The sequence below is a fragment of the Streptomyces sp. NPDC021100 genome (assembly GCF_044333095.1).
GTDB lineage: Bacteria > Actinomycetota > Actinomycetes > Streptomycetales > Streptomycetaceae > Streptomyces.
Map to the genome: position 1 here is coordinate 265,162 of NZ_JBIRQH010000001.1, position 57,671 is coordinate 322,832.

Below are 57,671 nucleotides of genomic sequence, written 5' to 3' on the forward strand. Positions count from 1 at the left end.
CCGCGACCCTGAAGGCGGCCCGGGACATGTACGGCACCAAGAGCAAGCAGTACAAGACCGTCCAGGCGGCGTGGGACGGCGTCAACGTCAAGTAACCCCGTACGGCGAGCGGTTGCCCCTTCCGGGGCGACCGCTCGCCGTCGCCTTTTTCTCTCCCCCGAGCGATCTGGAGCCCCTGCATGTCCCGTTCCGCACGCACCGCCGGTGCGGCCGCCGTCGTCGCCACCCTCCTCACCACGGGCGTCGCCGCGACACCCGCCCACGCCGAGGACCCGGCCAAGGCCCTGCGCCTGGGGGCCAAGGAGAAGCTGATACCGCGCGGCACCGTCACGGACGCCGACGGGACCGTGCACACCCGCTACGCCCGCACCTACGAGGGCCTGCCCGTCCTCGGCGGCGACCTCGTCGTCCACGCGTCCGGGAACGGCAGGGTCGAGGACGTCACCAAGGCCACCGAGGAGACCATCAAGGTCCCCACCACCACCGCCAAGGTGCCCGCCCCGGCCGCCCGCCGCTCCGCCGCGGCCACGGCGCCCGGTTCCTCCGCGGTCGGCCAGGAGCCGCGCAAGGTGATCTGGGCGGGCCGGGGGAAGCCCGTCCTCGCCTACGAGACCGTCGTCACGGGCCGGCAGAAGGACGGCACGCCCAGCCGCCTCCACGTCATCACCGACGCCACCAGCGGCAAGCGGCTGTTCGCCTACGAGGCCGTCCACAGCGGCACCGGCACCAGCCAGTGGAGCGGCAAGGTGAAGGTCGGCTCGGTCAAGTCCGGCAAGAACTACGTCATGAAGGACACGGCGCGCGGCGGCTCCCAGGTCTTCAACGCCCGCCACAAGAAGATCGACGAGGCGAAGTTCCCCGCCTTCGGCAACCCCACCGACACCTGGGGCAACGGCAAGGCATCCATGCCCCAGACCGCCGCCGTCGACGCCCAGTACGGCGCCGCCGCGACGTGGGACTACTTCAAGGCCGTGCACGGCCGCAAGGGCATCCGCAACGACGGCAAGGGCGCCCCCTCGTACGTCCACTACGACGACGGCATGGACAACGCCTTCTGGGACAACGACCGCTTCTTCATGGCCTATGGCGACGGCCCGGGCAACAAGCGCCCGTTCACCTCCCTGGACGTCGCCGCCCACGAGATGAGCCACGGTGTCACCGGCGCCACGGCCGGGCTGTACTACTTCGGCGAGTCCGGCGGCCTCGACGAGGCCACCTCCGACATCTTCGCCGCCATGGTCGAGTTCCACACCAAGAACGCCAAGGACCCGGCGGACTACCTGTTCATGGAGAAGCTCGAAAAGAAGCCGGAGCGCTACATGGACCGGCCGAGCAAGGACGGCCACTCCGCCGACTACTGGTTCAAGGGCGTCGACGCCCTCGACCCGCACCTCTCCTCGGGCATCGGCAACCACTTCTACTTCCTGCTCGCCGAGGGCAGCGGCGCCAAGACCATCAACGGCGTCAGGTACGACAGCCCCACCAAGGACGGGAAGAAGGTGACGGGCATAGGCCGGGACGCGGCGGAGAAGATCTGGTACAAGGCCGTGACGGCGTACATGACGTCGACGACGGACTACAAGGGCGCGCGCGCCGCGACCCTGAAGGCGGCCCGGGACATGTACGGCACCAAGAGCAAGCAGTACAAGACCGTCCAGGCGGCGTGGGACGGCGTCAACGTCAAGTAACCAACGGCGGCGCAGAGCGGCCGTCGGAGGCGGGCGGCCGTCCGGAGTTCCCCTCCGGGCGGCCGCCCGCCGTTCTTCGTGCCACGGGGCCGGCGCGTTCCGAGCGCCCGCGTGCGGGCGGCGGGCCATCCCGGCGCGGGCCCGGCGGGCGGTCACGGAACGTGCGAGCCGGTCGGCAGCGCGCCCCTCCGGAGGGCTACCGCATGAGCACCCCCGCCGCCTCCCCCGACGCCTCCGCCGGGACGGCGACGAGGCCCATCTCGGCGCCGTCGGCGAGGAGGCGGTGGCTGGGGAGGATGCGGACCGTGTAGCCGAAGGGGCCCGTGCGGTCGAAGGTGAGCGGGCCCTCGTAGAGGCGGCCGCCGTCGAGGGCCGAGGTGCCGGCCGGTTTCAGCGGCACGGCCGCCGCGCCGGTGAGCCGGTCGGCGGCGTCCACCCGGCCGGCCAGGGCCTGCACCTCGACGTCCGCCGGATCGAGGTCGCCGAGGGTGACGGTCACCCGCAGGGTGACGGTGGAGCCCAGTTCGGCGGTGCCGTCGAGGGGCCCGTCGGCGGCGGCCTCCACGTGGTCCACGGCCACCGCCGGCCAGGCCGCCCGCACCCGGGCCTTCCAGGCCGCGAGTTCCCGTGCCGCGTCGGGCGTGAGGGCGCGCTGCGCCTCCGCCGCCGGGCCGTAGAGCCGCTCCACGTACTCCCGGACCATCCGGCCGGCGAGGACCTTGGGCCCGAGCTTGCCCAGCGTGGAACGCACCATCTCGATCCACCGGCCGGGCAGCCCGTCGGCGCCGCGGTCGTAGAAGCGCGGGGCGACGCGCTCCTCCAGCAGGTCGTAGAGGGCGGCGGCCTCCAGGTCGTCGCGGCGCTCCTCGTCGGTGGCCGAGCCGTCGGCGGTGGGGATGGCCCAGCCGAAGTCGGGCTCGTACCACTCGTCCCACCAGCCGTCCAGGACACTGAGGTTGAGACAGCCGTTCAGGGCCGCCTTCATGCCCGAGGTGCCGCACGCCTCCAGCGGGCGCAGCGGGTTGTTCAGCCAGACGTCGCAGCCCGGGTAGAGCTTCTGGGCCATGGCCATGCCGTAATCCGGCAGGAAGACGACGCGGTGCCGGACGCGCGGGTCGTCGGCGAACCGGACGAGCTCCTGGACCAGCCGCTTGCCGCCGTCGTCGGCCGGGTGGGCCTTGCCCGCGACGACGATCTGGATCGGCCGCTCCGGGTCGAGCAGCAGCCGGGTGAGCCGCTCGCGGTCCCGGAGCATCAGGGTGAGCCGCTTGTACGACGGGACGCGGCGGGCGAAACCGATGGTCAGCACGTCCGGGTCGAGGACGCCGTCGATCCAGCCGAGCTCGGCCGTGCCGGCGCCGCGCTCCCGCCAGGAGGCGCGCAGCCGTTCGCGGACCTCCTCCACCAGCTGCTCGCGCAGGGTGCGGCGGAGCTCCCAGACGTCGGCGTCGGAGATGTCGGCCACCGAGTCCCAGCGTTCGCTGCCGCCGAGGGTGAGGGCGTCCTCCGCGCGGGCGACGCCGATCCGGCGGGCGCCGAGCCGGAAGACCTCGGGGGCGACCCAGGTGGGGGCGTGGACGCCGTTGGTGATCGAGGTGATCGGCACCTCGGTGTCGTCGAACCCGGGCCACAGGCCGGCGAACATCCGCCTGCTGACCTCGCCGTGCAGCACGGAGACGCCGTTGGCGCGCTGCGCGAGCCGCAGGCCCATCACGGCCATGTTGAACAGGGCCGGGTCGCCGCCAAAGTAGTCCTCGGCGCCCAGCCGCAGCACTCTGTCGACGTCGATGCCGGGCAGCTCGGCGCCGTCGGCGAAGTGCCGGGCGACGAGCTCGCGGTCGAAGCGGTCGATGCCGGCGGGGACCGGGGTGTGGGTGGTGAAGACGGCCCCGGACCGGACGCTCTCCAGCGCGGCGTCGAAGTCCAGTCCGCCCGCGCTGAGTTCGCGGATGCGTTCGAGGCCGAGGAAGCCGGCGTGGCCCTCGTTGGTGTGGAACACCTCGGGGGCGGGGTGGCCGGTGAGCCGGCAGTAGGCGCGGACCGCGCGCACGCCGCCGATGCCCAGCAGCATCTCCTGGAGCAGCCGGTGCTCGCTGCCACCGCCGTAGAGGCGGTCGGTGACGTCGCGTTCGCCCGGCGCGTTCTCCTCGACGTCGGAGTCGAGGAGCAGCAGCGGCACCCGTCCCACCTCGGCCTTCCACACGTGGGCGCGCAGGGACCGGCCGCCGGGCAGCGCCAGGGCGACCGTGGCGGGCGAGCCGTCGGCCTCGCGGAGGAGGGACAGCGGGAGCTCGTTAGGGTCCAGCAGCGGGTAGTGCTCCTGCTGCCAGCCCTCGCGGGAGAGGGACTGCCGGAAGTAGCCGTGCCGGTAGAGCAGCCCCACGCCGATCAGCGGGACGCCCAGGTCGCTGGCGGACTTCAGGTGGTCGCCGGCGAGGATGCCGAGGCCGCCGCTGTACTGCGGGAGGGCGGCGGTGATGCCGAACTCGGGCGAGAAGTAGGCGACCGCGGCGGGCAGTCCAGGCGGCTGCTCCTGGTACCAGCGGGTGCCGGTGAGGTAGTCGTGCAGGTCGTCGGCGGCCGCGGCGAGCCGCCTGCGGAAGCGGCGGTCGTCGGCGAGGGCGGTCAGCCGGGCGGCCGGCACGGCGCCGAGCAGCCGCAGCGGATCGCCGCCGGCCGCCCGCCAGCCCTCGGGATCGAGGGTCTGGAACAGCTCACGGGTCTCGGGGTGCCAGGACCAGCGCAGATTGCGCGCCAGCTCGCTGAGCGGTCGTAGGGGCTCCGGAAGGACGGGGCGCACGCTGAATCGACGAATGGCCTTCACGGGGACGACGGTAGCGGCGCGGGGGCCGCGGTCGCGGCTCAAGACGCCAAGTGCCTCCTTCTGCCCGAACCGCTTCCCCCGGAGGCGGGCCGTTGCGATCCCGGCCGGACGCCGGCTCGCGGCCGGTGGCGCGTGGGTGTCCCCCGGAGGCGCGCCCGCCCAGGGGTTCCTGACCCTGGCAGGGGCAGGCAGCTCCCGCGCGGGCGCGGTTGACTTGCCCCATGGACACTCCTGCCGCCCTGGGCGCATTCCTGCGCACCCGCCGCGCCGCGCTGCGGCCCGAGGACGTCGGGCTGACCGCCTACGGGGGACAGCGCCGGGTGCCCGGGCTGCGCCGCGAGGAGTTGGCGCTGCTGGCGGGGGTCAGCACGGCGTACTACACCCGCCTGGAGCAGGGGCAGTCCGTGAACGCCTCGGACGGCGTGCTGGACGCGCTGGCGCGGGCCCTGCGGCTGAGCCCGGACGAGCACGCGCACCTGCGGAACCTGGCGCGGCCGGGCCGTCCCGCGCCCCGCGCCGCCGCGTCCCGGCCCGCGCGGGTGCGGCCCGGGGTGCGGCGGCTGGTGGCGGCGCTGGACGGGATCCCGGCCGTCGTCCTGAACCACCGCTACGACGTGCTGGACTGGAACCCCCTGGGTCACGCCCTGACCGCGGGGCACCTGGCCGCCGACGGCCCGCACCGCACCGCCGCGCGCCCCAACTCGCAGCGGCTGCTCTTCCTCGACCCGCACGTGCGGGACCTCTACCCGCGCTGGGACCTGGAGTCGCGGCGGGCGGTGTCGGCGCTGCGGCTGGCCGCGGGCGAGCACCCGGACGACCCGGCGCTGGCCGAGCTGATCGGGGAACTGACCATGAAGAGCCCGGAGTTCGCGTCGCTGTGGGCCCGGCATCCGGTGCGGGCCTGCGTCACGGGAACCAAGGAGTTCCACCACCCGCTGGTGGGCCCGCTGACGCTGACGTTCGAGATGCTGCGGGTGCCCGCGGCGGACGGCCCCGGGCAGTCGCTGCTGACGTTCAGCGCGGAGCCGGGGAGCCCGTCGGAGGCGGGGCTGAGGCTGCTGGGGACGACGCTGGAGCCCACCGGTGCGCGGGCCCCCGGAGGCGCCGTCACCCCGCGCGTGGAACACGACCGCCAGGGGCCGACCGCGCACTGATGCTCCGGTACGAGGCGGAAATACGCCGCGCCTACACCCGGGCCTTCGAAGGCCGGAAGTCGCTACGACCTTCGAACGCCGGGCGGGCGCGGCGTTCCCCCATCCGGCCGTCGGCGGCCCCCGGTCGTCACATTGCACACGGTCGGCCCAGCGGGGAGACTCCCTACGAGTGACGGAGGCCCCGCCGCCCTCCCCGGGCGGTGTCAGGGGAACTACGCACCGGTAGGCCGGGCGGTGCGGGCATGTCCGCCAGGGTCCGGTGGGAAAGCTCCCTCGGTGCGGGGACCCCGCGCCCCCGTCCGCTCGCCCCCAGGACGACCCCCTCGATACTTCCGCACTTCCCGCTCGTCAGGTATTCGCAGGTTTTCCGGCGCCCGGCCGGGTGAATGCGGACAGGTGCAGCCCTGCCCGCGTCCTCCCGGCCGTCGGGGCAGCGGATAGAAAGAACGGAACGCGCCAGATCTCCCGTCAGCACCCGTCAGCAACCGGGCATTTCTCCGGTTTCCCCTCGGACCCCAGGTGATTCCATGATCGGTCGCATTCCCGTCCTGGACCTCGCCCCGCTCGTGGACTGCGGCCGCAGACCGGCGAAGGCAGTGGTCGGCGAGTCCTTCGAGGTCACCGCTACGGTTTTCCGCGAAGGCCATGACGCGGTGGGCGCGAACGTGGTACTGCGGGACGCCTCGGGCCGGTCGGGGCCGTGGACGCCGATGCGGGAGCTCGCCCCGGGCACGGACCGGTGGGGCGCGGAGGTCACCCCGGACGCGGAGGGCCGCTGGACGTACGCGGTCGAGGCGTGGAGCGACCCGGTGGGCACCTGGCGGCACGCGGCCCGGATCAAGGTCCCGGCGGGCATCGACACCGAGCTGGTGCTGGAGGAGGGTGCCCGGCTGTACGAGCGGGCGGCCGGCGGCGTGCCCAAGAGCGAGGGCCGGGAGGCGGTGCTGGCCGCCGTCGACGCCCTGCGCGACACGGAACGGCCGGTGGCCGACCGGCTCGCCGCCGCGCTGGCCCCGGCCGCCTCGGCCGCCCTGGCCGCGCACCCGCTGCGCGAACTGGTCACCTCCACCCGGCCGCTGCCGCTGCTGGTGGAGCGGGAGCGGGCGCTGTTCGGCTCGTGGTACGAGCTGTTCCCGCGCTCGGAGGGGGCGGTGGTGACGGCGGCCGGGCCGCCGGTGAGCGGGACGTTCCGGACGGCGGCCAAGCGGCTGCCGGCCGTGGCGCGGATGGGCTTCGACGTCGTCTATCTGCCACCCATCCACCCCATCGGCACCTCCTTCCGCAAGGGCCCCAACAACGCGCTGAGCGCGGGCCCGTACGACGTGGGCAGCCCGTGGGCGATCGGCTCGGCCGACGGCGGGCACGACGCGATCCACCCCGACCTCGGCACCTTCGAGGACTTCGACCACTTCGTGGCCACGGCCCGCGAGCTGCGGATGGAGGTGGCGCTGGACTTCGCCCTCCAGTGCTCCCCCGACCACCCCTGGGTGGACAAGCACCCGGAGTGGTTCCACCACCGCGCGGACGGCTCGATCGCGTACGCCGAGAACCCGCCGAAGAAGTACCAGGACATCTATCCGCTGGCGTTCGACGCGGACTTCGACGGGCTGGTGCGGGAGACGCTGCGGCTGCTGCGGTTCTGGATGGACCGCGGGGTGCGGATCTTCCGGGTGGACAACCCGCACACCAAGCCGGTCGCCTTCTGGGAGAAGGTGATCGCGGACATCGGGCGCACCGACCCCGATGTGATCTTCCTGGCGGAGGCGTTCACCCGGCCCGCGATGATGCGCACCCTCGCGGCGGTGGGATTCCAGCAGTCGTACACCTACTTCACCTGGCGCAACTCCAAGCAGGAGCTCACCGATTACCTCACCGAGCTCTCGCGCGACTCGGCCGCCGTGATGCGCCCCAACCTCTTCGTCAACACCCCTGACATCCTGCACGCCTACCTCCAGGAAGGCGGCCGCGCGGCGTTCGAGATCCGGGCCGTGCTTGCCGCCACCCTCTCCCCGTCCTGGGGCGTCTACGCCGGCTACGAGCTGTGCGAGCACGCCCCGGCCCAGCCCGGCAGCGAGGAGTACCTGGACTCGGAGAAGTACCAACTGCGGCCGCGCGACTGGGAGTCGGCCGAGCGCGCGGGGCGCAGCCTGGCTCCCCTGATCACCGTGCTCAACCGGCTGCGAAGGCGGCACCCGGCTCTGCGGCGCCTGCGCAACCTCCGCTTCCACCACGTCGACAACGACGCCGTCATCGCCTACTCCAAGCGCTGCGACGGCCCGGGCGGAGACTGCGTGGTGACGGTCGTCAACCTCGACCCCCACCACACCCAGGAGGCCACGGTCTCGTTGGACATGCCGGAGCTCGGCCTCGACTGGCACGAGACCTTCCCGGTGCGCGACGAGCTCACCGGCGAGACCTACCACTGGGGCAGGGACAACTATGTGCGCCTCGAGCCGGGCCGTGCGATCGCGCCCGCGCACGTGTTCTCGCTGCGACCGTCCTCACCGATCGGAGGGTCACCCACACCATGATCGTCAACGAGCCCGTACCGGACACGTTCGAGGACACCCCCGCGAAGGACCGGGATCCCGACTGGTTCAAGCGCGCGGTGTTCTACGAGGTCCTCGTGCGTTCCTTCCAGGACAGCGACGGCGACGGCATCGGGGACCTCAAGGGGCTGACGGCCAAGCTGGACTACCTGCAGTGGCTGGGCGTCGACTGCCTCTGGCTGCCGCCGTTCTTCCAGTCCCCGCTGCGGGACGGCGGCTACGACGTCTCGGACTACACCTCCGTCCTGCCGGAGTTCGGTGATCTGGCGGACTTCGTCGAGTTCGTGGACGCCGCGCACCAGCGTGGCATGCGCGTCATCATCGACTTTGTCATGAACCATACGAGCGATCAGCACGACTGGTTCCAGCAGTCCCGCACCGATCCGGACGGGCCGTACGGCGACTACTACATGTGGGCCGACGACGACAAGCAGTACCAGGACGCGCGGATCATCTTCATCGACACCGAGACGTCCAACTGGACCTTCGACCCGGTCCGCAAGCAGTACTACTGGCACCGGTTCTTCTCCCACCAGCCGGACCTCAACTACGCGAACCCGGCGGTCCAGGAGGAGATCCTGGCGGCCCTGCGGTTCTGGCTGGACCTGGGCATCGACGGGTTCCGGCTGGACGCGGTGCCGTACCTGTTCGCGCAGGAGGGCACCAACTGCGAGAACCTGCCGCAGTCGCACGCCTTCCTGAAGCGGGTCCGCGCCGAGATCGACGCCCACTATCCGGACACCGTGCTGCTGGCCGAGGCCAACCAGTGGCCGGAGGACGTCGTCGACTACTTCGGCGACTACGCCAAGGGCGGCGACGAGTGCCACATGGCGTTCCACTTCCCGGTGATGCCGCGGATCTTCATGGCCGTGCGCCGCGAGTCCCGCTACCCGGTCTCCGAAGTGCTGGCCAAGACCCCGGCCATCCCCTCGCGCTGCCAGTGGGGCATCTTCCTCCGCAACCACGACGAGCTGACCCTCGAAATGGTCACGGACGAGGAACGCGACTACATGTACGCGGAGTACGCCAAGGACCCCCGGATGCGCGCCAACATCGGCATCCGGCGCCGGCTGGCCCCGCTGCTGGACAACGACCGCAACCAGATCGAGCTGTTCACCGCGCTGCTGCTGTCGCTGCCCGGCTCGCCGATCCTCTACTACGGGGACGAGATCGGCATGGGCGACAACATCTGGCTCGGCGACCGGGACGGCGTGCGGACCCCGATGCAGTGGACGCCGGACCGCAACGCGGGCTTCTCCTCCTGCGACCCGGGCCGGCTGTTCCTCCCGACGATCATGGATCCGGTCTACGGGTACCAGGTCACCAACGTCGAGGCGGCGATGAGCAGTCCGTCGTCGCTGCTGCACTGGACCCGCCGGATGATCGAGATCCGGAAGCAGAACGTGGCGTTCGGGCTCGGGTCGTACACCGAGCTCCAGTCGAGCAACCCGGCGGTGCTGGCCTTCCTGCGGGAATACCAGGACGACCTGGTCCTGTGCGTGAACAACTTCTCCCGCTTCGCACAGCCGACCGAACTGGACCTGCGGACCTTCAACGGGCGGCACCCGGTGGAGCTGATCGGCGGCGTCCGCTTCCCGGCCATCGGCGAGCTGCCGTACCTGCTGACCCTGGCGGGGCACGGCTTCTACTGGTTCCGGCTGCGCCGCAACGCCCCGGCGGGAGGCCACCAGCCGGGGTGACCGGCAAAACGGGGCGGGAAACCGGTCGCCGCCCGCACCCGGTTTTCCCGCCCCCGCCCCGGGCACCCTCACTACTACGCACAGACCGGCCCGGATCGAGGGGTTCCGGCACGGAGCGCGCTGACCGTACGGACGATCCTGGCCGGACACTCCCGCCGCCTTCGGCGGGAGCGCCCCGTCGCACCGCACACTGGCCAAAGCCGCAATCCGGGACACTGTGCCCCATCGTCGTGTGCCCCGGGGAAAGGACGCGACGCCATGTCGGACGCTGTACCGCCCCGCCGGGAGACCACCCCGGGGGCGGAGAGCCCCGGGTCCGCACCGTCCGGCGTCGCCGCCGCGCCGCCGCCGCTCCCCCCTGAGGGATCCGACCGCGCCGAGGCGCTGCTGTCCTCACTGGCCCCGCCACTGGTCGACTGGCTGCCCCGGCAGCGCTGGTTCGCCGGCAAGGGCAGCCCGGTCACCGGGCTCGCCCCGGTCACCGCCGTCGACCTGCTGCCCCTGGGCCCGGCCGGGGGCGCGCCCGGCCTGCTGCACCTCCTCGTCCGCGCCCGGCAGTCCGGGACCGGCTCCGACGACTGCTACCAGTTGCTGCTCGGCGTCCGGCACATGCTGCCGCCGCACCTCGCGCCCGCGCTCGTCGGCCGGCCGGAGGACGGGCCGCTGCGCGGGCTCGCCGTGTACGAGGCGCTGGCCGACCCCCGGCTGGCCGGGCTGCTGCTGGAGCGGCTGCGGGTGCCCGGCCGGCTCGGCCCGCTGCGGTTCGCCCGCGAGCCGGGGGTGTCGCTGCCGCCCGGCCTGGCCCCCCGGCTCCTCGGGGTCGAGCAGTCCAACTCCTCGGTGGTGTACGGCGACACGTACATCCTCAAGCTCTTCCGCCGCGTGGGCCCCGGCGTCAACCCGGACCTCGAACTCCCCCGGGCCCTCGCCCGTACCGGCTGCGCCCGGGTCCCCGCGCCCGTGGCCTGGTGCGAGGCCGAACCGCCGGGCGCGGCCGAGCCGATGACCCTCGGCGTCCTCCAGCCCTTCCTGCCCGGCTCCGCCGACGGCTGGCGGCTCGCCCTCGACGCGCTGGCCGCGGGGGCCGGCTTCACCTCCGCCGCGCGCGCCCTCGGGCAGGCCACCGCCGAGGTGCACCGCGCCCTCGCCGCCGCCCTCCCGACCGTCGACCTGGACCCGCCGCGGCTGGAGCGGATCGCCGCCGCCATGCGCCGCAGGCTGGACGTGACCGCCGAGGCCGTCCCGGCGCTCCGCCCGTACCGGGACGCGCTGCGCGCCGCCTACGACGAGCTGACCCGCCCACCGGCTCCCGGCCGGCCGCGCCGCGCCCAGCGGATCCACGGCGACCTGCACCTCGGGCAGGCGCTGCGGACGGCGGACGGGCCCTGGTCGCTGATCGACTTCGAGGGCGAGCCGGCCCGGCCGCTGGCCGAGCGGCGCCGGCCGCAGCCGGTCGAGCAGGACGTCGCGGGCATGCTCCGCTCCTTCGACTACGCGGCGGCGGTCGGCCGGGCGGCCGGCACCGACTGGGCGCCGCGCGCCCGCGAGGCGTACTGCGACGGCTACGCCGCCGCCCACCGCGACCCGCGCGAGGACGGTCCGCTGCTGGTCGCGCAGGAGACCGACAAGGCCGTCTACGAAGTGCTGTACGAGGCCCGGCACCGGCCGGACTGGCTCCCCGTGCCGCTGTCCGCGATCCGCCGGCTCGCCGAGCGGGCGGACGGCGTCCGGCGGCCCTGACCGCACCCGTCCCCCCTTGATGACTTCCGGGAGGAAGACCCCGTGACCGCTCGACCGTCGTCCCACGAGCCCCCCAACGGGTTCGTCCCCGCCACCTTCCTGCCCGGCCGCCGACGCCCCGGCTCCCCGCCCGCGCCGGCCGGCGGGCGGGGGGTGCGGCCCGCACCACGCCCGGACGAGGCCGAGCGCGCACGGCTGCTGAGCGGCGCCCACCACGATCCGCACGCCCTGCTGGGCGCCCACCACGCCCCGGGCGGGGTGGCCTTCCGGGCGCTCCGCCCGTACGCCCGCGCGGTGACCGTCGTCGCGAAGGGGCTGCGGGCGGAGCTCCTCCCGGAAGGGGACGGCTTCTTCGGCGGGGTGCTGCCGCTGCGGGAGATCCCCGACTACCGGCTGCACGTGGCGTACGGAAAGGACGGGGCCGGCGAGAACGAAGAGGCCGACGAGATCGAGATCGACGATCCGTACCGCTTCCTGCCCGCCCTCGGCGAGCTGGACCTGTACCTGATCGGCGAGGGGCGCCACGAGCAGCTGTGGCAGGCGCTCGGCGCGTGGCCGATGACGCACCAGGGGGTGACGGGAACCCGGTTCACGGTGTGGGCGCCGAACGCCCTCGGGGTGCGGGTGGCGGGCGGCTTCAACCTGTGGGACGGCACGGCCCACCCGATGCGCTCGCTGGGGGCGACGGGCGTGTGGGAGCTGTTCGTCCCGGGCGTCGGCGAGGGCGAGCTGTACAAGTTCGACATCACCCGGCCCGACGGGACGCACACCCTGCGGGCCGACCCCATGGCGCGGCGCACGGAGGCGCCGCCCGCCACCGCCTCGGTGGTGCACGTCTCGCACCACGAGTGGGGCGACGACGCCTGGATGGCCCGGCGCGGCGAGCGGCCCGCGCACACCGCGCCGTTCTCCGTCTACGAGGTCCACCTGCCGTCCTGGCGGCCGGGCCTGGGCTACCGGGAGCTGGCCGAGCAGCTCTCCGCCTATGTGACGGACCTGGGCTTCACGCACGTGGAGTTCCTGCCGGTCGCGGAGCATCCGTACGGCGGCTCGTGGGGCTACCAGGTGACCGGCTTCTACGCGCCGACCGCCCGGCTGGGCACGCCGGACGAGTTCAAGTACCTGGTGGACACGCTGCACCGGGCGGGCATCGGGGTGCTCGTCGACTGGGTGCCGGCGCACTTCCCGCGCGACGCGTGGGCGCTGGCGGAGTTCGACGGGCGCCCGCTGTACGAGCCGGCGGACCCGCTGCGGGCGGCCCATCCGGACTGGGGGACGCTGGAGTTCGACTACGGGCGCACGGAGGTGCGCAACTTCCTGGTGGCGAACGCCGTGTTCTGGTGCGAGGAGTACCACGTCGACGGACTGCGGGTGGACGCCGTCGCCTCGATGCTCTACCTGGACTACTCGCGCGAGCCCGGCCAGTGGACGCCCAACGAGCACGGCGGGCGGGAGAACCTGGACGCGGTGGCGTTCCTCCAGGAGATGAACGCCACCGTCTACCGGCGCTGCCCGGGGGTCGTCACGGTGGCCGAGGAGTCCACCGCCTGGGACGGCGTCACCCGGGCCACCCACCACGTGGGGCCGGGCGGCTTCGGCGGGCTGGGGTTCGGGCTGAAGTGGAACATGGGGTGGATGCACGACTCGCTGGAGTACATGGCGAAGGAGCCGGTGCACCGCAAGTACCACCACGGCGAGCTGACCTTCGCCATGGTCTACGCGTACAGCGAGAACTACGTACTGCCGATCTCGCACGACGAGGTGGTGCACGGCAAGCGGTCCCTGGTGTCGAAGATGCCCGGCGACTGGTGGCAGCGGCGGGCCAACCACCGGGCGTTCCTGGGCTTCATGTGGTCCCACCCGGGCAAACAACTGCTGTTCATGGGCCAGGAGTTCGCCCAAGGGGCCGAGTGGTCGGAGACGCACGGGCCGGACTGGTGGCTGCTCGACTCCACGTACGCGGCCGGGGCCGACCACCGGGGCGTACGGGACCTCGTCCGCGACCTCAACGCCCGCTACCGGGCCACGCCCGCGCTGTGGGAGTACGACACGGTGCCGGACGGCTTCTCGTGGGTCGTCGGCGACGCGGCGGAGGACAACGTCCTGGCCTTCCTCCGCTTCGCCGCCGACGGCTCGCCGCTGCTGGCGGTGAGCAACTTCTCGCCCGTCGTCCGGGCCGGCTACCGGCTGGGGGTGCCGGCCGGGACGGCGGTCTGGGAGGAGTGCCTCAACACGGACGCGGCGCGCTACGGCGGCGGGGGCGTCGGCAACCCGGACCCCGTCAAGGCGCTTCCGGTGGGCCGGCACGGGCGGCCGGCGAGCATCGAGCCGACGCTGCCGCCGCTGGCGACGGTGTGGTTCCGGCCGGCGTGAGGGGCGTGTCTCAGGGGGCCGCCGCCGTGAGGGCGTGCAGGTCCTGGACGAGGGGCGGCTCGGGGAGCGGGATCGCGCCGAGGTCCGGGTCGTGGTGCTCGCTGAAGTGGACGGCGGCCGGCCCGGGGAGGCGGCGCGCGGCCGTGGAGGCGGCGACCCGGTCGCCCCGGACCCGGTCCGGGACGAAGCCGTGCCGGACGAGCTCCCCGCACCAGAAGGCCGCGTCGTGGTACTCGCCGCGGCAGGCGTGGTCCAGGAACAGGCAGTACTCCGCCGTGCCGTCGCCCGCGCCGGCCGCGAACTGCCACCAGAAGCGGGCGCCGTCGCCGTGGTCGGCCAGGTGCAGCAGGCAGGCGAAGACCCGGGCGCCGGTGCGGCCCGCGCACCGGTCGCGGATGAAGCGGTCGAGGTCGCGGGGGGCGTCCGGGGCGCGCAGCACGGCCAGGCTCATGTCCGTCAGGTCCCACCAGGCGCGGTCGGCGTCGGGGGTGCCGGTGGTGCTGAGGGTGCCGGTGGTGCCCGGGTCTCCGGGGGCGGGGGCTCCGGGGGCCGGGTCCGTCCAGGCCGGGGGCCAGGCGGCGAAGACGGCCGGCGCGGTCCGGCGGGCGCGGGCGGACACGCGGGCGGACAGCCGGGCCCGCAGGCGCGCCTCGGCCGCCGCCACGTCGTAGTCGGCGTAGCGGTCCGGGGTGCGGGCCAGGGACAGGAGTCGTTCGACTCTGCCCCGGGCCGCGGGGGCGAGGTCGTCGGTCATGGGGTCTCCTCCCGCGGTGCGGTGCCGGCCGTGGCCTCCGGGACGCCGGGGGCGCCCGGGATCCTCTCACCGCGCGGTGCTCCGGTGCCGCCCGTTCGCAGCACCCGGGCCAGGCGCCGGCAGGCCTGGCTGACGTGGGAGCGCACCGTGGCCTCCTCGATGCCCAGCAGTTCCGCCGCTTCGGAGGTGGTGTAGCCGATGCGGTACCGGAGCACCACCGCGTCCCGCTGGCGCTCACTCAGACTGCCGATCGCGGCGTTCAACTGTATGAAATCGGCGAGGAGTTCGTAGGGATCCTCGGCCTGGTCGCGGAGGGCGGCCTCGAAGGCGGCGGTGTCCATGGGCTCGGGGCGGCGCCTGCGGCGGCGCCACTGGTCGCAGATGCGGTGCTTGAGGATCGTCCAGGCGTACTGCTCCAGGTGGGCCATCCGCAGCATGCGGGGCCAGCTGTGCATGACGGCCTCGAAGGCGAAATCCACCGCCTCCTCCGCGTCGGCGTCGGACCCCAACCGGGCGTAGGCGAAGCGCATGTAGTCCCGTCTGCGGGCGAGGTGGAAGGCCCAGAACGAGAGCCGGTCGGCGTCCGACCACCGCGCCATCGGACCGCCCCCGTCCTCATCGGACACCCCCTCAGCCACAGCGGCCTCCGTGCTTGCACGAGGGCTTCGCCGGGCCCGAGTGGCGGGGGCCGCCGGCCAGGCCGGAGATGCCGATCCGGACGCCGGCGGCGAGCATCCGGCGCAGCAGCCGGAACACGTCCGGCCCGAACACCCGCAAGGCCAGGCCGATTTCGATGCATCGCGCCGCGTTCTCTTGGTGCACCTGCTTCTCCCGTACTGCGTATCGGTGTGGAGTGGATTGAAGGGGAGGGGTGGGGAGGGGAGTGGCGGGGAGGGGACGCCGGGCATCCCCCATGCGGCGCCGGAGACGCGTGGTCTCCATGGGTACAAGCGCCGTTCGAGGCCCGAACGTGCAGGCCCCGGATGCGGGGAAGAGCCGGACGCGCCGGATCGACCACTCCTCGGCTCGTTCACCAGTGCGAAACGTCTCGGGGTTTTCCCTGATCGAACCCGGAGTCGACCCCACCACCCGGTGCGCCGGAAGCATGACGCGTGCTTCAGTATGAGATCCATCAACTCTCCCGGCGGACCGGCCTCCAGAGCGAGGTTCGTCCAACGGAATCCGTTGGTCCACTGGTCCGGGCGTCCGGCCGGACAAGCATGGACAAGATCCATTGCCGTCTGCTGTCATCGATTGCCATGCATTGCCATTGCGAACGCAAGGAGAGGGACGTTGAGTGAGGGAAGGAGGCGGACACGACCCTGGGGACCGCTGCGCGGCCCCTCCGGCCCTGCCCGGGAGCTGGCCGACCTGCAGCGCGCCTGGCTGGACAGGGCGGGGCTGCGCGTCAGGGACCTGGCGGGCGCCCTGCAGCCCGAGCACTTTACGGACGGGCGGGTGCCCGCCCGCTCCACGGTCTCGGACCGGCTTGCCGGCGCGAATCCGCGATGGGACTTCGTGGAGGCCGTCGCCGACGTCTGCTCCCGGGACGACGCGGAGCGCTCCCGGCTGCTCGACGAGGCGCGTCCCGTGTGGGAGCGCGTCCGGGCGGCCCCGCCGCGCCGCGGCGACCGGGCCGGACAACGCGACGACCAGGCCGGACAACACGGCCGCCGGACCGGACAACCCGGCCGGTCCGGCGGGAGCCCGGACGACCCGTCCCGTGCGGCCTCCGACGGGCCGGACGGCGAGGCGCTGCGCGCCGCGCTGGGCCGGGCCGCCGAGGCGGAGCGCGCGCGGGACGGGGCACACCGGTTGTCCGTCCTGCTCCTGACGACGGTCGGCCGGCTGGAGAGGGACCTGGACGAGCTGCGCGCCCGGGGCCGGGCCGAGGGAGCGCGTACGGAGCAACTGCGCAGGGCCCGCTGGCGTCTCCAGCGGAGCGAGGCCCGACGGACGCTGCTGGCACAGGAGTTGCGGCGTGTCCGGGCCGAACGGGACGCGCTGCGCGGCGCCTCCCTGTCCGGTCCGGACGGCCGGACAACCGGGGGCCCAGCCCGGACAACCGACGGTCCGATCCGGACAACCGGGGGCTCGGCCCGGACAACCGAGGGTCCGGCCCGGACGGCGCCACCGGACAACCGGCCGGACAGGCGCCCGGACAAGCGCTCTGCCCCGCCCCTCGACGACCACGGCGGCGCCCGGACGGCTCCGCCGCCGGACAACTCCCCGCTGGCGGCGGTGCACGCCCTGTCCGACGCCCGCGCGCGCGGCCAGGACACCGCGGCCCGGCACCTGGCCACCGCCGTGGGCCGGGACGGCAACCCCGGCTTCGTCCAGCGCGTGGTGGCCCTGCTGTACGCCGACGAACAGCCGGCGGACGCCGAGCGCGTCCTCACGGCCGTGGCCCGGACCCGTCCCGCCGTCCGCGTCCCCGCCGTCCTCACGGCCCTGCTCCGCGCCGGACGGTCGCAGGACGCCTCGCACGTCCATGTCGCGCTCGCCCGCGCCGAGTCGGCCGGGCGGGTCCTGGAGGTGGTGGCCGCACTCCGGGAGGCGGGCCTGCACTCCGACGTCTACCGGGTCCTCATGGCCGCCGGCCGACTGCGCGCCCTCGGCGACGTACCGCCGCTGGTCCGCTCGCTGGAATCCGCCGGCCGGTCCGAGGACGCCCGCTGGCTCCTCGGCTTCGCCGCCCGCGAACGCCCCCGCACCGAGGCCCGCGCCCTCGCGGAGATCCTCCGCCTGGCCGGCGCCCCCGTCGCCGCCGATCACCTCCTGGCCGAACTCCGCCCCACGATCCCCCCGCAGCCCCGGACACCCGTCGAGGAGCCTCCCCCGCTCCCCGTCCCCACCCGCGGCCTGGCCACCGTCATCCGCATCGACCCGTCCCCCGGCCCCCGCGCCCCGGTCCTGGGCCGCCGGATGACGAACGGGCCGTATGTGGAGGGCGTCCCGCCGCCGAGGGGGTGAGGGCGTGGCGGCCCCATGAGGCGCCCGCACCGGGACCGCGTCAGTCGCGGTCGCCCGGGTGGGAGTCGCGGGCGTGCTGGCGGGAGTCGCGGTCGCCCGGGCGGGAGTCGCGGGCGTCCTGGCGGGCGCGGAAGGCCGCGGCCTTGGCGCGGTTCTGGCAGGCGGTGGAACAGAACCGGCGGGCGGCGTTGCGGGAGAGGTCGACGTAGACGCGGTCGCAGCGGTCGGCACGGCAGACGCCCAGCCGCCCGGCGAGGCCGCCGCCCACCGCCACGGCGAGCGCGGTGGCGCAGGCGGCGCTGGACCCCGCGGCGAAGGAGTCGTCGGGGCCGTGGAAGTGCAGCTGCCAGGGTTCGCCCACGCCCCGGTCCAGCCGCGGCCGGGCGGCGGTGTCGCGCAGCAGGTCGTTCACGGCCGCCGCGGCGTCGTCCAACCGCCCGTCCTGCATGGCCTGGAAGACGTCCCGCATGCGCCCCGCCGCTCCGGACAGATACGCGGCCTGCTCGTCGTCGATGTCGCGCGGCAGCGAGGAGGCGGTGCGGGGTATCGCGGCATCGACCGCGGCCCGGAGCCCGGTTCCGCGGGGCGCGGCGTAGGGGCGGCCGCGCGCGGTTCCGTCGGTCAACGTGTTCACGAGCGCTACGGCTTGGTCCAGCAGCATCGCGACGTGACTGTCGAACATCACTTGACCAGTCACTCCTTCCGGGGCTAGCGTCCGTAACCGACGTTACTCGATTCACCAGTTACGCGAGGACGGCGGGGGGATGGTCGTGGGGACAGCGACGGGGCCGGGGCTGCCGCGCATCGTATGGCTGCTGGTGGCGGCGCGGGCGATCAACCGGCTCGGCGCCTTCTCCCTGCCCTTCCTGACCGTCCTGATCAGCACCGACTTCGGCGCGAGCGCCACCACGGCGGGGCTGCTCTCCGCCGCCTTCGGGCTCGCGACGATCCCGTCCCGCCTGGCAGGCGGCCACCTGGCGACGCGCCTCGGGCGGCGCCGTACCATCGTGCTCGGCCTCACCGGCTGTGCGCTCGCGCAACTGGGCATCGCGGCCGCCGGCTCCCTGACCGCGGTGGCGGTCTTCGCGGTCCTCCTCGGCCTGGCCTTCGAGCTCTACGAACCGCCGAGCCAGGCGATGATCGCCGACGCGGTCGGCCCGGCCGACCGGGTGCGCGCCTACAGCCTGCTCAACGCCGCGCTCGCGGCCGGCGGTACGGGCGCCGGCCTGATCGCCGCCGCCCTGGGCCGGTGGGACCTGCGCTGGCTGTTCGTCGCCGACGCTCTCACCTGCCTCGCCTGCGCGCTGACGCTCCGCTTCGCGCTGCCCGCCGATCACCCCGGCCGGCGGACCGCCGAGCGCGGCGGACGCCCCGAGCCGGTCCACCCGTGGCGGGACCGCGCGCTGTGGGCCCTGTTCGCCTCCGGCACCGTCTTCGCCCTCGTCTCCATGCAGATCACGATGGCGCTGCCGCTGACCCTCACCCACCGTGGCCTCCAACCGTCCGACGCCGGACTGCTGTTCAGCGCCTCGGCCGTGACCGTCGTCGCGTCCCAGCCCGCCCTGCGCCTGCGCCGCCTCGCCACGCTCCCCGACTCCGCGGCCCTCGCCCTCGGCCACACCTTGATGGCAGCCGGCCTGGCGGGCTACGCGCCGGCGCACGGCCTGCCCGCTTTCCTGGCGGCCACGGTCCTGTGGAGCCTGGGCGACGTACTCGTCCTGGGCCGGATCCTCGGCGTCGTGGCGGACCTGGCACCACCCGGCGGCGCCGATCGCTACCTGGCGGCGTACGGCGTCAGTTGGGGCGTCGCCACGGTCGCCGCCCCGGTCACCGCCACGCAGATCCTGGAACACGCCGGCGTCACGGCCCTGTGGACCGGCACCGCGGCCGTCTGCCTCGCCTTGGCGGCCACCCAGCTCCTCGCGGTCGGCCCGCTGGTCAGCGCCGCGGGACGGACCGACGCCGTACCCGCGTAACGCGGCACCGCGAACGGCCGGCGCGGCCCGCCGCACCGGATCGCCCCCAGCACCGGACTTCACCCGCACGACGGAGCGGAACGGGCCTCGCGGCGGAGGCACCCGGCCCCGTCCCCAGCCATGATCGACGTGTTCCCCCGGCCGGCAGCCCTCCCGAACCGGAGCACCGATGAACAAGACCTTCCGCACCGCCGCCCTCCTCGCCCTGGCCCTCACGACGACGGCCACGGCCGGCGTGGCGGACGCCGCGACGACGACGAAGGGCGCCGACCGCACGCCGGTGTCCGCGCTACGGGGCTCGGGACGCATGGAGTACGCCATCGCCACGGAGGACGTCCGCCTGACCGTCGACGCCCACGCCGCCTACACGAACGGCCCCACCTTCCCTACCAAGTCCTGGGGCACCTTCCGCCTCTCGCACAAGATCGGCACCGGGAAGCAGGCCAAGGTCTACTGGGGTGACTTCACGGTCGACTGCCTCCGCACCGGCGGCCCCACCGCGGTCGTCACCGGCACCCTCACCCGCACCAGCCCCGACCGCCCCTGGCGCACCATGTTCCCCGAGCACGCCCGCATGGGCGTCAGCTTCTACATCGCCCCGAAGGGCGCCGGTCCCAGCCGCATAGGGCTGGCGGCACCGTCCCCGAAGGGACAGCCGATGCTCACCAAGTGCATGGCCTCGGCCACCGACGCCCGCGTGATCGCGGGCGGTTACACGCTGCGGGACAGGACCGGGTAGGGCGGTGCCCTCCGGTGCTCGATCAGCCGACGAGCTGCTCCCGCCGCACCACGAACTCATCGCGTCCGTCCGGCGTCTCGACATGGTGCGGAGTAGTGGAGACGGTGACCAGCCCGTCGCGCTCCCCAAGGACCACGCAGGCGATCGTGACGTCCACCGGGTAGGACGAGTCCGGCCTGAGCACATCCAGCTCGTCGAAGACCGGAGGCTTGTCGAACACCGACCATTTCCGCCCGGCCGCGTCCGTGAACCGCACCTCCACCCACCCGGGGATGGGCTCGTCACTCACCCAACGCACCGCCTCACACCGCAACTGGACCACAAGCCCCAACCCTCGTACTGGATCGTCAACACTCGACAGTACGCCGCCGGGATGGCCGAGGCCAACGAGGCGCCTGACCTCGCCGCGGTGCGGGAGTTGCGGGAGGAGTTGGGCCCGGCGGTGACGGTACGGGGGCTGCTCGTCGTCGACTGGGTGGCGCCGCACGGGCCTTGGGACGATCAGATCGCCTTCGTCTTCGACGGCGGCGTGCTCGACGCGGCGGTGGCCGCCGGTCTCCGTCCCTGCGACGGGGAACTGTCCGAGCCGGCGTTCGTCGCGCCCGGGCGGGCCCGGGGGCTGCTGAACTCCCGTATGGCACGGCGGTTCGCCGCCGCCGTCGCCTCGCTGGGAGACGGGGTTTCGCGGCACCTGCGTACGGACGTTCGGGAATGACAGTGCGCCCGTATCCGTGAGGGGCTCCTCAGGGATACGGGCGCTGTCGGCGACGGGCTTCGGCCGAGAGCCGTCAGGCCTCAGACCCGCTCGGACTCCCGTTCCTCCGACCGCTCCGCCGTGGCGGCCTGCGGCTGGGCCGCCTTGCGCGGGAGGAGGAGGGCGACGACGACGGTGCCGATGCCGAGGATCACGGCGCCGACGACGCTGGTGTGGGCGACCGCGTCGGCGAACGCCTTGTGGACGGCGTCGACGACGGTCTGGGCCTGCTGGGCGCCGAGGGCGGCGGCCTTCTCCGGGCCGACCTTGGGCGCGGCGCCGGCCGTGACCTGCTTGCCGACCTCCTTGGCGACGTAGAGGCCCGCGCCGACCGAGTCCTGGGCGGCGGAGAGCGCCTTCTCCGGCAGCTTGGGGCCGCCCGCGGCGGCGGCCTTGGCGGCGGCGTCACCGAGGTTGGAGGAGTACGTCTTGGCGAGCACCGTGCCGAGGATGGCGATGCCGAGGGAGCCGCCGAGCTCGATGGAGGTGCTGTTGACGGCACCGCCGACGCCCAGCTGGCTCTCCGGGAAGGAGCCCATGATGGCGTTGGTGCACGGCGACAGGGACAGGCCGATGGCCAGGCCCAGGATGATCAGCGGCAGCACGAAGTCGTCGTACGACGAGGACGCGTCGACGCGCGTGAGCAGCGCGATGGCGACCGTACCGACGGTCATGCCCAGCGCGACCGTGATCTTCATGCCGAACCGCGGGGTGAGGAACGCGGTCAGCGCGCCGCCCACGAACACCGCGCCGGCCAGCGGCAGCATCCGGATACCGGTGTCCAGCGGCGAGTAGCCGAGGACGAACTGCAGGTGCTGCGTGAGGTAGTAGAAGGCGCCGAAGACGGCGAGGAAGAACAGGGCGACCGCCAGCGTCGAGCCCGCGAAGGCCCGCTTGGCGAAGCGGCGCACGTCCAGCACCGGACGCGGGTGGCGCAGCTCCCACAGCACGAAGCAGACGAGGCCGACGCCGGCCACGACCGCGGCGGTGATGGCCTTGGCGCCCCAGCCGAAGTGCGGGCCCTCGATGATCATGTAGATCAGGGAGCCGACCCAGATGACGGACAGCAGGCCGCCGACGTAGTCGATCTTCTCGACGTTCTCCGCCTTGGACGGCGGGACCAGGAACAGCGCGCCCACCGCGCCCAGCAGCGCGATCGGCACGTTGATCAGGAACGTCGAGGCCCAGCCGTGGTCCTCCAGCAGCGCGCCCGCGACCAGCGGGCCGACGGCGATGGCGAGGCCGGCGGTGGCCGTCCAGATGGTGATGGCCTTGGCCCGCTCGGCGCGCGGGAAGGTCGCGGCGAGCAGCGACAGCGTCGCCGGCATGATCATGGCCGCCCCGACGCCCATCGCCGCGCGGGACGCGATGACGCCCGCCGCGCTGTCCACGAGCGAGCCCGCGACCGACGACCCGGCGAACACCAGGAGGCCCAGGACGAGGGCGCCGCGGCGGCTGTACTTGTCACCGACCGCGCCCAGGATCAGCATCAGCGCGGCGTACGGGACGGTGTAGCCGTCGATGACCCACTGGAGGTCGGAGCTGCCGAGGCCGAGGCTCTGGACCATGTCCGGGGCGGCCACCGTCAGCGACGTGTTCGCCATGACGATGATCAGCAGGCTGATGCAGAGCACCCCCAGTGCCCACCAGCGGCGCGCGTACGGCCCGTCCATCGCGTCGACGGGACGCGATATCCCCAGGCGCATGGTGTTCGTCCTTTCCTCGTTCTTGCACACGGTTGTGCAATTACCCACTGGTGTGCAATGTAAGGGGGGTGGACGGCAGTGTGCAAAATGAGGGGGGAAGAAGGCCCTGGGCGGGCCGGACGGGCCCGACGGAGAAGAGAACCGATGACCGGCAGAGCGGACGCCAATCGCCGCCGCATCCTGGACGTCGCCCTCGCGGAGTTGCTGCGCGACCCCGAGGCGAGCATGGACCAGATCGCCCGGTCGGCCGGCGTCGTTCGGCGCACCGTCTACGGCCACTTCCCCGGCCGCGACGCGCTGGTCGCGGCCCTGGTGGACGACGCGGCGGAGACGGTCGGCGCGGCGCGGGCCGAGGCGCTGCGGGCCGTCGGCGACCCCGGCGACGCGGCGGAGGCGCTGGCCCGCGCGATCCTCGCGGTGTGGGAGATCGCCGACGGCTACCGCCTGCTGGTCTCCATGGCGCAGCGCAGCGTCACGGTGGAGGGGATCCTGCGCCGGCTGGAGCCGGTCCGGCGGGAGAGCGAGGCGCTGCTGCGGCGCGGCCTGGAGGCGGGGCGCTTCACGTCCGTCCTGCCCGCGGCGGCCCTCGCCTACGTGCACGAGCAGATCCTCTTCGGGCTGCTCCAGGCCGTCAACGACGGGCTGCTGCCGCCGGAACGGGCGGGCCGCTCGGCCGCTGTAACGGTCCTGACGGCGGCGGGCGTCCGGGCGGACGAGGCGGCGGAGCTGGTGGAGCGGATCGCGGCGGAAGGCGCGGCGGCGGGCTGACGCTTCGCTCCGTCAGGAGACGTTCCAGGGGGCGCCGGACGGAATCCCGTCCGGCGCCCCCTGGAACGTGTCGCCTGGAAACGCGTCACCTCGGCTCCCGCCGCCTCGTAACGCGTCGCCTCGGAACCTGCCACCTCGAACGCGCCGCCCCGAAGCGCGACCGCTGTCAGACGCCCGCCGGCGCCCGCTCCACCTCCCGCGGTTCCGGCGGCGGCGCCCCGTGCGCGCCCTCCTCCGCCGTCAGCGTGCTCTCGTCGAAGGGCAGCCGCCCGGCGAGGACCTCCTGGGCCCGCTCCCGGTCGATCTCCTTCGTCCAGGTGCCGACGAGCACGGTCGCGACGGCGTTCCCCGCGAAGTTGGTCATGGCGCGCGCCTCGCTCATGAAGCGGTCGATGCCGACGATCAGGCCGACGCCGTCGACGAGTTCGGGCCGGTGCGACTGGAGGCCGCCCGCGAGGGTGGCCAGCCCGGCGCCGGTGACGCCCGCCGCACCCTTGGACGCGATGATCATGAACAGCAGCAGCGAGACCTGCTGCCCCAGGTCGAGCGGCGTGCCCATCGCCTCCGCGATGAACAGCGAGGCCATGGTGAGGTAGATGGCGGTGCCGTCGAGGTTGAACGAGTAGCCGGTCGGCACGGTGATGCCGACGACGGGCCGGCTGACGCCCAGGTGCTCCATCTTCGCGATGAGCCGGGGCAGCGCCGACTCCGACGACGAGGTGGAGAGGATCAGCAGGAACTCCCGCCCCAGGTACTTCAGCAGCCGGAAGATGTTCACGCCGGCCACCAGACGCAGCAGCGTTCCCAGGATCACCACGACGAACAGCAGACAGGTCGTATAGAAGCCGATCATGATGACGGCCAGCGACTTCAGCGCGTCGACGCCGGTCGCCCCGACCACCGCGGCGATGGCGCCGAAGGCTCCCACCGGCGCCAGCCACATGATCATGGACAGGACCCGGAAGACCAGCTTCTGAAGGTGCCCGATGCCGCGCAGCACCGGCTCCCCCGCGCCGCCCATGGCCTGCAGGCCGAAGCCCGCCAGCAGCGCGACCAGCAGCGTCTGCAGCACCTCACCGCCGGTGAGGGCGGACACCAGGGTGGTGGGGATGATGCCGAGCAGGAACGCGGTGGTCGATTTGTGCGCGGTCTGGGCCTGCGCCTCGCCGGCGTGCCGGAGGGCCTCCGTCAGGTGCAGGCCGCTGCCGGGCTCCAGCAGATTGCCGACGAGCAGGCCGACGGCCAGCGCCACGCTCGACATCAGGAGGAAGTAACCGAGCGCCAGCCCGCCCACCACGCCGACCTTGGCCGCCTTGCGGACCGATCCGATGCCGAGCACGATCGTGCAGAAGATGACGGGCGAGATCATCATCTTGATGAGATTGACGAATCCCGTGCCCAGCGGCTTGAGTTCGACGGCCGTGCCGGGGGCGGCGAAGCCGACCGCGATGCCGGCCAGCACCGCTGCGATGACGGCGAGGTAGAGGTAGTGGGTCCGGTCCCGCTTCCCGGCCGGCCGCGCCTGCGGTTCCGGCCGTTCCGACTGGTCCGGCCGTTCCGACTGGTCCGGCCGTTCCGGCTTATCCGGCTGTTCCGACCGATCCGCCCCATCTGTCTGTTCCGGTCGTTCCGGCGGGTCCGGTGGGGTGGACGGTGACGTCGTCGTCACGGGTGTCACGTGGGGCTCCTCGTCGTCGCGGCTCCGCGGGTCGGACCCGCCCGTCCGTTCGGCGGGGTCCCGCTCCCCGTGAGGGGGGTCCCGGAGACTATGCACGCCGCTGTGACCGCGGTCACCCTTGCGTGCATTACGTTCACGAATGGACCGCGGTGCACACTGTCGGCCATGCGCACACCTCGCATACGTTCCCGCAGCCTCGCCGGCCAGCTCTTCGCCGTGCAGATCGTGCTGGTGGCCGCGGTGGTGGCGGGGTGCGCCGCGTTCGCCTGGATCTCCGACCGCGCGGAGGCCGAGAAGGCCGCCCGCCGGCAGGTGACCGCGACCGCGACGGCGGTGGCCGCGTCCCCCGCCGTCGCCGAGGCGGCCGGGACGGCGGACCCCTCGCGCACGCTCCAGCCCTACGCCGAGCGGGTCCGGCACGACACGGACGTGGACTTCGTGACGATCATGAGCCCGGGCGGCACGCGCTGGACGCACCCCGACCCGGCCAGGATCGGCGAGCCCTTCCTCGGCCACACCGGGCCGGCGCTGGCGGGACGGGTGTTCGCGGAGACGTACACCGGCACGCTCGGGCCGTCCGTACGGGCCGTCGCCCCCGTCCGGGACCGGCACGGCAAGGTCACCGCCCTGGTCAGCGCCGGCATCACGGTCGACGCGATCAGCGCGCGCCACCGCCGCCAGGTCGTCGCCCTGCTCGTCTTCGCCGCGGCCGTCCTCGCGCTCGGCGGCGCCGGGACGTACGTCCTCAACCGGCGGCTGCGGCGGCACACCCACGGGATGAACGCCACCGAGCTGGCCCGGATGCACGACTACCACGAGGCCGCCCTGCACGCGGTACGCGAGGGGCTGCTGATGCTGGACGGGCAGCGCAGAGTGGCTCTCGTCAACGACGGCGGCCGGGAACTGCTCGGGCTGCGCGGGACGGACGCCATCGGCCGGCACGTCACCGACCTCGGCCTCCCCCGCTCGCTGACCGACGCCCTGCTGGCGCCCGAGCCGCGCGTCGACGAACTGCACCTGACCGCCGACCGGACGCTCGTCGTCAACACCTCGCCGGTGTCCGGCGGTCAGCGCCGCGGCACCGTCGTCACCCTCAGGGACCACACCGAACTCCAGGCCCTCAGCGGGGAACTGGACTCCGTCCGGGGCTTCGCCGAAGCGCTGCGCTCCCAGGCGCACGAGGCCGCCAACCGGCTGCACACCGTCGTCTCGCTGATCGAACTCGGCCGCGCCGAGGAGGCCATCGGCTTCGCCACCGCCGAACTCGAACTCGCCCAGGCCCTCACCGACCAGGTGGTGGCCGCCGTCGCCGAACCCGTCCTCGCCGCGCTGCTGCTCGGCAAGGCCGCCCACGCCAACGAGCACGGCGTGGAACTGCTGCTCTCCCCCGACAGCCACGTGGACGACGGCCTGCTGCCGCCCGACCTGCCCACCCGCGACCTCGTCACCGTCCTCGGCAACCTCATCGACAACGCGGTGGACGCGGCCGGTCCCCGCCCCGGCGACGGCCTCCCCGCCGGCGCCGCCCGGGTCACCGTGACCGTCCGCCCGGACGGCGACGACCTCCTCCTGCGCGTCACCGACACCGGCCCCGGCCTGGCCCCCGGGACGGCCGACGAGGTCTTCCGGCGCGGCTGGTCCACCAAGGCCCCCGGCGACGCCCCCCACGGCCACGGCCTGGGCCTGGCCCTGGTCCACCAGGCGGCGGTGCGCAACGGGGGGACGGCGGAGGCGGGCCGGGGACCGTCCGGGGGCGCGGAGTTCACGGTCCGGCTGCCGCTGGGCATCAGCGCCGCGGCGCCGGGCGAAGCCGGTGAGCGGCCGTGACACCGCCCGCGCCACCCACGGCACCGCCACCACCGCCGACGCTGCCGATCCGCGTACTCGTCGTGGAGGACGACCCCGTGGCCGCCGACGCCCACGCCCTCTACGTCCGGCGCGTCCCGGGCTTCGCCGTGGCCGGGGTGGCGCACTCGGTGGGCGACGCCTCGCAGTTCCTCAAGCGCTTCCCCGCCGACCTGCTGCTCCTCGACCTCTACCTCCCCGACGGCCACGGACTGCGGCTGCTGCGCTCCTTGCGCTCCGCCGGGCACACGGCGGACGTCATCGCCGTCACCTCGGCCCGCGACCTGGCCGTGGTCCGGGAGGGCGTGTCGCTCGGCGTCGTGCAGTACGTGCTCAAGCCGTTCACCTTCACTACCCTGCGCGACCGGCTGGTGCGGTACGCCGAGTTCCGGTCCGTCGCGGGCGAGGCCAGCGGCCAGGACGAGGTGGACCGCGCACTCGGCGCACTGCGCGCCCCCCGCCCCGCCGTCCTGCCCAAGGGGCTGAGCACCGACACCCTGGCGGCGATCACGGACACCCTGCGCACGGCCGGCCCGGACGGCCTCTCCGCCACGACGGCCGGCGGCGCGGTGGGCATCTCCCGGATCACCGCCCGCCGTTACCTTGAGCACCTGGTCGACACCGGGCGGGCGGCACGGGCGCCGCTGTACGGGCAGGTGGGACGGCCGGAGCTGCGCTACCGCTGGCTGAGCGGGGGCTGAGGGGCGGGCCGCGAGGCGGGACGGAGCCCGGCGCGCGGCCCGGCGCGGCGTTCGCCGTACGACGTCCCCCGCGCGTACCCGGGCGGCGGGCAGGGAACGTTACCGGGTGCCACCGAGCCGCCGGGCCCGCCGCGGGCCGCACGCAGGCTCCGGCCGGAGGAGGTCGCCCGTGCGCCCCACAGCCCCTGTGCGTCCCACACCCCCTGTGCGTCCCACTGCCCTTGTGCACCCCACCGTCCCCGCACGCCCTCTCACCACCGCGCTCCTCGCCGCCGTGCTGACCGCCACGGCGCTCACCGCCTGCGGGGCCCCGGGCGGCGACCCGGACACCGTCCGGGTCGTCTACCAGCGCAGCACCGACAACAAGTACCGCATCCTGGACGACTACCTGACGGGTGTGAAGCGGCAGTTCGAGCGGGAGCACCCGGGCCGGAAGATGGAGCTCGTTCCCGTCCAGGCCGCGCAGGACGACTACGCCGTCAAGGTGCAACAGATGATGCGCTCGCCGCGGACCGCGCCGGACCTGGTCCGCGAGGACACCTCCCTCATCGACTCGGACGTCGCGTCGGGCTACCTCAGACCGCTGGACGACAAGCTGGCCGGCTGGCAGGACTGGAAGCGGTATCTGCCGGCCGCCAGGGCGCTGGTGACGGCGGAGGACGGGAAGACCTACGGCGTGCCGGACGGGACGGACACCCGGGGGCTGTGGTTCAACAAGGAGATCTTCGCCCGGGCCGGTCTGCCGGCCGACTGGCAGCCGCGGACCTGGGACGACGTCCTCGCCGCGGCCCGGGCCGTCCGGGACCGGGTCCCCGGGGTGATCCCGTTCCACCTGTACACGGGCAGGGGCCCGGGCGAGGCGGCGGCCATGCAGGGGTTCGAGATGCTGCTGTACGGCACCGGGCGGGACCCGCTGTACGACCCGGCGCGGAAGAAGTGGCTGACCGGCCGCCAAGGCTTCGTGGACGCGCTGGAGTTCGTCCGTACCGTCTACGCCGAGAAGCTCGGCCCGGACCCGGCCGACGCCCTCGACCCCAACGTCAGCACGCGCGTCACCGCCGAGTGGCTGCCCAAGGGGAAGCTCGCCATCGCCCTGGACGGCAACTGGCTCGGCAAGAACTGGCAGCCGGACGGCAGCAGACCGTGGCCCGCCTGGTCGCGGGTGCTGGGCCGGGCCGCCTTCCCCACCCAGCACGGCGCGGCCCCCGGCCGGGTCAGCCTCTCCGGCGGCTGGGCGTGGGCCGTCGCCGCCCGCTCCCGCAAGGCGGACCTGGCCTGGCAGGTGGTGGAAACCCTCCAGACCCGGTCGAACGCCCTCGACTGGACGGTCCGCGACGGGCAGATCGCCGTCCGGGACGACGTCGCCGACGACGCGCGCTACCGGACGTACGTCCCGGGCATCGACTTCTTCACCGGCCTGGTCGCGGTCACCCGCCACCGCCCGGCCCTGCCCGTCTACCCGCAGGTGTCGTCCGCGCTGCAGGAGGCGATGGAGGAGGTCGCCACGGGCGACGCCGCGCCGGCCCGGGCCGCGCGGGACTACGACGAGGAGCTGCGGTCCGTCGCCGACACGGCGGGGGCCGGCCGATGACCGCCCGCCGCCGAGCGCTCACCCGCTGGCTCCCCCTCGCCCCCGCCACCGTCCTGCTGCTCCTCTTCCTGGCCGGACCGGTCGTCTGGTGCGTCGGGACCGCCTTCACCGACACCCGGCTCACCGGCCAGGCGTCGGCGTCCTGGGTCGGACTGGACAACTTCCGGCGCGCCTTCGCGGACGAGGACTTCCGGAACGCGGTCGTCCTCACCCTCGTCTTCACGGTCCTGTCGTCCCTCGTCGGCCAGAACACCCTGGGCTTCGCGCTCGCCGCCCTGATGCGGCACGCGTCCCGGCCGGTCCGCGCGGTCACCGGCACGATCGTGATCGCCGCGTGGGTGGTCCCGGAGATCGTGGCGGGCTTCCTCCTCTACACCTTCTTCCACCGGCGCGGCACCCTCAACAACATCCTGGACGCCCTCCATCTGCCCACCCAGAACTGGCTGTTCACCCTGCCCATCCTGGCCGTCTCCTTCGCCAACGTCTGGCGCGGCACCGCGTTCTCCATGCTGGTCTACTCGGCCGCGCTGGACGGCATCCCCCAGGACGTGACCGAGGCCGCCCTCGTCGACGGCGCCACCGGCCTCCGCCGCTTCCGCTACATCACCCTCCCCATGCTCCGCCGCACCATCGGCACCAACCTCATGCTCAACACCCTGCAAACACTGTCGGTTTTCGGCCTCATCTGGTCCATGACCCGAGGCGGCCCGGCCCACCGCAGCGAGACCCTCCCCGTCTTCATGTACGACCAGGCCTTCCTCAAGTCCCTGATCGGCTACGGGACGGCGGTCGCGCTACTCCTGCTGCTCGTCGGCGGGTTGTTCTCGGCGGTATACCTGCGGCTGCTGCGCGAGAAGTGAAGCCGGGCCTGTCTCCCACCCCGCGGTCAGGCGAACGGTGGCAGCGCCCTCTGGCGGGTACCGCCTGAGCGAAGAACTGCACCGCGGTGGCGGGGAAATGAGACATCTGGGCGGCGCGCCCGACGACGCGCAGGGGCCGAAGGGCGACGACGGCCGGGGATCGGATCGAGGGCGGTCGACGCTGCCGGGGTGGCGGCCTCCCCGGCGCCTTCCGACTCCGCTTGTCGCCAATTCCGCACCCACCACCGGGCCTGAGTCCGCCCGGCCCTATCATCGGGGCGCGAGTGGTCTTTCCAGGTACGGACAGTACCTCGAAAAACGGGGGTTCCAGGTGTAGGAAGGGAGTTGTTCCATTGGATGCGGAGGTGCTGCGCCAGATGCTCACCGAGCGTAGAGCGGCGATCAGCCCTGAGAGCCTGGGCCTCATACGGCTGGACCCGAGGGGGCGGAAGTCCCCCGGGCTGACCCAGGCTCACATGGACCAGTTACTCCTCCGCGCGCCCGGCACCTACGGAAAGCTGGAACGCGGTGTGCTGGACAGTCCCACACCCGAGTATTTGCGTGACGTGGCCCAGATCCTGCGCCTCACCGAGCAGGAATGGATCGTCCTCTACGGTTACGCACGCGGGGAGCAGCCTCCCTACCCGCTCACCAAGAACCCCCGGGTGGCCGTGCCGGAGCACTGGCTGCGCATCATGCACGCTTTCTCCGGCATCGCCTATCTGTGCGATCCCGGGTGGAACGTCCTGGCGTACAACGAGGCTTTCGCCGCGATCTTCCCCGGCCGTCGGGCCCCGCGGAACACCATGGACTGGATGCTGTTCGACGACGAGGCCCGCGGCGGGGTACTGGGCGATTGGGAGAACCGGTGGGCTCCGCTCGTGGCGCCGCAACTCCGGGTCGCCCTGGCACGGAACCCGGACAACCGGACCCTGCGCGCCCTCGCCCAGCGATGTGTGGCCGATCCGCGGACGCGAAAATTCTTCCGCAGCATTCCGCCCGGCCACGCCAGTCCGGACGGCGCCGAACGCCCGCTCCACCACACCGAATTGGGCCCGGGCTCCCTCACCGTTTCCGTCAGCGAGCCGGTCGGTGCACCGGGGATCCTGTTGTACCAATTGCTGTTCCGGCCCGTGGGCGCACCCCGGCACACGGCACTCCCGGCCACCCGGCCGACGACCGATCCCTCCCCGGCCCGTTTCTTTCCGGCCCTGCCTCAGAGCCGCGCGGGAGATACCGGCTCACCGGAGCCACACCCCCTGGCAGGCGGTGGCGAAGAATCCCGGCCCGAAAGCGACCAGCACCCCGGGAGCTTCCGTCCCCGGAGGTTCCTCGTACGTGCGGGCGAGAACGTCCAGGACGGAGACCCCGCCGAGATTCCCGCAGTTCTCCAGGCTGCTCCAGGAGTGCCGCAGGAGTTTCTCGTCGATGCCCAGTCGTTCGGCGACGTCCTCGAGGATCCGCGGGCCGCCGGCGTGGACGACTGCCCATTCCGGCACAGCGGGGAACCCGACTGTCTCCAGCCATCCGCGCAACTCCGGCATGACCTCGCCGGCCGCTCCCACACCCTTCCGAGTGGAATCGAAGTGCAGTCCCAGATCGTCGACCCGGCACCAGTAGCGGTCGAGGCTGTTCGGCAGCAGGTACTCCCAGCTGCCGTCGATACGGAACCCAGGGGTCCGCTGTTCGTCGGTGACGACACAGGCACCCGCGCCGTCACCGAACAGCGCCTTGTAGATCATTGAGCTGAGCTCGGTGTCCTCGTGGCGGTACACCGTGCTCAGCGTTTCGGCGGCGACGACGAGCACGCGGCTCCCCGGGCGGGCCGCGAGCTCGTCGGCGGCACGGGCCAGCAGTTGGGCCCCGCCTCCGCAGCCGAGGGACGCCATCGGCGTTCGCCGGACGGTCGGCCGCAGGCCCAGCGCGTTCACGAGGTGGACGTCCAGCCCGGGCGTCGTCCAGGACGTCGTGTGGCTGGTGATGACGGAGTCGATGTCCGATGGCCGCAGACCGGCGTGGTCCAGAGCCGTACGCGCCGCCTCGACGGCCAGCCGGGCGCTGTCGTCGAAGGCCACCAGGTTCCGCTCCGTGATCCCGGCCGAGCCGGAAACCGTCGGCGAGTCAAGGGGCCGGGTGAACCGGCGGCTGCGCACTCCCGAGGCCCTGGCGACCCGCAGGTACGTCGCGAGCTTGGTGTTGCCTTGGTGATGACGCTCGATGTCGTCACAGATGTCCTCCGTCGTGACGACGTTTTCCGGCAGGGCTATGGCGGGGCGCGCAACATATGCGGGCATCGGATCCTCCACGAAGGGATCGGGTGGGGAGCTGGCCGGGAATGCGGGGACGGTAAGTCACCCGCATTCAGGGAAGAGTTCTCGTTCACGGGGCTCGCAGAACGTTCGGTGGGCCGACACGGCGTTCCTCGCCCGGATGGAAGACCATCACCATCAAACGCACGCGTGGATGGGACAGCGGTTCCGCCGCGCAGAGCGTGACCCAGCCCTTGCCGAGTTCGGCGTGGTTGAGGGGGCGTTCGTCGCCGTCAGGGTGGGCGAACGCCCCTCCGCCGCCGGCCCGGTAGAGCGGCCCGGCGATGGGGTCGGCGAGAATATCCGCCTCCAGTTCGGCGAGATGCTCATCGTGCGGCAAAGCCGCGACGGCCGCCCGCATTTGCGGCAGGGCCATCGGCAGCCAGTGGTCTTCCCATCCCATCAGGACATCCCGAGCCGACGGGTCGAGCACCATCCAGCGCATGGTGTTGGCGCAGACCTTTCGCTCCGGAAACATGGCGGCGAAAGCGTCGTTGTAGGTGACCACGCGCCAGCTCTGGTCGCTGATGTACGCCATCTCGGAGATGCTCTGCACCACGTGTCCCCACGCCTCGCGGACCTCCGTGCCCGATGTGGGGTGGAGGGGGGTGGGGGGATCCCGGTGCATCGTGTAGAGCCAGAGCAGAGTCCACTCGTGCTCGTTAAACGCGAGCAGCCGGGCCACGTCCCGCAATAACTCCTCGGGAGGATGCGGGTACTTGCCCGCCTCCAAACGGTTGTACGTACCGTGAGTGCGGTGCAACAGTTGGTCCATCTGCGACTGACTGAGCCCGGGGGCCCGCCTCCCCTGTCGCGAAGGCCTGCTCAAACCGTACTCTTCCGGGGCGATAGCCGCTCGCCGCTCACGCAAAAGCTGTTGAAGCGCTCCTTTGTCCATACGCTCCCCCCTTACCACGGCCACCTCCACAGAGGAAGCCGCTTTCATTGGACGGTTTTTCAGAGGAAAAGTTCCCCGAAGTAATGATCGCATCTCTCCTGCATCATCGGACTCAGGGTTCGGCCTACGGGGGTGAGCGAACCCTTCATCACTCCACAACGAGTGACCTGTCTGTTACTGGGAGGGGAAGATGCGGTCATCGTTCGACGGGAAATGGCGACAATGGGCGGAGCTCATTCGGCGGCAGTTACCACGTTCGGGTTTACGCGCCCTCTTCGGGTCCCTTTCCGTGTCACGCTAGCCGTACGATCCCTGGCTGAAAACCCGTTCCACCCGAAGTGGTGACCACCCTTCCGAGGGGTCACCAGGCGTCGATTCCCTTGTGCCGCAGCGGAGTTCGCATGGAGGCGGCACGGGCGGATCCTTCTCGAGGCTGGCGGACGGACAAGGTCCCGCACCGGCCCACGGGGGCGCCGAAGGCGGGGATGCCGCCGATCTTTACGCAAAAACTGGGCAAAAACAAGCCTTGTCAGGTTTGTGAACGCCCATCACGGGAGCCGGGCGCCAAGGTGACGCCCGCCCACCCGGTACGAGTCCGGCCCGAGCCCGTCGCGCCCCACCGCCGCGGGCCCGTAGTCGTTTCGGGGCCGGGAAGCCAGAGAAGGCCGGAGGAAGTCCGGGGAGAGCCCCGGGAGCCCCTGGAGCTCCGGGGAGCCCCAGGAAGCCCGGTGGGAACGCCCGTCCCGGGTACGCCCGTCCGTGGCCGTCGGGACGCGCCGCGTCGAGGAACGCCGAGAGCCGCCGAGGACGGGCGGGGAAGACCGGCCGTCAGGCGGCCGCCGCCGGCTGGTCCGGGCGGATGACGGCGAAGGGGGCTCCGAAGGGGTCGGCGAGCCAGGCGATGCGGCCGACTCCGGCCACGTCGGCGGCCGGCATCAGGGCCGAGCCGCCGCTGTTCTCCGCCGCCGCGACCACCGCGTCCGGGTCGACGACGGCGAAGTAGGGGATCCAGCGCGGCTCGTCACCCTCCTGGAGGGGAGCCACTCCGCCGAACGAGGCGGCCTGCTGGTCGCCCTCCGCCGTGGAGATCACCTTGTAGACCATCCCCGGGACCTCCATGTCCGCGACCCGCCACCCGAAGACGCCGCGGTAGAAGGCGTACGCCGCGGTCGGGTCGGCCACGTGCAGCTCGGTCCAGCACAGCGCGTTCTCGTCGGAGGCGCGGTCCAGGCCGCGGACGCGCGCGGGCTGCCAGACGGCGAACTCCGCGCCGCCCGGGTCGGTGAAGCAGGCCATCCGCCCGGCGTCCATCACGTCGAAGGGCCCGACGCGCACCGTGCCGCCGCCCTGTTCGACGGACTTGGCGGTGGCTTCGGCGTCCGGCGTCCGGAAGTAGACGGTCCAGGCGGGGGAGGCGCCCTCCTCGGTGAGGGGGCCGACGGCCGCGACGGTGGCGCCGTCGCGGCGGAAGAAGCCGTAGCCGCCCGCCTCGGGCCCGGCCGACTGGAACTCCCAGCCGAAGACCGTCCCGTAGAACTCGGCGGACGCTGCGGTGTCCGGGCTCCCCAGGTCGAGCCAGTTGGGCGAACCGGTGACGAAATCGGTGGTGAGCATGGCCGTGAACCCCGTCTCTCCAAGTACCACGCGCGGTACCAGTCGCGCGGCGCGTTTCCCGTCTTCTGCCCCGTTCCCAGTCTCGCACCGGCCCGGCACCCCCGCCCGGCACCGCGCGGGCCGCCTTGAGCATGGCGCGGGCCGCCTTGAGCATGGCGCGGGCCGCCTTGGGCACGGCGCGGGCCGCCTTGAGCATGGCGCGGGCCGCCCCGCGTGCGGCACGACGGGGACCGCGCGAGCATGGGAGGAGGGGACGGACGGGGGCCGGACGGCCCGGCATGCCCCGCGGCACGCGCCACGGCGCCCGGACGGGGCACGCGCGAGGGGGAGATCACGAAGGCGCAGTCAGGAGGTACGACCATGACCACCGCCAAGGACATCATGCACGAGGGCGCGCAGTGGATCCCCAAGACGGAGACGCTGCTGAACGCCGCCCGGCGGATGCGCGACCTGCACGTCGGCGCGCTCCCCGTCAGCGACGAGAACGAGCGCCTGTGCGGCATCATCACCGACCGGGACATCGTGGTGAAGTGCGTGGCCGAGGGCCACGACGCCTCCCGGTGCACCGCCGCCGACCTGGTGCGGGGCACACCGCGCTGGGTCGACGCGAACGCCAGCGTCGAAGAGGTGGTGGAGGAGATGGGCAGCCACCACGTCCGCCGGCTGCCGGTGATCGAGAACAAGAGGCTGGTCGGCATGATCAGCGAGGCGGACGTCGCCCGCAACCTTCCCGAGGACCAGGTCCACGCGTTCGCGTCGCGCGTCTACGCGACACCGCCACAGACCTGAGGCGGTCCGCGGGAGGGGCCAGGAGTGGACGCGGAGCGGGCCCGGAGCGACCGGGCCCGCTCCCCCGCGCCGGGCGCACGCCCTCCGCGCGCCCTGTCCGCCCCGCCACCCGCCCGCTATCCTCCGAGCACGCGCGCCCGGAGGTCGTCCATGCGCCCGCTCCCCGCCCTGCGCCCACCGCTCACCCGCCGCGCCCGGCGCCGCCTGGCCGCCGACGCCGCGCTGCTCGCCGTCGCCGCCGCCTTCGCCGTACCGCTGCTGTGGCTGGCCCTGGCGTCCGTGGACCCCGAGGCGGGGCTGAGCGTACGGGCCCCGGAGACGCCCTCGGCGGACAACTTCTCGGCCGTGCTGACGGACGAGATCACCTTCACCCCGATGCTCAACAGCCTGCTGCTGTGCGGCGCCGCCACCGCCCTCACGGTGGCCTGCGCGGCCCTCGCCGCGTACCCGCTGTCCCGCTTCCGCTCCCGCTTCGGCCACTCCTACCTGCTGACGATCCTGTTCATGACCTGCCTCCCGATCACCGCGATCATGGTGCCGGTCTACGGGCTGTTCGTCCGGATCAACCTCATCGACACCATGTCCGGCACGATCCTCTTCCTGGCCGCCGCGCAACTCCCGTTCGCGGTCTGGCTGATGAAGAACTTCATGGACGACGTCCCGACATCGCTGGAGGAGGCGGCGTGGACGGACGGCGCGGGCCGGTTCACGGCGCTGGTGCGGATCGTCCTGCCGCTCATGGGGCCGGGCACGGCCGTCGTGGCCGTCTACTGCTTCGCGCTGATGTGGGGCAACTTCTTCGTCCCGTTCCTGCTCCTGCTGTCACCGGACCGGCTGCCCGCGTCGGTCACCGTCTTCACCTTCTTCGGCAACCACGGGCAGGTGGCCTACGGGCAGCTCGCCGCGTTCTCGGTCCTCTACTCGACGCCCGTCGTCCTGCTGTACTCCCTGGTCGCCCGGCGGCTCGGGGGCGGGTTCGCGCTGGGCGGGGCGGTGAAGGGCTGACCGTACGGGTGGGGGCGCACGCCCCTGACCGTACGTGCCGGGGCGCGCGCCCCGAGCCACGCCGCTCCCCGGCCCCCATGCACCCCCAGGATGACCGCCGTCCCCCTCAGGGACTACGCGCCGGCCCCGCTCCTCCCGAAAGTGCGACACCGCTTTCCGGTCTCGCGGCTGACGCCCGGCGGACCTCCGGCGCAGAGACTGGACGAGTCCCTTCCGATTCCCGCCCCCCTCTTCCCGTCCCGCGGAATCGGCAGCCCCGACCCGTCCCGAGGAGCCCCCTTGTCCCCCACGGCCGTCCCGACCACCCCCCGCACCGGCGCCGTCGTGGCCCGCGCCACCGGCCTGAGCAAGGTGTACGGCGCCGGGGAGACCCGGGTGACCGCCCTGGACGCGGTCGACGTCGCGTTCCGCCGCGGCGAGTTCACCGCGATCATGGGTCCGTCGGGTTCGGGCAAGTCGACGCTGATGCACTGTATGGCCGGCCTGGACACCGTCTCCTCCGGTTCCGTCCGGATCGGCGACACCGAGCTGTCCGAGCTCGGCGACCGGCAGCTGACCCGGCTGCGCCGGGACAAGGTGGGCTTCGTCTTCCAGGCGTTCAACCTGCTGCCGACCCTGACCGCGCTGGAGAACATCACCCTGCCGATGGACATCGCGGGCCGGCGGCCCGACCCCGAGTGGCTCCAGGAGATCGTCAGCGCCCTGGGGCTGTCGGGACGGCTCGCCCACCGGCCGAACCAGCTCTCCGGCGGGCAGCAGCAGCGCGTCGCCGTCGCCCGCGCGCTCACCTCCCGCCCCGAGATCGTCTTCGCCGACGAGCCGACCGGCAACCTGGACTCCCGCGCCGGCGCCGAACTCCTCGGCTTCCTCGGGGAGTCGGTCCGCGCCCTGGATCAGACGGTGGTCATGGTCACCCACGACCCGGTGGCGGCCGCGTACGCGGACCGGGTGCTGTTCCTCGCGGACGGACGGATCGTGGACGAGATGCCGCGCCCGACCGCGTCGGCGGTGCTGGACCGGATGAAGGCGTTCGAGGCGCACGGCCGCACGAGCTGACCGCCCGGCGCCCGCCCCTCCCGCGGGCAGCCGAGAACCCGCCGCCCCCGACCAGACCACCAGAATCCAGGACCCCACGTGTTCCGTACCGCTCTGCGCAACCTCCTGGCGCACCGGACCCGCCTCCTGATGACCGCCCTCGCGGTCCTCCTCGGCACCGCCTTCGTCTCCGGCACGCTCGTCTTCAGCGACTCCGTGAACAAGGCGTACCGCGACCGGACGTCCCGCAGCCTCGACGACGTCGCCGTCTCCGTGACCTCGACGGGCGGCGGCCCGGGCGACGCCGGCGGCCTCGACGCCCGGACGGCCGACCGCGTCCGCGCGCTGCCCGGCGTCGCCTCCGTACGCCCCTCCGTCACCGGCACGGTCATCGTCGCCGACCGCCACAACGAGTCCGCGGGCAGCGAGTGGGGCAGCACCGGCGCCAACTACGTGCCCGGCGCGGACGGCAAGGACCGCCGCTACCCGCTCGTCGAGGGCCGCGGCCCGGCCGCCGCCGGCGAGGTCGCGCTCGACACGAGGACGGCGGAGAAGACCGGCGCGCGGATCGGCGGCACGGTACGGCTGGCCGTGGACGGTCCGGTGATGACCAAGAAGCTCGTCGGCACGGTGAAGACGGACGATCCCCGGGTCGGCGCCGGCGGCAGCCTGGCGCTGTTCGACACGGCGACCGCGCAGAAGCTCATCGGCACCAAGGGCCGGTTCGGCGAACTGGTCGTCACCGCCGCCCCCCGCACCGACGCCAACGCGCTGACCGCCCGCGTCCGTACCGTCCTGCCCGACGGCGCGCAGGCCAGGAGCGGCACCGAGCTGGCGGCCGAGCAGTCCAAGGCCGTCGACGAGCAGACCGGCGCCATCCGCAAGACGTTCCTGGTCTTCGCCGCGGTCTCGCTCTTCGTGGGCGTCTTCATCGTCGCCAACACCTTCACCATGCTGATCGCCCAGCGCACCCGTGAGATCGCCCTGTTGCGGGCGGTGGGCGCGTCGCGCCGCCAGGTCGTGCGCTCGGTGCTGATCGAGGCCGGGCTGCTCGGGCTGCTCGCGTCGGCGGCCGGTTTCGTGCTGGGCCTCGGGGTCGCGGTCGGCATGCGGTCGCTGCTCGGCGCCAACGGCGCCGAACTCCCGGACGGGCCGCTGGTCGTCACGCCCACGTCGGCGCTGTCCGCCCTCGGCGTCGGCTTCCTGGTGACCGTCCTGTCCGCCTGGCTGCCGTCCCGCAAGGCGGCGCGCATCGCGCCCGTGGAGGCGCTCGCCGCCGTGGACGCGCCGGCCGGCACCCGGAGCCTCGTCGTACGCAACTCCATCGGCGCCGTCCTCACCGGCGCGGGCGTCGCGACCATGCTGTACGTCAGCACCCTCGACAACGCCCGCGACCTCACCCTCCCCATGGCCGGTTCGGTGCTCACCCTCACCGGCGTCATCGTGCTGGCCCCGCTGCTGTGCCGACCGGTCGTCCACCTCTTCGGGCGGCTCGCGGAGCGCGTCTCCGGGGTGAGCGGCCGGCTGGCCCGCCGGAACGCGCTGCGCAACCCGCGGCGCACGGCCGCCACCGCCTCGGCGCTGATGATCGGTCTGACGCTGATCACCGGCCTGACCGTGACGGCGGTCTCCGCCGACCGGGGCATCGACCGGATGGGCGACCAGGACCTGACGGCCGACTACAAGGTGAACACCGCTGGCGGCCGGGGCCTGGACCCCGCCACCGCGCGGACGCTGGCGAAGCTGCCGGGCGTCGACGCGGCGGTCCCGCTCCGCGTCACCGGCTTCGAGTCCGCGGGTGATCCGGCGGGCATCCGGGGCACGGACGTGGCGGCGGTCGGGAAGGTCACCGACCTGAAGGTCCTCAAGGGCTCCCTGTCCGACGTGCGCGGCACGCGCGTGGCCGTCAGCGAGGATTACGCCCGCAAACGGCACCTGACGGTCGGCTCGTCGCTGCCCATGACGTTCTACGACGGGAAGCGCGCCACGGCCCGCGTCGTCGCCGTCCACACCAAGAACGACGTGCTGAGCGACGTCCTCGCCGCGCCCTCCTTCGTCGATCGGCACCTGGACCGGGTGCGCGACCAGGAGGTGCTGGTCAAGGCCGCGCCCGGGAAGGCCGACGGGCTGCGCGCGCGGATCAGGGAGGCCCTGGGCGGCAACCCTGCCGTCAAGGTCGAGAGCCGCGACGACCTGCGCCGCTCCGCCGCCGGCGACATCGACGACGTCCTGTACCTGATGTACGGGCTGCTGGGCGTGGCCGTCGTGATCGCGGTGATCGGCGTGGTCAACACCCTCGCCATGTCGGTCTTCGAGCGCACCCGGGAGATCGGGATGCTCCGGGCGATCGGGCTGGCCCGCTCGGGCGTCCGGCAGATGGTGCGGCTGGAGTCCGTGATGATCGCGATGTTCGGCGCGGTGCTCGGGGTGGGGCTGGGGCTCTTCCTCGCCTGGTCCGGCGGGAATCTGCTGAAGACCTCGTTCCCGCAGTACGAGATGGTCGTGCCGTGGGAGCGGATCGGGGTGTTCCTGCTGCTGGCGCTGGCGGTCGGAATCCTGGCGGCGGCGTGGCCGGCGCGGCGGGCGGCGCGGCTGGACATGCTGGAGGCGATCGGGGCGCAGTGAGGGGGCGCACGGCGAACCGGGGGCCCGTCCACGGGCGGGCCCCCACCTCCGGGTAAGTACCCACCTTATTGTGCGTACTTGAGCGGGACCGCCGCCTGGACGAGGCTGAAGGGGCGCGCACAGCCGAGAACATCTTCCGTCCCCCGCCTCTTCAGGAGCAGACCCATCATGAGCAACACCCCCGTCACCGTCCTCGGCCTCGGCGCCATGGGCAAGGCGCTGGCCACCGCCTTCCTCACCAACGGCCACCCGACCACCGTCTGGAACCGCACCGCCGAGAAGGCCGACCCGCTCGTCGCCCTCGGCGCCGTCCGCGCCGACGACGCCGTTGCGGCGGCGAGCGCGAGCGAGCTGGTGATCGCCTGCATCTGGGACTACGCGTCGGTGAAGGAGACGCTGGATCCGGCGGCCGCCGCCCTCAAGGGCCGGACGCTGGTCAACCTCACCAACGGCACGCCCGACCAGGCCCGCCGGATGGCCGCCTGGGCGGACGAGCACGGCATCACCTACATCGACGGCGGCATCATGGCCGTCCCGCCGGGCATCGGCACCGAGCAGGCGTTCATCGTCTACAGCGGCGCCCGCGAGGCGTTCGACGCGTACCTGCCGGTCCTGGAGCGGCTCGGCGCGGCCCGCTTCGTCGGCACCGACCCCGGACTGGGGGCGCTGTACGACGTGTCGCTGCTGAGCGGCATGTACGGCCAGTTCATGGGCGTGATGCACGCCCTGGCGATGACGTCCTCGGCCGGAATCCCGGCGACGGAGTTCGCCCCGCTGCTCAGCTCCTGGCTGGAGGCCATGGCGACGAGCATCCCGCGCTTCGCCGAGCAGATCGAGACGGGCGACCACTCCCAGCACGTGGTCTCGAACCTCGGGATGCAGACGGCCGGTTTCGACAACCTCATCACCGCCGCCGAGGAGCAGGGCGTGCGCCCGGTCTTCTTCACGGCGCTCCAGGACCTGATGGTGCGGCGGACGGCGGAGGGGTACGGGGCGGACGACCTCACGAGCATCGTCGAGCTGATGATGACGCGGAAGTAGAACGGCTCCCCGGAGCAAGGGGGTTGCGAAGAAGCGGGGGGGGGGGGGGGGGGGGGCGGCGCGGGGGCCCCCCCCCCCCCCCCCCCCCCCCCCCCCCCACGCCGCTTTCACGCTCCCTCCCAACGATCTTCCAACGGCCTTTTGGCGCACGTCCGTTGCGATAGCGTACGGACCAGCGCTGCATACGCGCCCCCCTTCACGAGGGACCCACGCACGTCGGGGTCCTCGTCCGGGAGGTCCTCCACGGGCTTCCACGGGCGGGGAGTCCGAACCCGGGCTCCCTCCGGAGCGGTCACCGGTCCTCTGGCCGCAGCCGATGAAGGGGGGCGCCGTGGGGCGTCACCGCAAGAAGCCTCTGCACGAGCGGATCGCGGCAGTGATCCGGGAGTTCTGGAGGTGGCTCAACGAACGGTGACCGCCAGTCCTCCGGAACACTGAGGACTGACGGTCAGGATGCCGTCCGTTGAGGGCGGTGTCGGCTCTCGTCACCGGGTCCGAGCCGGGGCGAGAGCCTCTTTTTTGTTGTACCGCGACGACGCGGTGAGCGCCGCCTCGGTGACCGTCACTCCTCCGAGAAGCTGAGGACTGACGGTCAGGATGCCGTCCGTTGAGGGCGGTGTCGGCTCTCGTCCCGGTGACCGCCGGGGCGAGGGCCTCTTTTTGGTTGTGCTACACCGATGAAGGGAGCACCTCGCCCAGGCGATCAGCCCGGGCGAAGCCATGGGGCGTCCCCAGCCCCGAGGATTCCGAAGACTCCCCAGGGCCACCAGCACTTTAGCGCCCCCGCGGCACACCGTAAACGCCGCCGCGTCAAGTGCCGTACCCGCCAACCCCCGTACGGGGGAGGCGGAAAGCCGCGAACCGGAGCCGTCCAGGCAAGCCGTCCGCCGCGAACCCTCAGCCGGTCAGAAAACCGACTCCGCCTCGTCCATCCGGTCCTCCGGCACCCGCTTCAGCTCGGTGATCGCGTCCGCGAGCGGCACCATCGTGATGTCGGTGCCGCGCAGCGCCGTCATCTTGCCGAAGTCGCCGCGGTGCGCGGCCTCGACCGCGTGCCAGCCGAAGCGGGTGGCGAGGACGCGGTCGTACGCGGTCGGGGTGCCGCCGCGCTGGACGTGGCCGAGGATGACCGGGCGGGCCTCCTTGCCGAGGCGGCGCTCCAGCTCGCCCGCGAGCTTGGTGCCGATGCCGGCGAACCGCTCGTGGCCGAACTGGTCTATGGCGCCCTTCTTGTAGTCCATCGTCCCGTCGGCCGGGTGCGCGCCCTCGGCGACGCAGATGACGGCGAACTTCTTGCCGCGGGCGAACCGCTCCTCCACCATCTTCACCAGGTCGGCGGGGTCGAAGGCCCGCTCGGGGAGGCAGATGCCGTGGGCGCCGCCGGCCATGCCGGACTCCAGGGCGATCCAGCCGGCGTGCCGGCCCATGACCTCGACGACCATCACGCGCTGGTGGGACTCGGCGGTGGTCTTCAGCCGGTCGATGGCCTCGGTGGCGACGCCGACGGCCGTGTCGAAACCGAAGGTGCGATCGGTGGAGGAGATGTCGTTGTCGATCGTCTTGGGAACGCCGACGACCGGGAGACCGGCGTCCGAGAGCATCCGGGCCGCGGTGAGAGTGCCTTCGCCGCCGATGGGAATGAGCACGTCGATGCCGTGCTCACGGGAGAAGTCCTTGGCGTTCTCGCACGCCTCGCGCAGCCGGGCGCGCTCCAGCCGGGCGGAGCCCAGGATGGTGCCGCCGCGGGCCAGGATGCCGCTCACGGCGTCGAGGTCGAGCTTGCGGAACCGGCCGTCGAGCAGGCCCTTGAAGCCGTCCTCGAAGCCGATGACCTCGTCACCGTGCTCCGTGATGGCACGGTGCACCACCGAGCGGATGACGGCGTTCAGGCCGGGGCAGTCGCCGCCCGCGGTGAGGACTCCGATGCGCATCGTGCTGTGTCTCCTGCTGGTTCTGGTGGTCGCTAGTGGGACCTGTGAGCCGGACCCGATTGTTCCACGGGCCCGCCGGACCCGCCGCGCTCGCACGGGCAGCCGTCAACGCACATTAACCAACACACTGACGATCTTCCGCCGAGCCTCTCGCCTTCCGCCTGACGAGCGCCTTATCCAGGGTCGCAGGTATTGTCAAGAGGGCAAGACCACCCTAACGGGTAATTTCACAAGCCGAACAAACGCCACTCGAACAGCACACGGCCATGGAGCAAGGAGAGCACGCGTGACGCGCAGCGTGTACGTGACCGGGACCGACCGCGGCGACGGACGCCAGGTCATCGAGCTGGGAGTCATGGAGCTCCTCACCCGCCAGGTGGACCGGGTCGGGGTGTTCCGCCCGCTCGTCCACGGTGACGGGCCGGACCGCCTCTTCGATCTGCTCCGCAGCCGCTACCGGCTGGAACAGTCACCCGAAAGCGTGTACGGCCTCACGTACGCCGAGGCCGCCGCCCTCCAGGCCGAGAAGGGCACGGACGAGTTGGTCTCCCGGCTCGTCGAGCGCTTCCACGCCGTCTCCCGAGAGTACGAGAACGTCCTCGTCCTCGGTACCGACTTCATCGGCAGCAACCTGCCGGACGAGCTGGCGCTCAACGCCCGGCTGGCGAACGAGTTCGGCGCCTCGGTGATCACCGTCGTGGGCGGCGGCGGCCAGACCGCCGAGGCCGTCCGCGCCGAGGCCCGCAACGCCTGCCGCGCCTACGAGGCGCTGGGCTGCGACGTCGTCGCCCTCGTCGTCAACCGGGTGGCCCCGGCCGACCGCGAGGCCATCGCCGAGGGCCTGTCGGCCGGCCTGCCGGTGCCCTGCTACGCGCTCCCCGAGGACGCCTCCCTCTCCGCGCCGACTGTGGCGCAGATCGTCCGCAAGCTGGGTGCCGAGGTGCTGCTCGGCGACGACGCCGGGCTCAACCGGGACGCCAAGGACTTCGTCTTCGGCGGCGCCATGCTCCCCGTCTTCCTCCCGGCCCTGACCGACGGCTGCCTGGTGGTCACCCCCGGCGACCGCGTCGACCTGATCGTCGGCGCCCTCGCCGCGCACAGCGCCGGCGCCCCCTCGATAGCCGGCGTGCTCCTCACCCTGGACGAGCGGCCGGGACCGGACATCCTGGCCCTCGCCGACCGGCTCGCCCCCGGCACCCCGGTGATCTCCGTGCCCGGCGGCTCCTTCCCGACGGCGGGCGAGCTGTTCGCCGTCGAGGGCAAGCTGGACGGCTCGTCGCCGCGCAAGGCGGAGACCGCCCTCGGCCTGTTCGAGCGGCACGTCAACACCGCCGAGCTCACCGAGCGCATCGCCGTCGCCCGCTCCGGCCGCGTCACCCCGATGATGTTCGAGCACGAGCTGATCGAGCGCTCCCGCTCGGCCCGCCGCCGGGTCGTCCTCCCCGAGGGCACCGAGGAGCGCGTGCTGCGCGCCGCCGACGTGCTGCTGCGCCGCGACGTCTGCGACCTCACCCTGCTGGGCGAGGAGGACGTCATCCGCAAGCGCGCCGCCGAGCTGGGCATCGACCTGGGCGAGGCGCAGCTCATCGACCCGCAGAAGTCGCCGCTGCGCGAGCGCTTCGCCGAGATCTACGCGGCGGCCCGCGCCCACAAGGGCATGACGGTGGAACTGGCCCACGACGTCGTCGCCGACGTGTCGTACTTCGGCACGCTGATGGTGCAGGAGGGGCTGGCCGACGGCATGGTCTCCGGCGCGGTGCACTCCACCGCCGCGACCATCCGGCCCGCCTTCGAGATCATCAAGACCGCGCCGGGCGCGCAGATCGTCTCGTCGGTCTTCTTCATGTGCCTGGCCGACCGGGTCCTCGTCTACGGCGACTGCGCCGTCAACCCGGACCCGAACGCCGAGCAGCTCGCGGACATCGCCATCCAGTCCGCCGCGACCGCGACCCAGTTCGGCGTGGAGCCGCGGATCGCGATGCTCTCGTACTCCACCGGCACCTCCGGCTCCGGCGCGGACGTGGACAAGGTGCGCCGGGCGACCGAGCTCGTCCGCGAGCGCCGTCCCGACCTGCTGGTCGAGGGCCCGATCCAGTACGACGCGGCCGTGGACGCCGCCGTCGCGGCGACCAAGCTGCCGGGTTCGGAGGTGGCCGGCAAGGCGACCGTCCTCGTCTTCCCCGACCTGAACACGGGCAACAACACGTACAAGGCCGTGCAGCGGTCGGCCCACGCGGTCGCGGTCGGCCCGGTCCTCCAGGGTCTGCGCAAGCCGGTCAACGACCTGTCCCGCGGCGCCCTCGTCCAGGACATCGTCAACACGGTCGCCATCACGGCCATCCAGGCCCAGGGCGACCAGCGCGGCGACCGCGTCGAGCCGTGACGCCCCTTCCGCTACCCGACGTTCCCCCCACCACGGAAAGCCCCATGACTGCCAACGCCCAGGCCACCCCGCACGCGACCCGCGTCCTCGTCCTCAACTCCGGCTCGTCCTCGCTGAAGTACCAGCTCCTGGACATGGCCGACGGCTCCCGGCTCGCCGTCGGGCTCGTCGAGCGCATCGGCGAGGACTCCTCGCGGCTGGCCCACACCCCGCTGGCGACCGGCGGCACCAAGCGCGAGATCACCGAGCGGATCGCCGACCACACCGCCGCGCTCCAGGCCGTCGCCGCCGAGCTGGCCGCGGACGGGCTCGGCCTGGACTCCCCCGAGCTGGCCGCGATCGGCCACCGCGTGGTGCACGGCGGCAGCCGGTTCACCGAGCCGACGCTGATCACCGACGAGGTGCTGGCGGAGATCGAGCGGCTGATCCCGGTCGCCCCGCTGCACAACCCGGCCAACATCACCGGCATCCGCACCGCCCAGGCGCTCCGCCCGGACCTGCCGCAGGTCGCGGTGTTCGACACGGCGTTCCACACGACGATGCCGGAGCACGCCGCGCGCTACGCGATCGACGTGGCCACGGCGGACGCGCACCGGGTGCGCCGCTACGGCTTCCACGGCACCTCGCACGCGTACGTCTCGCGGGAGACGGCGAAGCTGCTGGGCAAGGACCCGTCCGAGGTCAACGTGATCGTCCTGCACCTGGGCAACGGCGCGTCGGCGTCCGCCGTCCAGGGGGGCCGCTGCGTGGACACCTCCATGGGCCTGACCCCGCTGGAGGGCCTGGTCATGGGCACCCGTTCCGGTGACGTCGACCCGGCGGTCATCTTCCACCTGGCCCGCAACGCCGGGATGTCGGTCGACGAGATCGACTCGCTCCTCAACAAGAAGAGCGGTCTGATCGGACTGTGCGGCGACAACGACATGCGCGAGATCCGCCGGCGGATCGACGAGGGCGACGAGGCGGCGCGGCTCGCGTTCGACATCTACGTGCACCGGCTGAAGAAGTACATCGGCGCCTACTACGCGGTGCTGGGCAAGGTCGACGCGGTCGCCTTCACGGCGGGTGTGGGCGAGAACGCGGCGCCCGTGCGGGAGGCCGCCGTGGCCGGCCTGGAGGAGCTGGGCCTGGCCGTGGACGCGGAGCTCAACGCGCAGCGCGGGGACTCGGCGCGGCTGATCTCCCCGGACTACGCGCGGGTCGCCGTCGCGGTGGTCCCGACCGACGAGGAGCTGGAGATCGCCACCCAGGCGTACGCCCTGGTCAGCGCCTGAATCCCCGCGGAACCGGGGGTTCCGCCCCCGGCTCGCCCCTGTCATTTCCCACAGCTCGAATATTCCGCTCCGAAACAAACCGATAGGATCTGCCCCATGCGCCGTTCCAAAATCGTCTGCACCCTGGGCCCCGCCGTCGACTCCTTCGAGCAGCTGAAGACGCTGATCGAGGCCGGTATGAACGTGGCCCGCTTCAACATGAGCCACGGCAGCCACTCGGAGCACGAGGAGCGGTACCACCGCCTCCGGAAGGCCGCCGAGGAGACCGGCCGCGCGGTCGGCGTCCTGGCCGACCTCCAGGGCCCGAAGATCCGCCTGGAGACCTTCGCGGACGGCCCGGTGGAGCTGGTGCGCGGTGACGAGTTCGTCATCACGACGGAGGACGTCGCCGGCGACAGGACGATCTGCGGCACCACCTACAAGGGCCTGCCGGGCGACGTCGCCAAGGGCGACCAGATCCTGATCAACGACGGCAACGTCGAGCTGCGCGTGACGGAGGTCGACGGCCCCCGGGTCAAGACCATCGTCATCGAGGGCGGCGTCATCTCCGACCACAAGGGCATCAACCTGCCCGGCGCGGCCGTCAACGTCCCGGCGCTGTCCGAGAAGGACATCGAGGACCTGAAGTTCGCGCTCGCGATGGGCTGCGACATGGTCGCCCTGTCCTTCGTCCGCGACGCCAAGGACGTCCTGGACGTGCACCAGGTCATGGACGAGGTCGGCCGTCGCGTCCCGGTGATCGCCAAGGTCGAGAAGCCGCAGGCCGTCGAGAACATGCAGGAGGTCGTCATGGCCTTCGACGGTGTGATGGTGGCCCGTGGCGACCTCGCGGTGGAGTACCCGCTGGAGCGCGTCCCGATGGTGCAGAAGCGCCTCATCGAGATGTGCCGCCGCAACGCCAAGCCGGTGATCGTCGCGACCCAGATGATGGAGTCGATGATCACCAACTCCCGTCCGACCCGCGCCGAGGCGTCCGACGTCGCCAACGCGATCCTGGACGGCGCGGACGCGGTCATGCTGTCGGCCGAGTCCTCGGTCGGCGCCTACCCGATCGAGACCGTCAAGACGATGTCCCGCATCGTCGAGGCGGCCGAGCAGGAGCTCCTCTCCAAGGGCCTCCAGCCGCTCGTCCCGGGCAAGAAGCCGCGCACCCAGGGCGGTTCGGTGGCCCGCGCCGCCGCCGAGATCGCCGACTTCCTGGGCGGCAAGGCCCTGGTCGCCTTCACCAAGTCCGGCGACACCGCCCGCCGCCTGTCCCGCTACCGCGCGGCCCAGCCGATCCTGGCCTTCACCACGGACGCCGCCACCCGCAACCAGCTCGCCCTGAGCTGGGGCGTCGAGACGTACGTCGTCCCGCACGTCGACAACACCGACGCCATGGTCGACCTCGTCGACGCCGAGCTCCTCAAGCTCAAGCGCTACAACGAGGGCGACACCATGATCATCACCGCCGGCTCCCCGCCCGGCGTCCCGGGCACGACCAACATGGTCCGCGTCCACCACCTGGGCCGCGAGAACTGACCTCGCCCCTGAACGGCTGTGGCCGCCGGCCCCTCGGAGGGGGCGGCGGCCACAGCCGTTTCCGGCCGACGGGGACTGCTCACGGGAACGGATCACCCGCCACCCCGCACAGCCGTACGAGCCCCGGCCCGTCCCCCTGCCCGGTGACCTTCGCGTAGACGGTGTACGCCCAGCCCTGACCGGCGGCGCGCTCCCGCGCCCAGCCGAGCACCTCGTCGACGTCGCCGTCCGTCACCTCGTACTCGTGCGACCGCCGGGAGCCGGTGTCCCAGAAGTACACCCGGTACACGGCCCGGTCCTCTTCCCAGACGATGTCCCTGGGATCCACGCGACGCGTCAGCATGCGCCCACCCTAGGGTCGGCGGCGCACCGCGGACCGCTCACTCCAGCCGCACGGTCTGCGTGTGGCCGTCGTCCAGGTTCCCCGGCTGGGGCGCGGTGATCCGGCCCCGGATCACGCCGGTGTACCAGCCGGGGGCGGAGACCTGCTTCGCGTCGGCGAGGGGCGTGTAGAAGGTCGCCGTCTTCCCGTTGCGCACGGTCTGTTCCCGGCTGCTGAAGGCGGCGACGGCCTTCGGTCCCACGAGAGGGCCGCGCAGCAACTGCCCGTCGATGCGCACGGTGACGGCCGGGTAGGTGCCGGCGCAGGCGACGCGCGTCTTGAACAGGATCCGGCGGTCGGCGGCCCCGGAGGACCAGTGCGGGTTCTCGGGCCGCGCCGTGCAGTGCGCGCCGCCGCCTTCGAAAGCCGCGGCGAGCGGATCGGCCGGTGGGCTCGCCGCCGCGGGCGGCGGTACGGCCGATGCCAGCCCCACGGCGACGGCCGCGGCGCTCGACGTGAACCACGATCGACGGATCACCGGTTGCTTCTCCCCTCGCCGGAACGGACGGCCGGGCGCCGGCGCCCGGCCGTCCCGACGGTGGCACACCGGTGATCGGCCACCGGAGACCCCGGCGCGGGCCCGGTACGGGCCCGGCCGCCGGCCATTCGCCCCATTCCGGCACACGTACGGCACGGCGGACGACGGCGGAACCGTTCCTCCCGCCCGCCAAGGGCCATCGGCTCGAACGCGCGGCCGTGGGCGTAGGCCCGCTCCCGTCAGGTGGACGTCACGGGTACACCCCGTCCGTCACGTAGACGTGCATGTTCGGGATGGTGAGGGTGCCGCCGAACTGGCCCGCCTGGCGGATCTTCACGTCGGTGAAGAAGATCGGGATGGGGAGCTTGAGGCCCGGGATGAGCGGGGGCGGGTGTTCGGCGGTGTAGTCGGCGGCGAAGAGAGGGAGGGTGCTGCCGAGGAGCTTGCCTTTCAGCTGCTCGGTGTACATCGTCACCCTGCCGCCGTCGACCGTCGAGGTCTTGCCGGGGCCGGACTGGTGGTAGATCCTCTTCCGGTCGTTGACCAGGGCGTGCAAGTCGTCGATCGCCAGCTTGTCGGCGGAGAACTTGAGGACGGACTTCTTCTGCCCGCCCGCCGTGACGATCTCCTTGACCCCCTCGTAGGTAAGGCCGGTCAGGGTGAGCCTGTCCGCTTCCAGGTACCAGGGGTTGTCGGCGAAGGCGGCCTGCCCGTTGTCCGCCTGCCGTTTGGTCAGCGGGCAGGGCCGCGGCGTCTTCGCGGCCGACGCGCCGGGCGACGGGGTGCTCGACGGTGACGAGCCGGGGGTCGTGGTGGGGGTGGGGGTCGCGTCCGGGGTTGCGTCCTTCGGGTCGGTGGAAGGGTCGGCGGTGGGGTGCGTCGCCTTCTTTCCCGCCGCTTCCTCCGTCTTCTTGCCGGCGCCGTCCGGGGTCTTCCCGGGCTTGGGCGTCGCGGAAGTGGCCGGAGGGGTGGGAGTGGTGGTGCCCGTAGCGCCCGGGGACGGGGTGGTCGTCGGGCTCGGGGACTTCGTCGCCGCCGGGCCCGGTGACGGCGTCGGAGGCGCCGTGGGCACGTCCGGTACGGGCGGCACCGGCAGCTTGCCCTCGCCCGGTACGGCCGGGTCCGGCGTCGGGTCGGCGGTGGGTGTGGGAGTGGGCTTCCGCTTCCGGTTCGCGTCCGGGCCGTCCTTCCCGTCGTCGCCGGGCGCGTTCGTCGCCTTGTCCTTGTTCCCGTCCTCGCCCTTGTCCTTCTTCTTGCCCTTGTCCTTCTCCTTGCCGGCGTCCTCGCCGGCGTCCCCGCCCGCGCTCGTGCCCGGGCTCGGCGTGGCCGTGGGTGAACCCGCCGTGGGCGAACCGGGCGTCGGTACCTCGGGCGTGGGCGTCCCGTCCGGCGCCGTCACGCAGAAGGCGTCGCCGAACGGACTGGGCGCCCCCGGCTTGGCCGTGGCCAGCTGGGGCGTGAAGCCCATGCCCATGAGCACCGCGGTGGGCATGGCCGCCAGCGCGACGGCCTTCCCCGCGGGCATGTGCAGGCGTGCCAGCAGGGGTTTCCTGGGCGCGGCGTGGCGCGGACCGGTTCTCGGGCAGTCGTGGTCGCGCGCGTCGTCGTCAGTCGCCACGGTGGCTCCTGTTCATTCCTTCACCAGCGACGGACCGGACGGGACCGGGAGGTCCGGCGGCTCCTCCTCCGAGGCGTCCGAAGCCTCCGGCAGCGGCTGCGCCGGGGCCCAGGAGACGGCGAGCGCGCCGCCCAGCATCGCCGGGATGATCCCGAGCAGGAACGCGCCGAAGTTGGAGACGACGAGCGAGACGATCCCGAGCAGGATGGCCGCGATCCCCGAGAAGACCCGGGAGTGCCGCTGGAACCACATGGTCAGCCCGAGGACGATGAGCAGGATCCCGATGATCAGCGAGCCGGCGCCCGCCGTGGTGGACAGCCGGATGCTGAGCTCGCCGAACTTCAGGGTCTGGTACGGGATGTACATGATCGGTACACCGGCGAGCATGGTCCACAGACCGGCCCAGAACGGGCGCTCACCCCGCCAGGTCCGGAACCTGCGGCGCAGGCCGCTCTTGTCGGCCGGCTGTGGTGGCGTCGTGTCGGCGCTCATGATGTACAGCTCCTCGGAACTGGCGATTTGGTGCTGTGCGAGCCCTGTTCGGGCTCCCGTACCGCTACCCCGCGGTGGAGTGCGCGCGGCGCGGGCACGGGAGCCAGCGCGGTTCCCGTCCCCGGCCGTCTCGGCGTGTTACTCGCCGACCTTGCAGTCCTGTGCGCCCATGCCGACGCTCATGTGGAGACCGGGCAGGGTGAACGAACCGGCCGACGTCGCCCAGGCCTGCTGCTTCACGTCGTCGAAGTCGACCGTCTCGGCCTGCTGCGCGAAGGAGCCCGGGACCGACTTGGCCTTGTCGCCAGAGCTCTTGCCCGGGCCCTTGGTCATGTGGTCCGACGAGACGCCGATGTCGATCTTGTTGAACTGGGCGTTCCCGACCTGCATGTCATTGGCGTCGAGGTACAACTGCTTCGCCACGACTTTGTCCTTGCCGCCGCCCGCCTTCAGCTTGAGCCCCACCGCTCCGAACGGCGTCGGAACGTTGACCGCCTGGCAGAGGTTGGTGATCTCAGCGCTGTCCATGCCGACGACCGCGACCGCCTTGTGGTCCTTCGCGTTCGGGTCCGTGTCCTCCATGGCGCCGTACTGGCCGAAGCCCTCGCCGTGGATGTGCTTGGCCGTGATCTGGAACTGCTGACCGGAAACCTGGAACGACGCCGCCAGCGCGCCCTGCGCGATCGCCATCGTGACCGCCGCCGCCGCGCCCACACTCGGGACCATGACGACCGCGAACCGCTTCCATCTGGTCCCACCGCGTACCTGGGACTTCATGACTTGCCTCCTTCTCGGACGTACACCCCGAGCGGGCCGACGAGTTCTGGCCCGGGGTGGGAGACGTGCTACGTCCTCGGGAAGCGGAGCGCCGTCGCATGCGGTGGCGTCCAACGCCAAGCCGCGACCGAAACACCGGCGATCACCCCCGAGCGACAACCACGTGGCCACGCGTGCGCGCAACCTCCGGGACAGGCCCCGTCGTTGGCGGCGGGGACCCCCCTGTCCCACGGCCGGCGGGCAGGCCGCCGGTCGCCCCGGTGGGGACCCAGCTCCCGGGCGTCGGCCGGATGCCGCGCCGCGGTGCTGGACCGGGTTGCGCCGATCGTGGTCGATTCCGGGGCGGGGCACAAGAGGTTCATTACTTGCGAGTAACGCCCGGACGTCTCCGAGGAGTCCGGGCCGCGACGGGCGGGCACGCGGCGTGAGCGGCCCCCTGCCGGAAACATGGCGACATAACAGGAAAAACCCGGGCGGAAGCCCGGGTTTCCCTTACCTCAAGTAACTACGGCCGCCTTTATAAAGATTTGATATACCGCGACCGGTGTTTCGTCTGTGACCAGCGTGTGAACGGGACCGGTCAGAACAGCGCCCGCGACAGCGCCGTCCGCGCCGCCGTCACCCGCGGATCGTCCGGGCCGATGACCTCGAACAGTTCCAGCAGCCGGACGCGTGCCGCGTCGCGGTCCTCACCGGCCGTCCGCCGGATGACGTCGATCAGCCGCCCGAACGCGTCCTCGACATGCCCGCCGACCAGGTCGAGGTCGGCCGCCGCCACCTGCGCGCGGACGTCGCCCGGCGCGTCGGCCGCGGCCTTGCGCACCTGCTGGGGGTCCATGCCCTGGACCCGCTGCAGCAGCTCCGCCTGGGCCAGGCCCAGCTTGGCCTCGACGTTGAGCGGGTCGTCGGACAGCACGTTCTTGTACGCCTGGACGGCACCGCCCAGGTCCCCCTTGTCGAGGGCGTCGTGGGCCGCGCCCAGCGCCGCGTCGTGCGGCCCGGCCGGACGCACGGGCGCCTGCGCCTCGTCGGCCGCACCCGGTGCCACCGGCACGCCGACGATCCCGAACTGCTGCTCCGCGACCTGGACGAGCTGGTCCAGCACCTGACGGATCTGCGCCTCGGGCGCCGCGCCCTGGAACAGCGGCAGCGCCTGCCCGGCCACCACCGCGAAGACCGCCGGGATGGACTGGACACCGAACTGCTGGAACAGCCGCTGGTTGGCCTCGACATCCACCTTGGCCAGGACGAACCGGCCCGCGTACTCCCCGGCCAGCCGCTCCAGCACCGGGCCGAGCTGCTTGCAGGGCTCGCACCAGTCGGCCCAGAAGTCGATGACGACCGGCACCTCGGCCGAACGCTGGAGCACCTCGTGCTCGAACGACGCCTCGTCGACGTCGAGGACCAGACGCACCGCGCCCGCGGGCGCACCGCCCTGGCGCGCCGCCTCGGCCCGCGCCTGCTCCGCCTTCTGCTTGGCTTCCCCGGCCGCCTTCACCGCGGCGAGGTCGACCACTCCACTCATGGACATGTTCCGTGGCTGCATGGGCCTATCCTCCCCCCTCCGCACGGCGATCGGAAAAGTACGCAGCGGTACACAGCGAATTCGACGCCGGGTCCCCACCTGGCGTCCGTGGTTGTCGCTCACTCTTTCGCTACGACTCGTAGCGTAACTGGAACCCCATCAACACGGCAGGGCGCCTTCAGTGATCTGCCTCATACCCGCGCGGCTACCCGACGGTAAGGTCGCCGTATGACGTCCGCCCCGCAGCCCCCCGCACACCGCGCGAGCGGCCGCACGGGCCGCCCCCGCAGCGCCGAGGCCGACCGCGCGATCCTCGACGCGACGCGCGCCGCGCTGGTGGAACTCGGCTGGGGCAAGCTGACGATGGGCGACGTCGCCGCCCGCGCGGGGGTCGCCAAGACGACCTTGTACCGGCGCTGGGCCGGCAAGAACGCCCTCGTCGTCGACGCCGTCGCCGACCTCTTCGACGAGCACCTCGAACTTCCCGACCGGGGCAGCCTCCAGGCCGACATCGAGGGGGTCGTGCTCCGGTTCGCGGCGCTTCTCGACCGGCCGGAGACGAAGACGGCCCTGATGGCCGTCGTCGCGGAGTCGACGCGGGATGAGGTACTGCGCGAACGTATCCGATCCGCGATCGTCGACCGGCAGAAGATGCTCGTTCTTGTCGGGCGTGAGCGGGCTCAGGCGCGTGGCGAACTCCCCCGCGAGGACGAGCCGGCCGTCGCCGCCCGGACCGCGGACCTCATCTTCGATGTGATCGCGGGGGCGGTGGTGCATCGGACGCTGGTGAGTGCGGAGCCCGTGGACGCGGAGTGGGCGCGGGGGTTCACGGCGTTGCTCATCGGGGGGCTGGCGGGGGCCGGAGCGGCTTCGCCGCGGTAGGGGTGCCCCGGTCCCGCCCTTTCACCGTTTCTTGCGGGGGCGATCCCCCGCACCCCCGAAACCTCGCTCCGCGAAAAGGGGGTCTGGGGCGCAGCCCCAGGAAGCGGCGAAGGGGCGGGACCGGGGCAACTCACCCCTCCAAACACCCCCGCACCGCCGCCACCAGCCGCCCCGCCCGCTCGTCCCCCTCACCGATCATCCGGTTGGCGACGTACCCGAAGCCCACCCCGAACTCGTCGTCGCCGAAGCCCAGATGCCCGCCCGCGCCGTCGTGGCCGAAGCTGCGGGGGCCGAGCATGGGGACGACGGGGGGCGAGTCGAGGTGGAAGCCGACGCCCCAGCGGACGCCGAGGTCGGGGAAGCCGGACCAGGAGGCGCCGGAGGTCTGCGGGCGGAGGGCGGCGGTCACCGTGTCCTCGGTGAGCAGCCGGGGGCCGCCGTCGACGCCGGTGACCGCCGCCGCGTACAGGGCGGCGAGGCCGCGTGCGGTGGAGACGGCGCCGGTGGCGGGGATCTCGGCGGTCAGGAAGTCCTTGGCGTTCCAGCCGCGCGGGTGGTCGAGGCCCGGGAAGACGAAGGCGCCGTTCATGGTGAGGATGCGCGTGAAGAGGTGATCGGGGCCCGGGAGGGCCGGCGGCTCGCCGTCGTACGCGAGGCGGGCGAGGCCCTCGTACTCGTCCTCGGGGATGCCGATCCAGGTGCGCAGGCCCAGGTCGTCGGCGACGGCGGAGCGGAAGTACGCGCCGGGGGTGAGGCCGGTGATCCGCCGGATCAGCTCGCCGGCCAGCCAGCCGATGGTGTGGCCGTGGTACTCGTGCGCCGTGCCCGGCTCCCAGAGGGGCTTCTGCTCCTCCAGGGCGCGGACGACCGGGGTCCAGGCGGTGATCTCCGCGAAGTCCGGGCTCGCGTCGAGGACGGGGAGGCCGGCCCGGTGGGCGAGGATCATGCGGGTGGTGATGCCCTCCTTGCCGTTCCGGGCGAACTCGGGCCAGTAGCGCGCCACGGGCGCGTCGAGGTCGAGCAGGCCCTGCTGGACGAGGAGGTGGACGCAGAGGACGAGGACGCCCTTGGCGGCGGACATCACCGGGACGGCCGTGTCCGCTTCCCAGGGGCGGCCGGTGCGCTCGTCGGCGGTGCCGCCCCAGAGGTCCACGACCTTGCGGCCGCCGTGGAAGACGGTGACGGCCGCGCCGAGCTCGGTGGTCTCCGCGAAGTTCCGCGCGAAGGCGTCCGCGACGGCCTCGAAGCCCTCGTCCACGTGTCCGTCGTACCGCATTGCCGTTCCCCCCGGGTCGCGTCCGCACCGTGATCGATGCCCGGTCACCCTAACCGGAGGGGACCGGACACCTCGACCGAATATCGGGGGTATCAGCAGGTCAGAAGCCCGCGGGCTCCGTGTACGTCCCCCACTCGTCCCGCAGCGCGTCGCAGATCTCGCCGAGCGTGGCCTCCGCGCGGACCGCCTCCAGCATGGGCTCGATCATGTTGGAGCCGTCGCGGGCCGCGGCCAGCATGGCGTTCAGGGCGGCGGTGACGGCGGCGTCGTCGCGGGCCGCCTTGCGGTCGGCCAGGACGCGGACCTGCTCGCGCTCCACCTCGTGGCTGACGCGGAGGATCTCCAGGTCGCCGGTGACCGAGCCGTCGTGGCAGTTGACGCCGACGACCCGCTTGTCGCCCTTCTCCAGCGACTGCTGGTAGCGGAAGGCGCTCTCGGCGATCTCGCCGGTGAACCAGCCGTCCTCGATGCCGCGCAGGATGCCGGAGGTGATCGGGCCGATGGGGTGCTTCCCGTCGGGGTGGGCGCGCAGGCCGCGCTCCTTGATCCGGTCGAAGATCTTCTCGGCGTCCGCCTCGATCCGGTCGGTGAGCTGCTCGACGAACCACGAACCGCCCAGCGGGTCCGCGACGTTGGCGACGCCCGTCTCCTCCATCAGCACCTGCTGGGTGCGCAGGGCGATCTCTGCGGCCTGCTCGCTGGGGAGCGCCAGGGTCTCGTCGAGGGCGTTGGTGTGGAGGGAGTTGGTGCCGCCGAGGACCGCCGCCAGGGCCTCCACCGCCGTGCGGACGACGTTGTTGTACGGCTGCTGGGCGGTGAGCGAGACGCCGGCGGTCTGGGTGTGGAAGCGCAGCCACTGCGCCTTGTCCGTCTTCGCGCCGTAGACCTCCTTCATCCAGCGGGCCCAGATCCGGCGCGCGGCGCGGAACTTGGCGATCTCCTCGAAGAAGTCGAGGTGCGCGTCGAAGAAGAAGGACAGGCCGGGGGCGAAGGTGTCCACGTCCAGGCCGCGGCTCAGCCCCAGCTCGACGTAGCCGAAGCCGTCGGCGAGGGTGTACGCGAGCTCCTGAGCGGCCGTGGCCCCCGCCTCGCGGATGTGGTAGCCGGAGACGGAGAGCGGCTTGTAGGCGGGGATGGCGCGGGTGCAGTGCTCCATCAGGTCGCCGATCAGGCGCAGGTGCGGCTCGGGGCCGAACAGCCACTCCTTCTGGGCGATGTACTCCTTGAAGATGTCGGTCTGGAGCGTGCCGTTGAGGACGCCCGGGTCCACGCCCTGGCGTTCGGCGGCGACGAGGTACATGCAGAAGACCGGCACGGCCGGGCCGCTGATCGTCATGGAGGTGGTGACGTCGCCGAGCGGGATGTCCTTGAACAGGACCTCCATGTCGGCGGCCGAGTCGATGGCGACACCGCAGTGGCCGACCTCGCCGAGCGAGCGGGGGT

Annotated in this window: 45 protein-coding genes and 1 pseudogene (1 of these 46 running past the window's edge); 26 read left to right on the forward strand and 20 right to left on the reverse strand. The window is 72.7% G+C overall.

Annotation, left to right across the window (positions count from 1 at the left end; all coding sequences use genetic code 11):
• Both ACH4PU_RS01245 and ACH4PU_RS01250 read left to right on the forward strand, forming a co-directional pair.
• Positions 1 to 95, forward strand: a 95-nt coding sequence (locus ACH4PU_RS01245) for a M4 family metallopeptidase (RefSeq protein ID WP_398265306.1), incomplete at its 5' end; no start/stop codon positions are given.
• A gap of 84 nt (positions 96 to 179) precedes the next feature.
• Positions 180 to 1,688: a M4 family metallopeptidase gene (locus tag ACH4PU_RS01250; protein ID WP_398264329.1), complete on the forward strand. Its 1,509-nt coding sequence runs from the start codon at positions 180 to 182 to the stop codon at positions 1,686 to 1,688.
• 196 nt (positions 1,689 to 1,884) lie between these two features.
• On the opposite strand, the gene glgP is transcribed toward ACH4PU_RS01250, so the two are convergent.
• A complete protein-coding gene (gene glgP, locus ACH4PU_RS01255) occupies positions 1,885 to 4,512 on the reverse strand; it encodes an alpha-glucan family phosphorylase (RefSeq protein WP_398264331.1) in 2,628 nt (875 codons plus the stop codon).
• A gap of 221 nt (positions 4,513 to 4,733) precedes the next feature.
• Here glgP and ACH4PU_RS01260 point away from each other — a divergent pair, with 221 nt between their 5' ends.
• The 5 genes from ACH4PU_RS01260 (at position 4,734) to glgB (ending at position 14,028) form a co-directional block, all read left to right on the forward strand.
• Positions 4,734 to 5,666, forward strand: a complete 933-nt coding sequence (locus tag ACH4PU_RS01260) for a helix-turn-helix domain-containing protein (RefSeq protein ID WP_398264333.1) — start codon at positions 4,734 to 4,736, stop codon at positions 5,664 to 5,666.
• Positions 5,667 to 6,193: 527 nt separating this feature from the next.
• Entirely contained in the window at positions 6,194 to 8,197 is a 2,004-nt protein-coding gene (locus ACH4PU_RS01265) for a maltotransferase domain-containing protein (protein WP_398264335.1), read from the forward strand.
• Positions 8,194 to 9,915: a maltose alpha-D-glucosyltransferase gene (gene treS, locus ACH4PU_RS01270; protein WP_398264337.1), complete on the forward strand. Its 1,722-nt coding sequence runs from the start codon at positions 8,194 to 8,196 to the stop codon at positions 9,913 to 9,915. Before ACH4PU_RS01265 ends, treS begins: the two co-directional genes overlap by 4 nt.
• A gap of 258 nt (positions 9,916 to 10,173) precedes the next feature.
• Positions 10,174 to 11,655: a maltokinase gene (locus ACH4PU_RS01275; RefSeq protein ID WP_398264339.1), complete on the forward strand. Its 1,482-nt coding sequence runs from the start codon at positions 10,174 to 10,176 to the stop codon at positions 11,653 to 11,655.
• Between the two features lie 42 nt (positions 11,656 to 11,697).
• Entirely contained in the window at positions 11,698 to 14,028 is a 2,331-nt protein-coding gene (glgB, locus tag ACH4PU_RS01280; protein ID WP_398264341.1) for a 1,4-alpha-glucan branching enzyme, read from the forward strand.
• 10 nt (positions 14,029 to 14,038) lie between these two features.
• On the opposite strand, the gene ACH4PU_RS01285 is transcribed toward glgB, so the two are convergent.
• From ACH4PU_RS01285 to ACH4PU_RS01295, 3 genes are read right to left on the reverse strand one after another with little or no spacing between them, the layout of a single operon-like run.
• Positions 14,039 to 14,782 carry a hypothetical protein gene (locus ACH4PU_RS01285; protein WP_398264343.1) on the reverse strand — a complete coding sequence of 248 codons (744 nt, stop codon included), beginning with the start codon at positions 14,780 to 14,782 and terminating at the stop codon, positions 14,039 to 14,041.
• Positions 14,779 to 15,420: an RNA polymerase sigma factor gene (locus ACH4PU_RS01290; RefSeq protein ID WP_398264345.1), complete on the reverse strand. Its 642-nt coding sequence runs from the start codon at positions 15,418 to 15,420 to the stop codon at positions 14,779 to 14,781. The genes ACH4PU_RS01285 and ACH4PU_RS01290 overlap by 4 nt, the downstream gene beginning before the upstream one ends.
• Entirely contained in the window at positions 15,413 to 15,604 is a 192-nt protein-coding gene (locus ACH4PU_RS01295) for a hypothetical protein (RefSeq protein WP_398264347.1), read from the reverse strand. The genes ACH4PU_RS01290 and ACH4PU_RS01295 overlap by 8 nt, the downstream gene beginning before the upstream one ends.
• Positions 15,605 to 16,075: 471 nt before the next feature.
• Here ACH4PU_RS01295 and ACH4PU_RS01300 point away from each other — a divergent pair, with 471 nt between their 5' ends.
• On the forward strand, positions 16,076 to 17,755 hold the full coding sequence (locus tag ACH4PU_RS01300; RefSeq protein WP_398264349.1) for a hypothetical protein: 1,680 nt from the start codon (positions 16,076 to 16,078) through the stop codon (positions 17,753 to 17,755).
• 40 nt (positions 17,756 to 17,795) lie between these two features.
• Here the strand turns inward: ACH4PU_RS01300 and ACH4PU_RS01305 are convergent, their stop codons facing one another.
• Positions 17,796 to 18,437, reverse strand: a complete 642-nt coding sequence (locus ACH4PU_RS01305; RefSeq protein WP_398264351.1) for a CGNR zinc finger domain-containing protein — start codon at positions 18,435 to 18,437, stop codon at positions 17,796 to 17,798.
• A gap of 88 nt (positions 18,438 to 18,525) precedes the next feature.
• Here ACH4PU_RS01305 and ACH4PU_RS01310 point away from each other — a divergent pair, with 88 nt between their 5' ends.
• On the forward strand, positions 18,526 to 19,731 hold the full coding sequence (locus tag ACH4PU_RS01310; protein WP_398264353.1) for an MFS transporter: 1,206 nt from the start codon (positions 18,526 to 18,528) through the stop codon (positions 19,729 to 19,731).
• Positions 19,732 to 19,900: 169 nt separating this feature from the next.
• Positions 19,901 to 20,470: a hypothetical protein gene (locus tag ACH4PU_RS01315; protein WP_398264355.1), complete on the forward strand. Its 570-nt coding sequence runs from the start codon at positions 19,901 to 19,903 to the stop codon at positions 20,468 to 20,470.
• A gap of 22 nt (positions 20,471 to 20,492) precedes the next feature.
• On the opposite strand, the gene ACH4PU_RS01320 is transcribed toward ACH4PU_RS01315, so the two are convergent.
• Positions 20,493 to 20,759: a hypothetical protein gene (locus ACH4PU_RS01320; RefSeq protein WP_398265385.1), complete on the reverse strand. Its 267-nt coding sequence runs from the start codon at positions 20,757 to 20,759 to the stop codon at positions 20,493 to 20,495.
• A 24-nt stretch (positions 20,760 to 20,783) separates the two neighbouring features.
• Between ACH4PU_RS01320 and ACH4PU_RS01325 the strand changes: the two genes are divergently transcribed.
• Positions 20,784 to 21,185, forward strand: coding sequence for an NUDIX domain-containing protein (locus ACH4PU_RS01325; RefSeq protein WP_398265310.1), 402 nt, complete (start codon positions 20,784 to 20,786; stop codon positions 21,183 to 21,185).
• Between the two features lie 80 nt (positions 21,186 to 21,265).
• On the opposite strand, the gene ACH4PU_RS01330 is transcribed toward ACH4PU_RS01325, so the two are convergent.
• Positions 21,266 to 22,930 carry an MFS transporter gene (locus tag ACH4PU_RS01330; RefSeq protein WP_398264357.1) on the reverse strand — a complete coding sequence of 555 codons (1,665 nt, stop codon included), beginning with the start codon at positions 22,928 to 22,930 and terminating at the stop codon, positions 21,266 to 21,268.
• A gap of 144 nt (positions 22,931 to 23,074) precedes the next feature.
• Between ACH4PU_RS01330 and ACH4PU_RS01335 the strand changes: the two genes are divergently transcribed.
• A complete protein-coding gene (locus ACH4PU_RS01335; RefSeq protein ID WP_398264359.1) occupies positions 23,075 to 23,698 on the forward strand; it encodes a TetR/AcrR family transcriptional regulator in 624 nt (207 codons plus the stop codon).
• Positions 23,699 to 23,864: 166 nt separating this feature from the next.
• Here ACH4PU_RS01335 and ACH4PU_RS01340 read toward each other — a convergent pair whose 3' ends face one another.
• Positions 23,865 to 25,160, reverse strand: a complete 1,296-nt coding sequence (locus tag ACH4PU_RS01340; RefSeq protein ID WP_398265313.1) for a cation:dicarboxylate symporter family transporter — start codon at positions 25,158 to 25,160, stop codon at positions 23,865 to 23,867.
• A gap of 381 nt (positions 25,161 to 25,541) precedes the next feature.
• On the opposite strand from ACH4PU_RS01340, the gene ACH4PU_RS01345 reads away from it, so the two are divergent.
• From ACH4PU_RS01345 to ACH4PU_RS01365, 5 genes and pseudogenes are all read left to right on the forward strand, one after another.
• Positions 25,542 to 27,203 carry an ATP-binding protein gene (locus tag ACH4PU_RS01345; RefSeq protein WP_398264361.1) on the forward strand — a complete coding sequence of 554 codons (1,662 nt, stop codon included), beginning with the start codon at positions 25,542 to 25,544 and terminating at the stop codon, positions 27,201 to 27,203.
• Positions 27,200 to 27,922 carry a response regulator gene (locus ACH4PU_RS01350; RefSeq protein WP_398264363.1) on the forward strand — a complete coding sequence of 241 codons (723 nt, stop codon included), beginning with the start codon at positions 27,200 to 27,202 and terminating at the stop codon, positions 27,920 to 27,922. The genes ACH4PU_RS01345 and ACH4PU_RS01350 overlap by 4 nt, the downstream gene beginning before the upstream one ends.
• Positions 27,923 to 28,145: 223 nt before the next feature.
• Complete coding sequence (locus ACH4PU_RS01355; RefSeq protein ID WP_398264365.1) at positions 28,146 to 29,513, forward strand: extracellular solute-binding protein; 1,368 nt, start codon at positions 28,146 to 28,148, stop codon at positions 29,511 to 29,513.
• A complete protein-coding gene (locus ACH4PU_RS01360) occupies positions 29,510 to 30,373 on the forward strand; it encodes a carbohydrate ABC transporter permease (protein WP_398264367.1) in 864 nt (287 codons plus the stop codon). The genes ACH4PU_RS01355 and ACH4PU_RS01360 overlap by 4 nt, the downstream gene beginning before the upstream one ends.
• A gap of 476 nt (positions 30,374 to 30,849) precedes the next feature.
• Positions 30,850 to 31,494 (forward strand): annotated as a pseudogene (locus tag ACH4PU_RS01365) (XRE family transcriptional regulator); the annotation flags it as partial.
• 120 nt (positions 31,495 to 31,614) lie between these two features.
• Here the strand turns inward: ACH4PU_RS01365 and ACH4PU_RS01370 are convergent.
• From ACH4PU_RS01370 to ACH4PU_RS01380, 3 genes are all read right to left on the reverse strand, one after another.
• A complete protein-coding gene (locus ACH4PU_RS01370) occupies positions 31,615 to 32,667 on the reverse strand; it encodes a type III polyketide synthase (RefSeq protein ID WP_398264369.1) in 1,053 nt (350 codons plus the stop codon).
• An 85-nt stretch (positions 32,668 to 32,752) separates the two neighbouring features.
• A complete protein-coding gene (locus ACH4PU_RS01375) occupies positions 32,753 to 33,628 on the reverse strand; it encodes a helix-turn-helix domain-containing protein (RefSeq protein ID WP_398264370.1) in 876 nt (291 codons plus the stop codon).
• A gap of 780 nt (positions 33,629 to 34,408) precedes the next feature.
• Positions 34,409 to 35,194, reverse strand: a complete 786-nt coding sequence (locus tag ACH4PU_RS01380) for a VOC family protein (RefSeq protein ID WP_398264372.1) — start codon at positions 35,192 to 35,194, stop codon at positions 34,409 to 34,411.
• Between the two features lie 360 nt (positions 35,195 to 35,554).
• On the opposite strand from ACH4PU_RS01380, the gene ACH4PU_RS01385 reads away from it, so the two are divergent.
• From ACH4PU_RS01385 to ACH4PU_RS01405, 5 genes are all read left to right on the forward strand, one after another.
• Complete coding sequence (locus ACH4PU_RS01385) at positions 35,555 to 35,983, forward strand: CBS domain-containing protein (protein WP_398264374.1); 429 nt, start codon at positions 35,555 to 35,557, stop codon at positions 35,981 to 35,983.
• Positions 35,984 to 36,133: 150 nt separating this feature from the next.
• A complete protein-coding gene (locus ACH4PU_RS01390; RefSeq protein ID WP_398264376.1) occupies positions 36,134 to 36,988 on the forward strand; it encodes a carbohydrate ABC transporter permease in 855 nt (284 codons plus the stop codon).
• A gap of 279 nt (positions 36,989 to 37,267) precedes the next feature.
• Complete coding sequence (locus tag ACH4PU_RS01395; protein WP_398264378.1) at positions 37,268 to 38,044, forward strand: ABC transporter ATP-binding protein; 777 nt, start codon at positions 37,268 to 37,270, stop codon at positions 38,042 to 38,044.
• A gap of 78 nt (positions 38,045 to 38,122) precedes the next feature.
• The gene (locus tag ACH4PU_RS01400; RefSeq protein WP_398264380.1) at positions 38,123 to 40,648 is read left to right on the forward strand and encodes an ABC transporter permease; all 2,526 of its coding nucleotides are present in this window, start codon (positions 38,123 to 38,125) and stop codon (positions 40,646 to 40,648) included.
• Between the two features lie 168 nt (positions 40,649 to 40,816).
• On the forward strand, positions 40,817 to 41,689 hold the full coding sequence (locus tag ACH4PU_RS01405) for an NAD(P)-dependent oxidoreductase (RefSeq protein ID WP_398264382.1): 873 nt from the start codon (positions 40,817 to 40,819) through the stop codon (positions 41,687 to 41,689).
• A gap of 905 nt (positions 41,690 to 42,594) precedes the next feature.
• Here ACH4PU_RS01405 and ACH4PU_RS01410 read toward each other — a convergent pair.
• A complete protein-coding gene (locus ACH4PU_RS01410; protein WP_004950879.1) occupies positions 42,595 to 43,620 on the reverse strand; it encodes an ATP-dependent 6-phosphofructokinase in 1,026 nt (341 codons plus the stop codon).
• A 286-nt stretch (positions 43,621 to 43,906) separates the two neighbouring features.
• Between ACH4PU_RS01410 and pta the strand changes: the two genes are divergently transcribed.
• The 3 genes from pta (at position 43,907) to pyk (ending at position 48,798) form a co-directional block, all read left to right on the forward strand.
• Complete coding sequence (gene pta, locus ACH4PU_RS01415) at positions 43,907 to 46,003, forward strand: phosphate acetyltransferase (RefSeq protein ID WP_398264385.1); 2,097 nt, start codon at positions 43,907 to 43,909, stop codon at positions 46,001 to 46,003.
• A 44-nt stretch (positions 46,004 to 46,047) separates the two neighbouring features.
• Positions 46,048 to 47,277: an acetate kinase gene (locus ACH4PU_RS01420; RefSeq protein ID WP_398264387.1), complete on the forward strand. Its 1,230-nt coding sequence runs from the start codon at positions 46,048 to 46,050 to the stop codon at positions 47,275 to 47,277.
• Positions 47,278 to 47,373: 96 nt separating this feature from the next.
• Positions 47,374 to 48,798: a pyruvate kinase gene (gene pyk, locus ACH4PU_RS01425; protein WP_185941123.1), complete on the forward strand. Its 1,425-nt coding sequence runs from the start codon at positions 47,374 to 47,376 to the stop codon at positions 48,796 to 48,798.
• A gap of 79 nt (positions 48,799 to 48,877) precedes the next feature.
• Here pyk and ACH4PU_RS01430 read toward each other — a convergent pair whose 3' ends face one another.
• The 6 genes from ACH4PU_RS01430 to ACH4PU_RS01455 all read right to left on the reverse strand — a co-directional run bounded on the left by ACH4PU_RS01430 (position 48,878) and on the right by ACH4PU_RS01455 (position 54,091).
• A complete protein-coding gene (locus tag ACH4PU_RS01430; protein ID WP_398264389.1) occupies positions 48,878 to 49,141 on the reverse strand; it encodes a hypothetical protein in 264 nt (87 codons plus the stop codon).
• 37 nt (positions 49,142 to 49,178) lie between these two features.
• The gene (locus tag ACH4PU_RS01435) at positions 49,179 to 49,658 is read right to left on the reverse strand and encodes a hypothetical protein (protein WP_398264391.1); all 480 of its coding nucleotides are present in this window, start codon (positions 49,656 to 49,658) and stop codon (positions 49,179 to 49,181) included.
• Positions 49,659 to 49,908: 250 nt separating this feature from the next.
• A complete protein-coding gene (locus ACH4PU_RS01440) occupies positions 49,909 to 51,276 on the reverse strand; it encodes a hypothetical protein (RefSeq protein ID WP_398264393.1) in 1,368 nt (455 codons plus the stop codon).
• Between the two features lie 12 nt (positions 51,277 to 51,288).
• Positions 51,289 to 51,768, reverse strand: coding sequence for a DUF6114 domain-containing protein (locus tag ACH4PU_RS01445; protein ID WP_398264395.1), 480 nt, complete (start codon positions 51,766 to 51,768; stop codon positions 51,289 to 51,291).
• A gap of 138 nt (positions 51,769 to 51,906) precedes the next feature.
• Positions 51,907 to 52,545, reverse strand: coding sequence for a DUF6230 family protein (locus ACH4PU_RS01450; RefSeq protein WP_398264396.1), 639 nt, complete (start codon positions 52,543 to 52,545; stop codon positions 51,907 to 51,909).
• Positions 52,546 to 53,125: 580 nt separating this feature from the next.
• Positions 53,126 to 54,091, reverse strand: a complete 966-nt coding sequence (locus ACH4PU_RS01455; RefSeq protein ID WP_398264398.1) for a tetratricopeptide repeat protein — start codon at positions 54,089 to 54,091, stop codon at positions 53,126 to 53,128.
• 207 nt (positions 54,092 to 54,298) lie between these two features.
• Here ACH4PU_RS01455 and ACH4PU_RS01460 point away from each other — a divergent pair, with 207 nt between their 5' ends.
• Positions 54,299 to 54,952: a TetR/AcrR family transcriptional regulator gene (locus tag ACH4PU_RS01460; protein WP_398264400.1), complete on the forward strand. Its 654-nt coding sequence runs from the start codon at positions 54,299 to 54,301 to the stop codon at positions 54,950 to 54,952.
• A gap of 130 nt (positions 54,953 to 55,082) precedes the next feature.
• Here the strand turns inward: ACH4PU_RS01460 and ACH4PU_RS01465 are convergent, their stop codons facing one another.
• Complete coding sequence (locus ACH4PU_RS01465) at positions 55,083 to 56,228, reverse strand: serine hydrolase domain-containing protein (protein ID WP_398264402.1); 1,146 nt, start codon at positions 56,226 to 56,228, stop codon at positions 55,083 to 55,085.
• Positions 56,229 to 56,328: 100 nt separating this feature from the next.
• Positions 56,329 to 57,671 carry the 3' portion of a methylmalonyl-CoA mutase gene (locus ACH4PU_RS01470; protein ID WP_398264404.1) on the reverse strand. It continues 358 nt past the right edge of the window, so 1,343 of the gene's 1,701 nt are visible here — the last part of the coding sequence; the start codon falls outside the window, past its right edge — the gene reads right to left on this strand; it ends in the stop codon at positions 56,329 to 56,331.

Coding starts and splice junctions, on each gene's coding strand:
- ACH4PU_RS01380 (WP_398264372.1), bottom strand. CDS start 35,194: ATGCTCACCACCGATTTCGTCACCGGTTCGCCCAACTGGCTCGACCTG.
- ACH4PU_RS01405 (WP_398264382.1), top strand. CDS start 40,817: ATGAGCAACACCCCCGTCACCGTCCTCGGCCTCGGCGCCATGGGCAAG.
- treS (WP_398264337.1), top strand. CDS start 8,194: ATGATCGTCAACGAGCCCGTACCGGACACGTTCGAGGACACCCCCGCG.
- ACH4PU_RS01390 (WP_398264376.1), top strand. CDS start 36,134: ATGCGCCCGCTCCCCGCCCTGCGCCCACCGCTCACCCGCCGCGCCCGG.
- ACH4PU_RS01305 (WP_398264351.1), bottom strand. CDS start 18,437: ATGTTCGACAGTCACGTCGCGATGCTGCTGGACCAAGCCGTAGCGCTC.
- ACH4PU_RS01250 (WP_398264329.1), top strand. CDS start 180: ATGTCCCGTTCCGCACGCACCGCCGGTGCGGCCGCCGTCGTCGCCACC.
- ACH4PU_RS01455 (WP_398264398.1), bottom strand. CDS start 54,091: ATGCAGCCACGGAACATGTCCATGAGTGGAGTGGTCGACCTCGCCGCG.
- ACH4PU_RS01285 (WP_398264343.1), bottom strand. CDS start 14,782: ATGACCGACGACCTCGCCCCCGCGGCCCGGGGCAGAGTCGAACGACTC.
- ACH4PU_RS01445 (WP_398264395.1), bottom strand. CDS start 51,768: ATGAGCGCCGACACGACGCCACCACAGCCGGCCGACAAGAGCGGCCTG.
- ACH4PU_RS01460 (WP_398264400.1), top strand. CDS start 54,299: ATGACGTCCGCCCCGCAGCCCCCCGCACACCGCGCGAGCGGCCGCACG.
- ACH4PU_RS01450 (WP_398264396.1), bottom strand. CDS start 52,545: ATGAAGTCCCAGGTACGCGGTGGGACCAGATGGAAGCGGTTCGCGGTC.
- ACH4PU_RS01360 (WP_398264367.1), top strand. CDS start 29,510: ATGACCGCCCGCCGCCGAGCGCTCACCCGCTGGCTCCCCCTCGCCCCC.
- pyk (WP_185941123.1), top strand. CDS start 47,374: ATGCGCCGTTCCAAAATCGTCTGCACCCTGGGCCCCGCCGTCGACTCC.
- ACH4PU_RS01260 (WP_398264333.1), top strand. CDS start 4,734: ATGGACACTCCTGCCGCCCTGGGCGCATTCCTGCGCACCCGCCGCGCC.
- ACH4PU_RS01330 (WP_398264357.1), bottom strand. CDS start 22,930: ATGCGCCTGGGGATATCGCGTCCCGTCGACGCGATGGACGGGCCGTAC.
- ACH4PU_RS01375 (WP_398264370.1), bottom strand. CDS start 33,628: ATGAAAGCGGCTTCCTCTGTGGAGGTGGCCGTGGTAAGGGGGGAGCGT.
- ACH4PU_RS01275 (WP_398264339.1), top strand. CDS start 10,174: ATGTCGGACGCTGTACCGCCCCGCCGGGAGACCACCCCGGGGGCGGAG.
- ACH4PU_RS01430 (WP_398264389.1), bottom strand. CDS start 49,141: ATGCTGACGCGTCGCGTGGATCCCAGGGACATCGTCTGGGAAGAGGAC.
- ACH4PU_RS01370 (WP_398264369.1), bottom strand. CDS start 32,667: ATGCCCGCATATGTTGCGCGCCCCGCCATAGCCCTGCCGGAAAACGTC.
- ACH4PU_RS01410 (WP_004950879.1), bottom strand. CDS start 43,620: ATGCGCATCGGAGTCCTCACCGCGGGCGGCGACTGCCCCGGCCTGAAC.
- ACH4PU_RS01335 (WP_398264359.1), top strand. CDS start 23,075: ATGACCGGCAGAGCGGACGCCAATCGCCGCCGCATCCTGGACGTCGCC.
- ACH4PU_RS01385 (WP_398264374.1), top strand. CDS start 35,555: ATGACCACCGCCAAGGACATCATGCACGAGGGCGCGCAGTGGATCCCC.
- ACH4PU_RS01465 (WP_398264402.1), bottom strand. CDS start 56,228: ATGCGGTACGACGGACACGTGGACGAGGGCTTCGAGGCCGTCGCGGAC.
- ACH4PU_RS01345 (WP_398264361.1), top strand. CDS start 25,542: ATGCGCACACCTCGCATACGTTCCCGCAGCCTCGCCGGCCAGCTCTTC.
- ACH4PU_RS01315 (WP_398264355.1), top strand. CDS start 19,901: ATGAACAAGACCTTCCGCACCGCCGCCCTCCTCGCCCTGGCCCTCACG.
- ACH4PU_RS01420 (WP_398264387.1), top strand. CDS start 46,048: ATGACTGCCAACGCCCAGGCCACCCCGCACGCGACCCGCGTCCTCGTC.
- ACH4PU_RS01265 (WP_398264335.1), top strand. CDS start 6,194: ATGATCGGTCGCATTCCCGTCCTGGACCTCGCCCCGCTCGTGGACTGC.